General features: G+C 59.8%; 46 protein-coding genes (1 of these 46 cut by a window edge). 22 read left to right on the top strand and 24 right to left on the bottom strand.

The window, feature by feature from the left end; genetic code table 11:
- The first annotated feature begins 216 nt into the window (after positions 1-216).
- Entirely contained in the window at positions 217-474 is a 258-nt protein-coding gene (locus tag VD17_RS08045) for a hypothetical protein (RefSeq protein ID WP_046053385.1), read from the top strand.
- A gap of 155 nt (positions 475-629) precedes the next feature.
- Here the strand turns inward: VD17_RS08045 and VD17_RS08040 are convergent, their stop codons facing one another.
- The 5 genes from VD17_RS08040 to norR all read right to left on the bottom strand — a co-directional run bounded on the left by VD17_RS08040 (position 630) and on the right by norR (position 5,140).
- Positions 630-1,379: a YkgJ family cysteine cluster protein gene (locus VD17_RS08040; protein WP_046053384.1), complete on the bottom strand. Its 750-nt coding sequence runs from the start codon at positions 1,377-1,379 to the stop codon at positions 630-632.
- Between the two features lie 81 nt (positions 1,380-1,460).
- Complete coding sequence (locus tag VD17_RS08035) at positions 1,461-1,787, bottom strand: hypothetical protein (RefSeq protein WP_046053383.1); 327 nt, start codon at positions 1,785-1,787, stop codon at positions 1,461-1,463.
- Between the two features lie 180 nt (positions 1,788-1,967).
- The gene (locus VD17_RS08030) at positions 1,968-2,426 is read right to left on the bottom strand and encodes a GNAT family N-acetyltransferase (RefSeq protein WP_046053382.1); all 459 of its coding nucleotides are present in this window, start codon (positions 2,424-2,426) and stop codon (positions 1,968-1,970) included.
- 27 nt (positions 2,427-2,453) lie between these two features.
- Positions 2,454-3,356: a chemotaxis protein CheV gene (locus VD17_RS08025; protein ID WP_008147551.1), complete on the bottom strand. Its 903-nt coding sequence runs from the start codon at positions 3,354-3,356 to the stop codon at positions 2,454-2,456.
- Positions 3,357-3,589: 233 nt separating this feature from the next.
- Positions 3,590-5,140 carry a nitric oxide reductase transcriptional regulator NorR gene (gene norR, locus VD17_RS08020; RefSeq protein WP_046053381.1) on the bottom strand — a complete coding sequence of 517 codons (1,551 nt, stop codon included), beginning with the start codon at positions 5,138-5,140 and terminating at the stop codon, positions 3,590-3,592.
- A 156-nt stretch (positions 5,141-5,296) separates the two neighbouring features.
- On the opposite strand from norR, the gene hmpA reads away from it, so the two are divergent.
- Entirely contained in the window at positions 5,297-6,478 is a 1,182-nt protein-coding gene (gene hmpA, locus VD17_RS08015) for an NO-inducible flavohemoprotein (RefSeq protein ID WP_046053380.1), read from the top strand.
- A gap of 128 nt (positions 6,479-6,606) precedes the next feature.
- Here hmpA and VD17_RS08010 read toward each other — a convergent pair whose 3' ends face one another.
- The 5 genes from VD17_RS08010 to VD17_RS07990 all read right to left on the bottom strand — a co-directional run bounded on the left by VD17_RS08010 (position 6,607) and on the right by VD17_RS07990 (position 11,967).
- The gene (locus tag VD17_RS08010) at positions 6,607-7,263 is read right to left on the bottom strand and encodes a helix-turn-helix transcriptional regulator (RefSeq protein WP_046053379.1); all 657 of its coding nucleotides are present in this window, start codon (positions 7,261-7,263) and stop codon (positions 6,607-6,609) included.
- A 92-nt stretch (positions 7,264-7,355) separates the two neighbouring features.
- Complete coding sequence (locus VD17_RS08005) at positions 7,356-8,483, bottom strand: NAD(P)/FAD-dependent oxidoreductase (RefSeq protein WP_046053378.1); 1,128 nt, start codon at positions 8,481-8,483, stop codon at positions 7,356-7,358.
- A 167-nt stretch (positions 8,484-8,650) separates the two neighbouring features.
- The gene (locus tag VD17_RS08000) at positions 8,651-9,598 is read right to left on the bottom strand and encodes an ornithine cyclodeaminase family protein (RefSeq protein ID WP_046053377.1); all 948 of its coding nucleotides are present in this window, start codon (positions 9,596-9,598) and stop codon (positions 8,651-8,653) included.
- A gap of 126 nt (positions 9,599-9,724) precedes the next feature.
- A complete protein-coding gene (gene rhlB / locus VD17_RS07995) occupies positions 9,725-11,212 on the bottom strand; it encodes an ATP-dependent RNA helicase RhlB (RefSeq protein WP_046053376.1) in 1,488 nt (495 codons plus the stop codon).
- Positions 11,213-11,310: 98 nt separating this feature from the next.
- Complete coding sequence (locus tag VD17_RS07990; RefSeq protein ID WP_046053375.1) at positions 11,311-11,967, bottom strand: alpha/beta hydrolase; 657 nt, start codon at positions 11,965-11,967, stop codon at positions 11,311-11,313.
- Between the two features lie 467 nt (positions 11,968-12,434).
- Between VD17_RS07990 and VD17_RS07985 the strand changes: the two genes are divergently transcribed.
- The 4 genes from VD17_RS07985 to VD17_RS07970 all read left to right on the top strand — a co-directional run bounded on the left by VD17_RS07985 (position 12,435) and on the right by VD17_RS07970 (position 16,593).
- Positions 12,435-13,463 (top strand): amino acid ABC transporter substrate-binding protein, encoded by a 1,029-nt coding sequence (locus VD17_RS07985; protein WP_033056430.1) that lies wholly within the window; start codon positions 12,435-12,437, stop codon positions 13,461-13,463.
- A gap of 65 nt (positions 13,464-13,528) precedes the next feature.
- Positions 13,529-14,710: an amino acid ABC transporter permease gene (locus VD17_RS07980; protein ID WP_046053374.1), complete on the top strand. Its 1,182-nt coding sequence runs from the start codon at positions 13,529-13,531 to the stop codon at positions 14,708-14,710.
- Between the two features lie 10 nt (positions 14,711-14,720).
- A complete protein-coding gene (locus VD17_RS07975) occupies positions 14,721-15,818 on the top strand; it encodes an amino acid ABC transporter permease (protein WP_046053373.1) in 1,098 nt (365 codons plus the stop codon).
- 10 nt (positions 15,819-15,828) lie between these two features.
- Positions 15,829-16,593 carry an amino acid ABC transporter ATP-binding protein gene (locus VD17_RS07970; RefSeq protein ID WP_046053372.1) on the top strand — a complete coding sequence of 255 codons (765 nt, stop codon included), beginning with the start codon at positions 15,829-15,831 and terminating at the stop codon, positions 16,591-16,593.
- 64 nt (positions 16,594-16,657) lie between these two features.
- Here the strand turns inward: VD17_RS07970 and VD17_RS07965 are convergent, their stop codons facing one another.
- Both VD17_RS07965 and VD17_RS07960 read right to left on the bottom strand, forming a co-directional pair.
- The gene (locus tag VD17_RS07965) at positions 16,658-17,140 is read right to left on the bottom strand and encodes a type II toxin-antitoxin system MqsA family antitoxin (protein WP_046053371.1); all 483 of its coding nucleotides are present in this window, start codon (positions 17,138-17,140) and stop codon (positions 16,658-16,660) included.
- The gene (locus VD17_RS07960; protein WP_046053370.1) at positions 17,137-17,448 is read right to left on the bottom strand and encodes a type II toxin-antitoxin system MqsR family toxin; all 312 of its coding nucleotides are present in this window, start codon (positions 17,446-17,448) and stop codon (positions 17,137-17,139) included. The genes VD17_RS07965 and VD17_RS07960 overlap by 4 nt, the downstream gene beginning before the upstream one ends.
- A 166-nt stretch (positions 17,449-17,614) precedes the next feature.
- Here VD17_RS07960 and VD17_RS07955 point away from each other — a divergent pair, with 166 nt between their 5' ends.
- The 5 genes from VD17_RS07955 to VD17_RS07935 all read left to right on the top strand — a co-directional run bounded on the left by VD17_RS07955 (position 17,615) and on the right by VD17_RS07935 (position 21,538).
- Entirely contained in the window at positions 17,615-18,274 is a 660-nt protein-coding gene (locus VD17_RS07955) for a FadR/GntR family transcriptional regulator (RefSeq protein ID WP_033056425.1), read from the top strand.
- A complete protein-coding gene (locus tag VD17_RS07950; RefSeq protein ID WP_046053369.1) occupies positions 18,264-19,571 on the top strand; it encodes a CynX/NimT family MFS transporter in 1,308 nt (435 codons plus the stop codon). Before VD17_RS07955 ends, VD17_RS07950 begins: the two co-directional genes overlap by 11 nt.
- 112 nt (positions 19,572-19,683) lie before the next feature.
- A complete protein-coding gene (locus tag VD17_RS07945; RefSeq protein WP_046053368.1) occupies positions 19,684-20,154 on the top strand; it encodes a nuclear transport factor 2 family protein in 471 nt (156 codons plus the stop codon).
- Positions 20,155-20,193: 39 nt separating this feature from the next.
- Positions 20,194-20,514 carry a GIY-YIG nuclease family protein gene (locus tag VD17_RS07940; RefSeq protein WP_046053367.1) on the top strand — a complete coding sequence of 107 codons (321 nt, stop codon included), beginning with the start codon at positions 20,194-20,196 and terminating at the stop codon, positions 20,512-20,514.
- A gap of 88 nt (positions 20,515-20,602) precedes the next feature.
- Positions 20,603-21,538, top strand: a complete 936-nt coding sequence (locus VD17_RS07935; RefSeq protein ID WP_046053366.1) for a glutathione S-transferase family protein — start codon at positions 20,603-20,605, stop codon at positions 21,536-21,538.
- 99 nt (positions 21,539-21,637) lie between these two features.
- Here VD17_RS07935 and VD17_RS07930 read toward each other — a convergent pair whose 3' ends face one another.
- The gene (locus VD17_RS07930) at positions 21,638-21,988 is read right to left on the bottom strand and encodes a glutaredoxin family protein (protein WP_046053365.1); all 351 of its coding nucleotides are present in this window, start codon (positions 21,986-21,988) and stop codon (positions 21,638-21,640) included.
- A complete protein-coding gene (gene yejK, locus VD17_RS07925) occupies positions 21,988-22,992 on the bottom strand; it encodes a nucleoid-associated protein YejK (protein WP_008147593.1) in 1,005 nt (334 codons plus the stop codon). The genes VD17_RS07930 and yejK overlap by 1 nt, the downstream gene beginning before the upstream one ends.
- Positions 22,993-23,388: 396 nt before the next feature.
- Here yejK and VD17_RS07920 point away from each other — a divergent pair, with 396 nt between their 5' ends.
- Positions 23,389-23,670, top strand: coding sequence for an HU family DNA-binding protein (locus tag VD17_RS07920; protein WP_007905514.1), 282 nt, complete (start codon positions 23,389-23,391; stop codon positions 23,668-23,670).
- Between the two features lie 202 nt (positions 23,671-23,872).
- Here the strand turns inward: VD17_RS07920 and rlmF are convergent, their stop codons facing one another.
- The 5 genes from rlmF to VD17_RS07895 form a co-directional block, all read right to left on the bottom strand.
- Positions 23,873-24,895 (bottom strand): 23S rRNA (adenine(1618)-N(6))-methyltransferase RlmF, encoded by a 1,023-nt coding sequence (rlmF, locus tag VD17_RS07915; protein WP_033056419.1) that lies wholly within the window; start codon positions 24,893-24,895, stop codon positions 23,873-23,875.
- A gap of 232 nt (positions 24,896-25,127) precedes the next feature.
- A complete protein-coding gene (locus VD17_RS07910) occupies positions 25,128-27,974 on the bottom strand; it encodes a valine--tRNA ligase (RefSeq protein WP_046053364.1) in 2,847 nt (948 codons plus the stop codon).
- 294 nt (positions 27,975-28,268) lie between these two features.
- Entirely contained in the window at positions 28,269-28,667 is a 399-nt protein-coding gene (locus tag VD17_RS07905) for a hypothetical protein (RefSeq protein WP_046053363.1), read from the bottom strand.
- A gap of 8 nt (positions 28,668-28,675) precedes the next feature.
- Positions 28,676-29,104, bottom strand: a complete 429-nt coding sequence (locus VD17_RS07900) for a DNA polymerase III subunit chi (protein WP_046053362.1) — start codon at positions 29,102-29,104, stop codon at positions 28,676-28,678.
- A gap of 60 nt (positions 29,105-29,164) precedes the next feature.
- Positions 29,165-30,655 (bottom strand): leucyl aminopeptidase, encoded by a 1,491-nt coding sequence (locus tag VD17_RS07895; RefSeq protein ID WP_046053361.1) that lies wholly within the window; start codon positions 30,653-30,655, stop codon positions 29,165-29,167.
- A gap of 305 nt (positions 30,656-30,960) precedes the next feature.
- On the opposite strand from VD17_RS07895, the gene lptF reads away from it, so the two are divergent.
- The 8 genes from lptF to pdxJ all read left to right on the top strand — a co-directional run bounded on the left by lptF (position 30,961) and on the right by pdxJ (position 39,423).
- Entirely contained in the window at positions 30,961-32,079 is a 1,119-nt protein-coding gene (gene lptF, locus VD17_RS07890) for an LPS export ABC transporter permease LptF (RefSeq protein ID WP_046053360.1), read from the top strand.
- Complete coding sequence (gene lptG / locus VD17_RS07885; protein ID WP_046053359.1) at positions 32,072-33,133, top strand: LPS export ABC transporter permease LptG; 1,062 nt, start codon at positions 32,072-32,074, stop codon at positions 33,131-33,133. Before lptF ends, lptG begins: the two co-directional genes overlap by 8 nt.
- A gap of 171 nt (positions 33,134-33,304) precedes the next feature.
- Positions 33,305-35,104 carry a translation elongation factor 4 gene (gene lepA, locus VD17_RS07880; protein WP_008151572.1) on the top strand — a complete coding sequence of 600 codons (1,800 nt, stop codon included), beginning with the start codon at positions 33,305-33,307 and terminating at the stop codon, positions 35,102-35,104.
- Positions 35,105-35,109: 5 nt separating this feature from the next.
- Positions 35,110-35,964, top strand: coding sequence for a signal peptidase I (gene lepB / locus VD17_RS07875; protein ID WP_046053358.1), 855 nt, complete (start codon positions 35,110-35,112; stop codon positions 35,962-35,964).
- A 184-nt stretch (positions 35,965-36,148) separates the two neighbouring features.
- Positions 36,149-36,838 (top strand): ribonuclease III, encoded by a 690-nt coding sequence (gene rnc / locus VD17_RS07870; RefSeq protein WP_010463056.1) that lies wholly within the window; start codon positions 36,149-36,151, stop codon positions 36,836-36,838.
- A complete protein-coding gene (gene era / locus VD17_RS07865) occupies positions 36,831-37,733 on the top strand; it encodes a GTPase Era (RefSeq protein WP_008151577.1) in 903 nt (300 codons plus the stop codon). The genes rnc and era overlap by 8 nt, the downstream gene beginning before the upstream one ends.
- Positions 37,734-37,906: 173 nt before the next feature.
- Positions 37,907-38,596, top strand: coding sequence for a DNA repair protein RecO (recO, locus tag VD17_RS07860; protein WP_046053357.1), 690 nt, complete (start codon positions 37,907-37,909; stop codon positions 38,594-38,596).
- An 83-nt stretch (positions 38,597-38,679) separates the two neighbouring features.
- Entirely contained in the window at positions 38,680-39,423 is a 744-nt protein-coding gene (pdxJ, locus tag VD17_RS07855; RefSeq protein WP_046053356.1) for a pyridoxine 5'-phosphate synthase, read from the top strand.
- 127 nt (positions 39,424-39,550) lie between these two features.
- Here the strand turns inward: pdxJ and mltF are convergent, their stop codons facing one another.
- The gene (mltF, locus tag VD17_RS07850; protein WP_046053355.1) at positions 39,551-41,011 is read right to left on the bottom strand and encodes a membrane-bound lytic murein transglycosylase MltF; all 1,461 of its coding nucleotides are present in this window, start codon (positions 41,009-41,011) and stop codon (positions 39,551-39,553) included.
- 274 nt (positions 41,012-41,285) lie between these two features.
- On the opposite strand from mltF, the gene purL reads away from it, so the two are divergent.
- Together purL and VD17_RS07840 are read left to right on the top strand one after the other, a co-directional pair.
- Entirely contained in the window at positions 41,286-45,182 is a 3,897-nt protein-coding gene (gene purL, locus VD17_RS07845; protein ID WP_046053354.1) for a phosphoribosylformylglycinamidine synthase, read from the top strand.
- Between the two features lie 19 nt (positions 45,183-45,201).
- Positions 45,202-45,513, top strand: coding sequence for a Nif3-like dinuclear metal center hexameric protein (locus tag VD17_RS07840; RefSeq protein WP_046053353.1), 312 nt, complete (start codon positions 45,202-45,204; stop codon positions 45,511-45,513).
- Between the two features lie 183 nt (positions 45,514-45,696).
- Here VD17_RS07840 and nagE read toward each other — a convergent pair whose 3' ends face one another.
- The 4 genes from nagE to nagA all read right to left on the bottom strand — a co-directional run.
- Positions 45,697-47,412 (bottom strand): N-acetylglucosamine-specific PTS transporter subunit IIBC, encoded by a 1,716-nt coding sequence (gene nagE / locus VD17_RS07835; RefSeq protein WP_046053352.1) that lies wholly within the window; start codon positions 47,410-47,412, stop codon positions 45,697-45,699.
- A gap of 46 nt (positions 47,413-47,458) precedes the next feature.
- Positions 47,459-49,975, bottom strand: a complete 2,517-nt coding sequence (ptsP, locus tag VD17_RS07830) for a phosphoenolpyruvate--protein phosphotransferase (protein WP_046053351.1) — start codon at positions 49,973-49,975, stop codon at positions 47,459-47,461.
- Between the two features lie 154 nt (positions 49,976-50,129).
- Positions 50,130-51,140: an SIS domain-containing protein gene (locus tag VD17_RS07825; protein WP_046053350.1), complete on the bottom strand. Its 1,011-nt coding sequence runs from the start codon at positions 51,138-51,140 to the stop codon at positions 50,130-50,132.
- Positions 51,133-52,174, bottom strand: the 3' portion of a protein-coding gene (gene nagA, locus VD17_RS07820) for an N-acetylglucosamine-6-phosphate deacetylase (RefSeq protein ID WP_046053349.1). The gene runs 65 nt beyond the window's last position; 1,042 of the gene's 1,107 nt are visible here — the last part of the coding sequence; the start codon falls outside the window, past its right edge — the gene reads right to left on this strand; it ends in the stop codon at positions 51,133-51,135. Before nagA ends, VD17_RS07825 begins: the two co-directional genes overlap by 8 nt.

Below are 52,174 nucleotides of genomic sequence, written 5' to 3'. Positions count from 1 at the left end.
TCGGCCTGTTGAGTGGTGAGGAGCGGATGTGCGTTGAATCCTTGTAGGAGCGAGCGATGCGGCGACCCGACTTGCCCGCGAAGATGTCAGGTCAGTCAGCACAAAACCCGACGGACTCGCTTGTAGCTTGAAGCTTGCAACTCTCTACACAGGTATACTGCCGCCTTTCGCGGCTCGCTGACCGGGCCCGACTCTATTGCATCACCCGGAGCTTTCATGACTTCCCCGACACAACCGCCGGTTGCCGACGCTTTGAGCGACGACCAGGCAGACCTGCCAGACAGCGTCGACTCCAGCGCAGACAGCGAAACCAAAGCCGAGATCTCGGCGTTCAAGTTCCCGTTCAAGCCGGGCGACCTGGCCGCAGCGAAGAACGCCAGCCAGCCCTGGTACAAGAACGGCGCCAAGAACGGCCATACCAAGACCCCGGGCGCAGCGCCTCCCGGTACTCGTCGTTCGATGGGTAAGCGCTGAGTTTTAAACTCTGTAGTGCCTGATCTATCGCCTTCGCGAGCAGGCTCGCTCCCACAGTTGATCTCAACAGGACACAGATTTTGTGTACGACGCAGATCCATTGTGGGAGCGAGCCTGCTCGCGAAAGGGCCATAACAGGCAGCGCATCCCTTGGATCAAGCCGCCCGCAACGAAATAAACGCATAGTTCACTGGCGTATCCGTCGCGACTTGCGCGCCCGCCGCCTGCACTTGCCCGGCAATGTCCTCACCCGACACATGAAACAACCAGTCAACGCCTGACTCAGCCAATGGCTGCGCCGCAACCTGATCGATGACCATCGCAAACGCCATCATGTCCGGCAGATAAGCAGTAAACCCATCGCCCTTCAACGCTGTAGTCCGAATCCCCAGCAACGCGCAAATCGCATCCTTGGTCTGAATGTCATCGCGATCCGCCTGACGGGAGCGCTGGATTAATCCGACCAGTTCCTGATCCACCAATTCCCCCCCCACAATCAGATCCGGTCCCTTTTCCCACGACTCGGGCGGACATTCCTTTACGGCAGTGTTCAGGGGAATGTGCGGATTGATTTCCATCGGGTAGATGCGGCACACCAGCGGCCGGCGTTCGTAGATGCTGCAGCGGTTGTCCTCGTCAAGATTCCGGCAAGGACCGACGTTGTAGGCGGCAAAGGTGATGGCTATGTACGCCTCGGATGCGCCGCTTCGAACCCGCACAGAACGGCGTTCGGCGTGTTCGCGTTGCTGCACTGGCAGGCCCAGGCCATTGCCCAGGAAACCTTCCACCAGCACGATCACCTGACCGCCATCGGCCGCCCACATCCGGGCTTCGGGCAGGGTCAGGGGCACGTGGTGGTCGTTGCAGCATTTGCCACAACCTACGCAGGAAAACGTCGTATTCATTGAACGACCAGTCGCATAAAAGGACATGAAACGGTGACAGAATGCCGCCGCAAAGGCCTATCGAAGCAAGTTATGCGCCAGTCACTGCGCCTTGGCGGTGGGGCGGATGGAGTCCCATTCGGTGACGTAAGCGGTTTTGCTTTTCTTGTTGTAGAGACACAGTTCGGTGCCTTGCTGGCCTTTCATGTGTTTTTGCGGGTATTGGCCTTGCAACAGAAGTGCGGTGTAGCCAACCCGGTCATCGAACTGTGCGGCGTTGCCCACGGGTTTGGCATTTTTCAAGCCGCTGGCCTTAGTGCAACTGGCGAGCGCCGCTTTGTCGTAAGCGGCCCAGGCGTCGGGGCTGGAGGCGTGGGCCTGGGTGGCGAGGGCGGCGAGACAGAGGAGGGTCAGGCTTGCTGCTTTCATGGGTTCGGGCATCCTTGGAGGTGTTTTGGCCAAGGTTGGAGTATGCCTGATGGTTTCAGGTTGAATGTGTCGGCCCCTTCGCGAGCAGGCTCGCTCCCACATTTGCTCTGCCTAGGACACAGATTTTGTGTACGACGCAGATCCATTGTGGGAGCGAGCCTGCTCGCGAAGGGGGTTGTGTCAGGCCGGAACCGGTTCCCGGCGGATCACACGCATTCCGGCGTTTTCATACAAACGCTGCGCCCGAAGGTTGTCTTCCAGCACCTTCAAATCCACAAAACCTTCGCGTCGTTGCTGAAATATGCTGAAAGCATGAAGTAGAAGCGCGCGTCCTAATCCTTGCCCCTGAGCCCGTGGATGCACCACCAGGTTCTTGATATAGGCGCTGGTCCAGCACTGGCACACGCCGACAATACCTTCGGCATCCAGAGCGATGAAGCACAGACTCGGATCATATTCAGGGTCGGTTTCAAAACGCTGTTGCCAGACGTCGAGTGCCGGCACGCGACCGCCACCTTGCTGATAACCCAGTTCCATCAAACGATGAACGGCTTCTGCCAGTTCGGGGCGGTATTCGCTGAGGACAATTCCCTGAGGCCAAGTGATCGCAGGCACAACTTCAGCGAGGTTGCGCCGCATCAGAAAGCAGAAGTCCTTGCTCAAGCCTCAATGACCTTGTTCAGCGACAGCCTTGGCTGCTTCGATCAGGCACTTGGTCAGTTCTGGCGAGGAGAACTTGGTCAACACCGCGTTCGCGCCGGCAAGACGGGCCTTTTCGCTGTTCATTGCACTGTCCAAAGAGGTGTGCAGCAGCACATAGAGGTGCGAGAAGTCCGGGGTTTCGCGCAGGGTTCGGGTAAATGCGTAACCGTCCATCTCCGACATTTCGATGTCCGAGACGATCAGGTTGATCTGCTGGGCCGTGCCTTGCAGGTCCAGCAGGCAGTCGATGGCTTCCTTGGCACTGCGGGCGGTGTGGCATTGCAGGCCGAGGTTGCGCAGGGTGTGCACCGATTGCTGCAGCGCCACCTGGCTGTCATCGACCACCAGAATCCGCGCGTTGCCGAGCACTTCGGCGTCTTCCATGCTCAGTTCGGTCGGGGCCGTTTCGATCTGTGCCGGGGCGATGCCATGGATCACTTTTTCGATGTCCAGCACCTGTACCAACGTGCCGTCGACCGAGGTTACGCCAGTGATGTACGAGCGCACGCCGCCAGAGCCAAAGGGCGGCGGACGAATGTCGGTGGTCAGGCAGTGGACGATCTTGCTCACGGCTTGAACGTGCAAACCCTGCTTGGAACGGCTGACATCGGTGACGATCAGGCAGCCACCATTCGGGTCTTCCAGCGGTCGTTCGCCGATGGCACGGCTGAGGTCGATCACCGACAACGAGGCACCGCGCAGGGTGGCGATGCCTTTGACGTGGGGATGCGACTCCGGCAGCTTGGTCAGCGGCGGGCAGGGAATGATTTCACTGACTTTTAGCAGGTTGATCGCCATCAGCTTGCCGCTGCGCAAGGTAAACAGCAGAAGCGAAAGTGAATCTGCGCGGGCTTTGTTTGAAGACATAAAAACCTTCTGTGGAAAAAGGTGATGGGCGACCGCGAGGATCGCCAACAGCTATCGATGCCGGGTTATCGACTTGTTGCGGGCAGGCTTTAGCTATTCAGGTGAATGGTATGACGCTATCGTCGGAACGCCGCCCGGAGCAAGCTCGCTCCCACAGTAGATTTTCGTCGAACACAATATCTGTGTCTCATGAAGGATCAATTGTGGGAGCGAGCTTGCTCGCGATGGGGCCTTCACTTCATGCCCAATCGCTTGGCCATTCTTCCAAGATTCGCCCGATCCAAGCCTAGCTCACGCGCCGCACTCGCCCAATTGTTATGGTGCCGTTCCAGACAGGCGTCGATCAGTCGACGCTGATAATCCTCGGTCGCCGCCCGCAAGTCTCCCGAGACCAAAGCAGCAGGGCTGACAGGGACTGGCTCAGTTGCAAGCTCAACGCTGCCATTAGGCAAATCCAGATCCGCCGCGCTCAAACTGAGAATTTTCGGCCGCTCCTTGCAGTTACCCAGCGCCTTCAAGGCACTGCGGCCAATCAAGTGCTCCAGCTCCCGCACATTGCCCGGCCATGCATACGCCAGCAATGCAGCCTGTGCATCGCTGTTCAGGCGCAGGCTGTTGAGGCCCATGCGTGAACGGTTCTGCTCGAGGAAGTAGCCGCTGAGCAGCAACACATCCCGACCACGATCCCGCAGTGCCGGCACCAGCAACGGATAAACGCTCAGGCGGTGATAAAAGTCGGCACGGTAGCGGCCGCTGCGCACTTCCTCGGCCAGGTCGCGGTTGGTCGCGGCGATCAGACGTACGTCCACCTGATGTTCTTTATCCGACCCCAATCGCTGCAATTGACCGCTTTGCAGGACTCGCAGCAATTTGGCCTGGACGGTCAGGGACAGCTCACCGACTTCATCGAGAAACAGCGTGCCGCCATTGGCCAGTTCAAACTTGCCGCGCCGATCGTTCATCGCGCCGGTGAAGGCGCCGCGGACGTGGCCGAACAATTCGCTTTCCACCAGCGTGTCCGGCAGCGCGGCGCAGTTGAGGCTGATGATCGGCTTGTCGGCCCGGGGCGATGCGGCGTGGATGGCTTGGGCCACCAGTTCCTTGCCGACCCCGGTTTCGCCGGTGATCAGCACGGTAAGATCGCTGCCGCCCACCAGATTGATTTCTTCCACCAGCCGTTTGTGGGTCTTGCTCTGGCCAATCAACTCGCGGTTCTGCTGGCCGCTGGCTTGTCGGTAAACCTCGGCACGCTGATGTTCGTCTTCGACACGATTGGCCAGGCGTTCGATGCGCTCGGCGGCGTTGACCGTGGCGGCGGCGAGGCTGGCGAAGGCTTCCAGGGCGTCCAGTTCGATCGGTTCGAAGCGCTCCGGATCGAGTGCGTCGAGGGTCAGCAAACCCCACGGACGTTCGTCAATAAACAGTGGGCAACCCATGCAGTCGTGGACTTCCAGATGATCATCGAGGCCATCGATCAGGCCGTCGTAAGGGTCGGGCAAGTCGCAGTCGGCAGCGAAACGGGTCGGGCCGTGGCTGCTGAGCAGCGCTTCGAAACGTGGGTGTTCGCTGACTTTGAAGCGTCGGCCGAGGGTGTCGGTGCTCAACCCGTCGACGGCCAGTGGCACCAGCCATTCGCCATCAAGGCGCAGTAGGGCAGCAGCATCGCACGGGAGCAAGGCGCGCATGGCTTCAAGCAAGCGCCGATAACGCTCGCTTTCGGGGAGTTCGCGGGACAGGTCGGCGACCAGTGGCAGCAGGGTGGTGAGCAAGGCTTTTGCAGTCATAGTGACTCCATGTAGTCGGTATGACTATAAGTCAGTGTGTGTCGATATGACTATAAAGAATTTAACTTGTTGATTTATAACGTTTTAATTATTGGCACGGAAACTGATAAATACAAGGCAGTCAGTTAGCAATCCACGTAGATCAGGAGTCGCCTTATGCTTAGCGTTCAAGACCGTGCAATCGTCAAATCCACCGTGCCCTTGCTGGAAAGCGGTGGCGAAGCTTTGATCACTCATTTCTACCGCATGATGCTGTCCGAGTACCCGGAAGTCCGCCCGCTGTTCAACCAGGCCCACCAGGCCAGCGGTGATCAGCCGCGCGCCCTGGCCAACGGTGTCTTGATGTATGCGCGGCACATCGACCAGCTCGATCAGTTGGGCGACCTGGTGTCCAAGATCATCAACAAGCACGTGGCCCTGCAGATCCTCCCGGAACATTACCCGATTGTCGGCGCCTGCCTGCTGCGAGCCATCTCCGAAGTGCTGGGCGACGAGATCGCCACACCTGAAGTGATGGCCGCCTGGGGGGCTGCTTACGGTCAATTGGCCGACATCCTGATCGGTGCCGAAACCAGCATCTACGACCAGAAGGAACAGGCACCGGGCGGCTGGCGCGGGGCGCGGGAATTCATCGTGGTAGCCAAGGTCGAGGAGAGTGCGGAAATTATCTCGTTCTACTTCGAACCGGCTGACAAAGGCCCGATTCTGGCGGCAGAACCCGGTCAGTACATCGGCATGAAACTGATCCTCGATGGCGAAGAGATTCGTCGTAACTATTCGCTATCGGCCTTGGCCAACAAGGGCCAGTACCGGATCAGCGTCAAACGTGAAACTGGTGGCCGCGCCTCTAACCATCTGCACGATCAACTGCATGTGGGCGCCAGCATCCAACTGTTCCCGCCATCGGGCGAGTTCACCCTGACTGACAGCGACAAACCATTGGTGCTGATCAGCGGCGGCGTCGGCATCACTCCGACGCTGGCGATGCTTGAAGCGGCGCTGGCGACCGAACGGCCGGTGCACTTTATCCATTGCGCACGCAACGGTAGCGTTCACGCCTTCCGCGACTGGATCGATGGCTTGGCCGAGCGTCACCCGCAACTCAAACGCTTCTATTGCTACGACGAAGATGATGGCGTGAGCCCGGCGGCGCACAAGGTGGGACTGTTGAGCCAGGAGCAACTGGGCGAGTGGTTGCCGCAGCAGCGCGATCTGGACGCTTACTTCCTCGGACCTAAAGGCTTCATGGCGGCGGTAAAGCGTCACCTCAAAGCGCTGGGTGTACCTGAGAAGCAAAGCCGCTACGAATTCTTCGGGCCGGCTTCGGCGCTGGAGTAACGCTGTGGCGAGGGAGCTTGTCGGAACGCCGCATCGTCCCGCTGGGGCGCGAAGCGGTCCCACTCTCTACCTGAAAAGAAGGGGACCGCTGCGCAGTCCAGCGGGAGCAAGCTCCCTCGCCACAGGTTTCAGCTCTTCAGTTCTTTCAAATGTTTGTACACCGTTGCCCGCCCCATGTTCAGCACGTTCGCCACATAGTTGGAGGCGCTTTTGCCTTTGAAGGCGCCCTCGGCGTGCAGTGCCAGCACCAGTTCGCGTTTATGGTCACGGGTCAGCAGGTTCAGGCTCAGCTGACGTTCGCGAAGCCAGGCGTGGAGGAAGGTGTTGATCCGCTCCTGCCAGTCATCGCGAAACAGTGAGTCCGGTTGCGGAATCAACTTGCTCGGCGACAGGAACAGGTCCAGCGCGGCCTTGGCATTTTCGAACAACGAAATATTCAGATTGATGCACAGCACCGCCAGCGGATGACCTTCACTGTCGCGCAGCACGCTGCTCAGGCTGCGAATCTTCTGACCATCCCAATTGAGCTTTTCGTACGGCCCGATGTTTCGTTCGCTGATCTCTTCGCTGAGCATGTCCCCCAGCGCCGAGTCATCACCAATTTCCCGTTTGGACAGGTTGTTGGCGATGTAGTCGACTTTTTGGGTGCGCAGGTCATGCAGCACCACCTCCGCGTGAGGAAAGAACAACGTAGCGATGGCATCGGCGATCGCGCGGAAGTTATCCAGCGGCGAGCTCTTCAGTGCAGAGTCATCACCGGCCGGTTCTTGTTCTTGGGCGTTCATAAAGTGCAGCTCCAGACAGCATCAGCGCCCCGTCAAAAAAGGGCGCTGGAAGTTTGCCGCAATCGTGTCGACACGTCACCTGCGTCCGAAACTCAGCCCAGTCGCGAAGGGGAAAGCATCTGGGTGTTCAGACCGAAGCGAGTCAGTTGCTCGGGCAAGGCTTCGCAGCGTACCAGTGCAGCGCTGGCCTGGCCCATGGCCGGCGAGGTCTGGATGCCATAACCGCCTTGTGCCGCTACCCAGAATAACCCCGGCACCTGCGGATCGAAACCGGACAGCAAATCACCGTCGCTCACGAAACTGCGCAAGCCGGCCCAGGTGCGGGTCGGACGGCGGATGGTCAGGGTGGTGGCTTCTTCGATCTGGTAGATGCCCATCGCAATGTCCAGCTCTTCAGGCTGCACGTCGTGTGGTTCCACCGGGTCGGCGTTGGCTGGCGAGCCGAGGAACATTCCGGCGTCGGGCTTCATGTAGAAGGATTCGTCGAGGCTGACCAGCATTGGCCAGTGGTGGATGTCCACGCCCTCGGGGCCGGCGAAGATGAACGCCGCACGGCGCTTGGGTTGCAGGCCCAGTGGCTTGGCTCCGGCCAGCTCGCCGATTTTGTCGGCCCAGGCGCCTGCCGCGTTGATGATGATCGGGGCGCTGAAGGTTTGACCGTTGGTTTGCACGTGCCACACACCTTCGGCGTCACGGGTCAGGCCCATGACTTCGCTGTCGGTATGAACTTCACCTTTGTTGCGTCGGATACCGCGCAGGTAACCCTGGTGCAACGCATCGGTGTCGATGTCGCTGGCGGTCGGGTCGTAAATCGCACCATGGACTTTTTCCCGACGCAGGATCGGCAGGCGCACGCAGGCCTCGTCGGCGCTGAGCAGCTGCATCTCCGGCACCGTGGCTTTGGCACTCAGGTATTGATTGTTCAGCTCGTCCGGGTCGCCGGTGAAGTCCACGGTCATCTCGCCACGCGGGGTCAGCAGCGGGTGTTCGCAGAAACCGGTCGGCGGCGCGTCGAAGAAATCACGGCTGGCCTGGGTCAGCGCCCGAACTTGCGGAGTGCCGTAGGCGGCGGTGAACAGCGCCGCTGAACGTCCGGTGGAGTGGTAGGCCGGATGGGACTCGCGTTCGAGCACGATCACTCGGGCGTGCTGCGACAACCAGAAACCGGTGGAAGCACCGGCAATCCCGCCGCCGATGATGATGAAATCTGCCTGGCTCATGAACGTCTCCTGATGGGGCGTAAATGCCGAAATTGTAGAGATCCCCCTGTGGGACTGTAGGAGCTGTCGAGTNNACGAGGCTGCGATCTTTTGACTTTGCTTTTAAGGCAAGATCAAAAGATCGCAGCCTCGTTTCACTCGTCAGCTCCTACACAGGGTTTGTGGTGTTAGTGCTGTAGTTGGTAGATGGCATTGGCCAGTGCAATGTCTTCCAGGCCCAGACCGATGGAGCGGAAGAACACATGGCGGTCATAGCCAGGGCGCTGGACTTTTTCGCTGAGCAGATCCGGCAGGTCGCCGATGATCGCGTTTTTGTCCCAGCCATATTGTTCACCGGCAATCAGCATTTCGCCGGCCGAGCCCGGGGTGGTCAGACGATAGTCACAGAACACCTGCATATCATTGAGGCTCTGCGGCGGCACTTCGTGGGCACGCGGTGCGTTGGTGCTGATCGAAGTGATCAGCGCCGGTTTGCTCAAGCTTGACGGGTCGATCACCGGCCCTGCGGACGAGGTGCAGAGCATGATGACATCGGCGTCTTGAACGGCTGCTTCACGGCTGTCGACGATGGTCAGGCGAGGATCGAGGCTTTTGAGTTGTGCCAATACTTCGGGATTCTTGTCGCTCAGGCTCGGCGAGTAGAGGCTGATGCTCTGCCAGTCGCGCAGACTTTTGACGTAGTGCAAGTGCGCTTGGGCGACTTTGCCGCTGCCGATGATCGCCAGGCGTTCGGCCTTGAGCGGGGCGAGAGCGTCGACCGCCACGGCGGTTGTTGCAGCGGTGCGAGCAGTGGTCAGTTCGCCGGCATCGCAGAGCAGCAACGGCTGGCCGGTCTGCATCGACATCAGCAGCGTCCAGGCGGTCACCAGCGGGCCTTGTTCACGCACGATGTACGGCGAGGTCTTGACCCCGTAAACGCCGTCTTCGGCCAGTACGCCCAGGTAGTTGATGAAGTCACCAGCGCCCTGCGGGAATTCCACCAGCTGCTGCGCAGGTTGCACGGCTTGCCCGGCGGCCAGGTCGAGGAACAGCTTGCGCAAGATCTGCGGCACGTCGACCTGCGCCAGCAGCTCGCGGGCCTGAGGTTGGGTGATCACGTAAGGCGTACTGGACATGGTCGGCTCCGGGAGCTGGAAGTAAACTAATTTGTCCATTATGGACTTTTAGTTGTGTCGATCAATCTCCGGACGAAAAAAAAGCGCAGTCCGTTTCCGGCTGCGCCTCTTTTAGTGCGACCCGCGTTATGGGCGCTTGCGCTCAACCGCCCGCAATAGATGCGTCGGTGGCGTTTCACAGCTGATCTTGCGACCCAGCAATGCTTCGATGGACGGTAGCTGATACGAGTCATCTTCACCGGCAAAACTGATGGACACGCCATCGGCGCCGGCACGACCGGTACGACCGATGCGGTGCACGTAGTCGTCCGGGACTTCCGGCAGCGTGAAGTTGATCACGTGGCTGATGCCGTCGATGTGGATGCCGCGACCGGCCACATCGGTGGCGACCAGGACGCGGATCTTGCCTTCGCGGAAACCTTCCAGGGTCTTGATGCGCTTGTGCTGAGGAACGTCGCCGGACAGCTGCGCGGCGTTGACGCCATCGCGCACCAGGCGTTCTTCGATGCGCCGCACTTCATCCTTGCGGTTGGCGAACACCATCACTCGCTCCCAACCGTTGTCGTTGACCAGGTTGTAGAGCAGTTTGTATTTGTCGGCACCGGCCACGGCGTAGATGTGTTGCTCGACGTTTTCGCTGGCCACGTTCTGCGACTCGATCTCGACGATCGACGGGTCGGTGGTCCATTGCTTGGCCAGGTTCATCACGTCTTCGGTGAAGGTCGCGGAGAACAGCAGCGTCTGACGCTCGTTCTTCGGCGGAGTCTGGCGAATGATCTGACGCACTTGCGGGATGAAACCCATGTCGAGCATCCGGTCGGCTTCGTCCAGGACCATGACTTCGACCATGTCCAGGTGCACGTCGCCGCGCTGGTTGAAGTCGAGCAGGCGGCCCGGGGTGGCCACGAGGATGTCGCAATGACGGGCTTCGAGGTGCTTGAGCTGCTTGTCGAAGTCCATGCCGCCGACAAACGTCATGACGTTGAGGCCGGTGTATTTGGTCAGGTCGGCTGCGTCCTTGGCAATCTGCACCACCAGTTCACGGGTCGGTGCAATGATCAGCGCCCGCGGCTCGCCCATGTAACGCTCTTTCGGCGGTGGGGTTTGCAGCAACTGGGTGATGATCGAAATCAGGAATGCAGCGGTTTTGCCAGTGCCGGTCTGGGCGCGACCGATGGCGTCTTTGCCCGCGAGGGTAAAGCCAAGCACCTGCGCCTGGATCGGCGTGCAATACGGGAAGCCCAGGTCCTGGATGGCGTGCATCAGTTCAGGGGCGAGTTTGAAATCGTGGAAACGGGTTTTGCCTTCCTGGGGTTCGACGGCGAAGTCTTCGAGTTTCCAGGGGATAACCGGTGCTTTTGGCTTCGGTTCGCGACGCGGTCGGGCAGGTTTTGCAGCTTCGCTGATCGGTTCTTCAGAGGCCTGAGCCTCAACGGGTTGGACGGCCGGTGTGGTCGTCGGCTCGTGCTTCGGTACCGCTACGGTTGCGGTCCGGCCAGACTGATTACCGTCGGTGCGGTGGCTGGGATGGTGAGACGGAGCGCTGGAGACTGGCGCGAGCTGCTCAGTCTCGCTTTTACCGAACATTTTCTTGAGTGCTTTGAGCACGGTCATCTCATCAATTGGTTAAGGAATATACGCCGGCCAGTGTAATGCAAGAATCGGGCGCGGCGTAGTGGGATGGATCAATGGGCTGCTTTTCACATAAACAGTTAACGCAAGCGCTCGGCGAGCCAGACACCAATGTCGCGAATCTCCTCGGGTAACACTTCGTGGCCCATTGGGTATTCCTGCCATGTCACGGTGACACCATGCTGCTTTAAATACTCGTAAGCGGTGCGGCCCATGGAGTTTTGAACGACGTCATCGTACTGGCCGTGTAAAGACAGTACGGGAATGCGCTGCTGGCTGGCGGAAAGCTCCAGTTCATCGCTGAAGGTCGGTGCATAGGTCGAGAGGGCAAGTACGCCCCCCAGCGGTCCCTGCCATTTCAGAAACGCGGTGTGTAACGCCATCGCGCCACCTTGGGAAAAACCTGCCAGGAATATCCGCGAGGCGTCTATTCCGATGGCGCGCTCCACTTCGATCAAATTGACGATCCTCTGCGCCGACTCTTCCAGCTGCTCGCGGTTGATCGCGCGCGCGGGGCTCATGGCCAATATGTCGTACCAGCTTGGCATCTCGTAACCACCATTGATGGTCACGGCGCAGGTCGGTGCCTGAGGGAGAACGAAGCGGGTGGTCAGCAGGCTTTCCTGCAACGCCTCGGCCACCGGCAAGAAGTCGTAGCGATCGGCGCCCAGGCCGTGCAGCCAGATAACGCAGGCATCTGCGGGCTTCACGGGCTGAAGAATCAAGGGCTCGGTCATGGTTGCTCCAATGTTGTGCAGGCGCTCTCATTGAGTGCGAGGTCTGAGGGCGCGCCTGGTTGATCAGTTAATAAGATGTCGCAAGGCTACAAGTTTTGCTATTGACCTGTCGCGTAATCGCTTCAGCGAGCGGTCTGGTACGGGCTTTGCTATGGGGAAACGGTGCAACCCATCTCGCGCCTTGCGGTAACACTATCAGTGTACTGCTGGCGGTGGGATAGCAAAGAATCCGGTGATGGATGTTCGCCAGTGGCCGCTACGGGCTTCGCGAACGTGAAAGGGCTACCGCCCGTTCGGCCGATTGGTGAGAAGTGAGTTGTCCATGATGTGGATTTTCTCCTACTAGACTCATAGCGCAGGTCTTACGTCGGTTGACCCCAAAAAAAGCCAACACGGGTCAACAACGCCTCATAAGGGTGCGACTGGACTCAAGCTCCGACACAACAAGAGCAAAACTGGAGGTTTGAATGAAGATGTTGAAATCCACCCTGGCGATCGTGACTGCAGCCGCAGTACTCGGTGTCAGTGGGTTCGCTCAGGCGGGTGCAACCCTGGATGCAGTGCAGAAGAAAGGTTTCGTACAGTGCGGCGTCAGTGACGGTCTGCCTGGCTTCTCGGTTCCAGACTCCACTGGCAAGATCATCGGCATCGATGCTGACGTCTGCCGCGCTGTGGCCGCTGCCGTGTTCGGCGACGCGACCAAGGTCAAATTCAGCCAGTTGAACGCCAAAGAGCGTTTCACCGCGCTGCAGTCCGGCGAAATCGACGTGCTGTCGCGTAACACCACCTGGACCAGCTCCCGCGATTCGGGCATGGGCCTGGTGTTTGCTGGCGTGACGTACTACGACGGCATCGGCTTCCTGGTGAACAACAAGCTGGGCGTGAAGAGCGCGAAAGAGCTCGACGGCGCCACCATCTGCATTCAAGCCGGTACCACCACCGAGCTGAACGTTTCCGACTACTTCCGCGGTAACGGTCTGAAGTACACCCCGATCACCTTCGACACCTCCGATGAAAGCGCCAAGTCGCTGGAATCCGGTCGTTGCGACGTGCTGACTTCCGACAAATCCCAGCTCTACGCACAACGCAGCAAGCTGGCGACCCCGACCGACTACGTCGTTCTGCCGGAAACCATCTCCAAGGAGCCTCTGGGCCCGGTCGTGCGTAAAGGCGACGAAGAGTGGTTCAGCATCGTCAAGTGGACCCTGTTCGCGATGCTCAACGCTGAAGAAATGGGTATCACCCAGAAAAACGTTGAAGCTGAAGCCAAAGCCACCAAGAACCCGGACGTCGCTCGTCTGCTGGGCACTGACGGTGAATACGGCAAAGACCTGAAAGTGAAGAAAGACTGGGTCGTGCAGATCGTCAAGCAAGTGGGTAACTACGGTGAAGTGTTCGAGAAAAACCTCGGCAAAGGCACTCCACTGGCCATCGACCGCGGGCTGAACGCCCTGTGGAACAACGGCGGCATTCAATACGCACCACCAGTGCGCTGATGGTTCTATCACCCGGTGGGCCAACCACCGGGTGATGTTCTGTTCCATTATTTGCGGGGCACTTCATGCAAAATTCAATCGGCGCACCAAAGCAGAGGCTCAGCCTCAGCGATCCAAAAGTGCGTGCGTGGCTATTTCAGATCATCACCATTGTGGCGGTGGTCTCGATGGGCTGGTATCTGTTCGATAACACACAGACCAACCTTCAACACCGGGGCATTACCTCCGGCTTCAGCTTTCTTGAGCGCAGTGCCGGTTTCGGCATCGCTCAACACCTGATCGACTACACCGAATCGGACTCGTATGCCCGGGTGTTTGTCATCGGCCTGCTCAACACGCTGCTGGTGACCTTCATCGGCGTGATCCTGGCGACGATCCTCGGGTTCATCGTTGGTGTGTCACGGCTGTCGAAGAACTGGATCATTGCCAAGCTGGCGACGGTGTATGTAGAGGTTTTTCGTAACATTCCGCCGCTGCTGCAAATCCTGTTCTGGTACTTCGCGGTGTTCCTGACCATGCCGGGGCCACGCAACAGCCATAACTTCGGCGACACCTTCTTTGTCAGCAGCCGTGGCCTGAACATGCCGGCCGCATTGACGGCGGATGGTTTCTGGCCGTTTGTGGTGAGCATCGTCGTGGCCATCGTCGCCATCGTGCTGATGAGCCGCTGGGCAACCAAACGCTTCGAAGCGACCGGCGTACCGTTCCACAAGTTCTGGGTGGGTCTGGCGCTGTTCTTTGCGATCCCTGCGCTGTGCGCATTGATCTTCGGCGCGCCGCTGCACTGGGAAATGCCGAAGCTGCAAGGCTTCAACTTCGTCGGTGGCTGGGTGCTGATCCCGGAACTGCTGGCGCTGACCCTGGCCCTGACGGTGTACACCGCGGCGTTTATCGCCGAGATCGTGCGTTCGGGCATCAAGTCGGTCAGCCACGGCCAGACGGAAGCGGCGCACTCGTTGGGATTGCGCAACGGTCCGACCCTGCGCAAGGTGATCATCCCGCAAGCCCTGCGCGTGATCATTCCACCGCTGACCAGCCAATACCTGAACCTGGCGAAGAACTCCTCGCTGGCGGCCGGTATCGGTTATCCGGAAATGGTCTCGTTGTTTGCCGGTACGGTGCTGAACCAGACCGGACAGGCGATCGAGGTGATTGCCATCACCATGAGCGTGTACCTGGCGATCAGTATCAGCATTTCCCTGCTGATGAACTGGTACAACAAGCGCATTGCGCTGATCGAGCGGTAAGGAAAAGCGCATGACGACTCATACTTTCAAACCTGACATGCCGCCACCGATCAAAGTCTTCGGGCCGGTGGCGTGGATGCGCGCCAACATGTTCTCCAGCTGGCTCAACACCCTGCTGACCCTGTTCGCGTTCTACCTGATCTACCTGGTGGTGCCGCCGATCCTGCATTGGGCGATCCTCGATGCCAACTGGGTCGGCACCACGCGCGCCGACTGCACGAAGGAGGGCGCCTGCTGGGTGTTCATCCAGCAGCGCTTCGGCCAGTTCATGTACGGCTACTACCCGGCAGACCTGCGCTGGCGCGTGGACCTGACCGTGTGGCTGGCGGTCATCGGCGTGGCACCGTTGTTTATCTCGCGCTTTCACCGTAAAGCGGTATACGGGCTGAGCTTCCTGGTGCTGTACCCGATCATTGCCTACTTCCTGTTGCATGGCGGCCTCTTCGGTCTGAGCACCGTGGCGACCAGTCAGTGGGGCGGGCTGATGCTGACCCTGGTGATCGCCACCGTCGGTATTGCCGGTGCATTGCCGCTGGGTATCATCCTGGCGCTGGGCCGTCGTTCGAACATGCCGGCGATTCGCGTGGTCTGCGTGACCTTCATCGAATTCTGGCGCGGCGTGCCGTTGATCACGGTGCTGTTCATGTCCTCGGTGATGCTGCCGTTGTTCCTGCCTGAAGGCATGAACTTCGACAAACTGTTGCGGGCGCTGATCGGCGTGATCCTGTTCCAGTCGGCCTACGTGGCCGAAGTGGTGCGCGGCGGTCTGCAAGCGATTCCCAAAGGTCAGTACGAAGCGGCTGCAGCGATGGGCCTCGGTTACTGGCGCAGCATGGGCCTGGTGATTCTGCCGCAAGCCCTGAAGCTGGTAATCCCTGGCATCGTCAACACCTTCATTGCGCTGTTCAAGGACACGAGCCTGGTGATCATCATCGGCCTGTTCGACTTGCTCAACAGCGTCAAACAAGCCGCCGCCGACCCGAAATGGTTGGGCATGGCCACCGAAGGCTATGTGTTCGCGGCCCTGGTGTTCTGGATTTTCTGTTTTGGTATGTCGCGCTATTCCATGCATCTGGAACGCAAGCTCGACACTGGCCACAAGCGTTAGGAGTTCTGTAATGAGCGAAGCAATCAAAAAGCCTGTGAACCCTGAAGGCATTATTCAGATGCAGGGCGTGAACAAGTGGTACGGCCAGTTCCACGTGTTGAAAGACATCAATCTGAACGTTAAACAGGGCGAGCGTATCGTCCTGTGTGGCCCGTCGGGTTCCGGTAAATCCACCACCATTCGTTGCCTCAATCGTCTGGAAGAACACCAGCAGGGCCGCATCGTGGTCGATGGTGTGGAGCTGACCAACGACCTCAAGCAGATCGAATCGGTCCGTCGTGAAGTCGGCATGGTGTTCCAGCACTTCAACCTGTTCCCGCACCTGACCATCCTGCAGAACTGCACCCTGGCGCCGATGTGGGTGCGCAAGATGCCCAAGCGCAAGGCCGAAGAAATCGCCATGCATTACCTGGAACGCGTCCGCATTCCGGAGCAGGCGCATAAATTCCCGGGGCAACTGTCCGGCGGTCAGCAACAGCGTGTGGCGATTGCCCGCGCCCTGTGCATGAAACCGAAAATCATGCTGTTCGACGAACCGACCTCGGCCCTCGACCCGGAAATGGTGAAAGAGGTGCTGGACACCATGATCGGCCTGGCCGAAGACGGCATGACCATGCTCTGCGTGACCCACGAAATGGGCTTCGCCCGCACCGTGGCCAACCGTGTGATCTTCATGGACAAGGGCGAAATCGTTGAGCAGGCTGCGCCGAACGACTTCTTCGATAACCCGCAGAATGAGCGTACCAAGCTGTTCCTGAGCCAGATCCTGCATTGATTGGCGGTTGGTAAAGAAATAAACCCGGACAGTGTTCCGGGTTTATTTTTGTCTGGGGTTTGGGTCAGGAAGCAAGCGCGGATGGGGGTAACTGATCGAGGTTTGCCAATAGGCTTTGCAAGTCTGCACCTTCGCCAAGTACCTGCACGTCGCTCAGTAATTCTGGATGCCGATCAAGCAGGCGCATCAGCATAAATAACGGTTGGGGCGGTGCCAGTTCAGCGCGCTCATAACGGGAAAAAGCGTTGTGGCCGCCACCCGAGAGCAATTTCACCGCTTCCTTTTGCGAGAGCTTCAGCTTGCGGCGGATACGCTTCATCTCGGCGGCCATAAGTTGACGGCAATCAACCAGCAGTTGATCACTCGCCTGGGAGTATCGTTCGGCGCTGCCATCATCGAATTCGATTTCGCCGCAAACCCGACACTCGTAGCCTGAAATGTCACCTACCTGGCGTGTCATCTGTTTGAAGTCGATGGTGAAGCTGCGCCCATCGAAGTGCTGCAGCCCATCATGAGTACCGCAGCTGAAACATTGCTTTCCATTCATGCATTTTTCTCCTTGAAGGAGATTACTGGAGGCCCACCACCGGGGCGGTAGGTCACTTTGATGTAAATCTCCAGGCCTTGAATCTTCATGTGATAAACGTCCTGCCAGATGCGATGGTCGGCAAAGGTCGTCATCGATTTGTGCAACATCCTGTTTTCCAGCGAATAAACGATTTGCAGCATTTGGGAAAGGCTCAAATCAAGTCGTCGGCCGCCTTCCCGTGCCGCTCCGGTAAATGCCTTTGTCCCTAATCGGATGACCTCTGACTTGACCACCGCCAAGTCATAATGGGGGGTGTTCTTTTCCATAAGAAGCCGCTTACCTGTCCTTAAAATTACCCTTAAAGGGTGATTTTGACTAATCGAAAATCTCGCTCCATTTCCCTCTCCCTGACCGTAGGCGGTTGCCGTCCTACACGTAGCTGACTAACATGTCAGAAAATTCATCCTATGATTGGATGAAAGGGCGAATCCTATGTCAGACATTTCTCCGCTAGTTAAACGGTCCCTGGTCGACCAGGCACTGGACCAGTTACGCCTGCGCATCACCGAAGGCGTGTGGACGGTGGGCCAGCGTTTACCCACCGAACCTGAGCTGTCCGCAGAGCTGGGCATCAGTCGCAATACCGTGCGTGAAGCCATGCGCGTATTGGCGTTTTCCGGGTTGATCGAAATTCGTCAGGGCGACGGCAGCTACCTGCGGGCGGTGGTCGATCCACTGGACACCCTGAAGGCGTTGTCCCGCTGTTCCCATGAACAGGCCCGGGAAACTCGGCACATTCTGGAAGTCGAGGCCATCGGCCTGGCCGCATTGCGGCGTACCGACGAAGACTTGGTGGCATTGCGCGAGGCGTTGGGCGTCAGCGGCAGCCACTACCACGGCGATCTCGACACGTATATCGCCTGCGATCTGGTGTTCCACCGACGTTTGGTGGACGCCGCGCATAACCCGACGCTCAGCGAGCTGTACCGCTATTTCTCCAGCGTTGTCGGTGCGCAATTGCGCGAAACCCTGAACATTTCTCCCCGACGCCAAGAAGTGTTCGACCTTCATATCGAACTGCTTGATGCCGTCGAGCAACGCGATCCGGAAAGGGCCAAAGCCCTGTCGAGGCAGTTGATCAATGAACCTTGAAACCGAGAACCCCATGTCCAGCAGCAACAGCCACATCACGCAGCCCAAGCGCACGGCAGAGCTCGAAGAGCTGCTGATCGACGCCGAGGCGGATGACGAACAGGTCCAGCAAAGTCACCCGATCCTGCGTCGTCCGTGGCTGTTGCTGCTGGGGCTGATCCTGGTGGCGCTGAACCTGCGCCCGGCGCTGTCGAGCATGGCGCCGATGCTCAGCGAGGTGTCGAAAACCCTCGGTTTGTCGGCAGCCCAGGCCGGTTTGCTGACGACGTTGCCGGTGCTGTGCCTCGGCTTGTTTGCACCGCTGGCGCCCGTGCTGGCACGACGTTTTGGCGCCGAGCGAGTGGTGCTGGGCATTCTCTTGATGTTGGCCGGCGGGATCATCCTGCGCAGTTCGTTCGGCGAGATCGGCCTGTTTGCCGGCAGCGTGCTGGCCGGCGCGAGCATCGGCGTAATCGGCGTATTGCTGCCCGGCATCGTTAAGCGCGACTTCGCGAAACACGCGGGCACCATGACCGGCGTCTACACCATGGCCCTGTGCCTGGGGGCGGCAATGGCCGCGGGCGCGACCGTGCCGTTGAGCGAGCATTTCGACAAGAGCTGGGCCTTGGGCCTCGGCTTCTGGGTGGTTCCGGCATTGGTCGCGGCGATTTTCTGGTTGCCACAAGTCGGGCAGAAACACGGCGCGCACAACGTCGCGTATCGGGTTCGCGGTCTGTTGCGTGATCCACTGGCCTGGCAAGTGACGCTCTACATGGGCCTGCAATCTTCTCTGGCCTACATCGTGTTCGGCTGGTTGCCGTCGATCCTGATCGGTCGCGGCCTGACGCCGACCCAGGCGGGTCTGGTGCTGTCAGGCTCGGTCATCGTTCAGTTGGCGAGTTCACTGGCGGCGCCATGGCTGGCGACGCGCGGCAAGGATCAGCGTCTGGCGATTGTCATCGTCATGCTGCTGACCCTTGGCGGCCTGTTCGGTTGTCTTTATGCACCGATCGAAGGCTTGTGGGGGTGGGCGATCCTGCTGGGTCTGGGGCAGGGCGGTACGTTCAGTCTGGCGTTGACCCTGATCGTGCTGCGTTCGCGGGACGCCCATGTCGCAGCGAATCTGTCGAGCATGGCCCAAGGCTTCGGTTACACCCTGGCGTCCATGGGGCCGTTCGCGGTCGGCATCGTGCATGACTGGACCGGCGGCTGGAACGCCTTGGGCTGGATATTCGGCATCATCGGTCTTGGGGCGATCATCGCTGGCCTCGGCGCCGGACGTTCGTTGTACGTCCAGGTCGTAAGCGAAAAGGTCTGACACCCGCACACTGTCGGTATTCGGCTCACGAATGCCGATAGTGTTTCGCGCGTTTGTTGACTATCGTGCAGGCAATCTTTTGAAACCACTTTGCACGTCAGGGAGCCTGCCCATGAGTGATGCCCACAACGCATTGATCACCCAGTTCTACCAAGCCTTCCAGCGGCTGGATGCCGAGGCCATGAGCGCCTGCTATACCGACGACGTGGTGTTCAGTGATCCGGCGTTCGGCGAACTGCGCGGCCGCAATGCCGGCGACATGTGGCGCATGCTCACTACCCGGGCCAAGGATTTTTCCCTGACGTTCGATAACGTGCGCAGCGATGAGCGCACGGGCGGCGCCCATTGGGTGGCGACGTACCTGTTCAGCCAGACCGGCAACACCGTGGTCAACGACATTCAGGCACGCTTTGTTTTTCGCGACGGCAAGATTTGCGAGCATCACGACAGCTTCGATCTGTGGGCCTGGTCCCGACAGGCGTTGGGTTTCAAGGGGCTGTTGTTGGGCTGGACGCCGGCGGTGAGAAACGCCGTGCGCGCTCAAGCCTTGAAGGGGCTGAAGGCATTCCAGGCCAGTCGCTGATAAGATCGCGGCTTGTTTCCTACAAGCCTTGATCGTCACGTGAACACCGCCAGCGAATCTTCCGTCATTGCCGCCGAACCAACGCTGCCCGTCAGCAAACCCTGGTTCGTCTACCTCGTTCGCGCGGCCAATGGTTCGCTTTACTGCGGGATCAGCGACGATCCCGTGCGCCGCTTCGCCACCCACCAGAGTGGCAAGGGCGCGCGCTTTTTTCTCTCCAGCCCTGCCGTGGCATTGGTCTACACCGAAGCCTGCCGCGACAAAAGCGAAGCGCTGCGTCAGGAACGGCTGATCAAAAAGCTCAAGAAAAGCGCCAAGGAATGCTTGGTGGCGAGTGCTGCCACGGGCTTATCAATCTGACTGATAAGTTCCCATCAGGCAGATGGGTGGGCTGCACATGGAATGCGCGCTAAGCTGCGGATTCCCTATCCGTGCGGCGGAGCCGAGCATGTCCGAGTTGATTCTTCATCATTACCCGACGTCCCCTTTTTCTGAAAAGGCCCGCTTGCTGCTGGGCTTCAAGGGGTTGTCCTGGCGCTCGGTGAAAATCTCGCCGGTGATGCCAAAACCCGATCTGACCGCGCTGACCGGCGGCTACCGCAAGACGCCGGTATTGCAGATTGGCGCGGATATCTATTGCGACACGTCGCTGATCGCCCGTCGTCTGGAACAGGAAAAAGCCTTGCCGGCGTTCTTCCCGGAAGGTCAGGAAATGATCGCCGCGACCTTCGCCGCGTGGGCGGATTCGGTGGTGTTCCAGCACGCGGTCAGCCTGGTGTTTCAACCGGAATCGATCGCTGTGCGCTTCGGCAATATGCCGCCGGAAGCGATCAAGGCGTTCATTGCCGATCGCGCGGAGTTGTTCAGCGGTGGCAGCGCCACACGGTTGTCGGCTGACCAAGCCCGGCATCAATGGCCGACTATCATGACGCGTCTGGAGCAACAGCTTCAGCGCGAGCAGGGCGACTTCCTGTTCGGCGAGCCGTCGATTGCCGACTTTGCCCTGGCCCATCCGTTGTGGTTCCTCAAAGCCACGCCCGTCACGTCACCGGTGGTCGATGCTTATCCGGCGGTTTCGGCATGGCTGGGTCGCGTGTTGGGCTTTGGTCATGGCGCGTTCAGCGAGATGAGCTCGGAGGAGGCGCTGGAGGTTGCGCGCAATGCCACACCGGCCGCATTGCCAGATGAGCAATTCGACGAGCCGAATGGTTTTGAGGTTGGCCAGCAGGTGGCCATTGCCGCCATCGATTACGGCGTTGACCCGGTGGCGGGTGAGTTGCTGTTTGCGGGCAGTGAAGAATTGATTCTGCGTCGTGAAGACGAGCGGGCCGGTGTGGTGCATGTGCACTTTCCGCGCTTTGGCTTCCGTATCGGAAAACGCTGACGTACACCTGTGGGAGCGAGCTTGCTCGCGATGAGTCCATCACAGTCGACATCTATGTTGAATGTCAGTCTGCAATCGCGAGCAAGCTCGCTCCCACAGTTATTTCAGTGCGGCCAGGATGGCATCCGGGTCATACCCGCGAATCAACGTCCCGTTCACATCGATGATCGGAATCCCGCCGCCACCCAGCGCCTCGTAGTCCTTGCGCGCTTCGGCATCCTTCTCGATATCGAATTCCTTATAGGGGATTCCCTTCTGATCGAGAAAACGCCGGGTCAGTTTGCAGTAGCCACACCATTCAGTGGCGTAGAGCACGACGTTGGCCTTGGCTTGAGTCTGCTCCGACACCACCTGTGCCGGATGGAACACCCGCTCGATCTTGCCCCAGTTCTGGTAGGCCACAACCACCAGCAGGATCAGCAGGAATTTCTTCAGTACGCCGCCGAGCATCAGTTACGTCGCTTGAGCTGATCGGTGAGTTGGGTCGGCAGACCTTTGATGATCAGCGTGCCGGCTTCTTCGTCGTATTCGATCTTCGAGCCCAGCAGGTGCGCTTCGAAGCTGATGGACAGGCCTTCGGCGCGACCGGTGAAGCGGCGGAACTGGTTGAGGGTACGTTTATCTGCCGGAATCTCCGGCGACAGGCCGTAGTCCTTGTTGCGGATGTGATCGTAGAAGGCTTTCGGACGCTCTTCGTCGATCAGCTCCGAGAGTTCTTCCAGGCCCATGGGTTCGCCCAGTTTTGCCTGGCTGCTGGCGTAATCCACCAGAGTCTTGGTTTTCTCGCGGGCGGATTCTTCCGGCAGGTCTTCGCTTTCGACGAAGTCACTGAAGGCCTTGAGCAGGGTGCGGGTTTCGCCGGGGCCGTCGACGCCTTCCTGGCAGCCGATGAAGTCGCGGAAATACTCTGAAACCTTTTTGCCGTTCTTGCCTTTGATGAACGAAATGTACTGCTTGGACTGCTTGTTGTTCTGCCACTCGGAAACGTTGATCCGCGCCGCCAGATGCAGTTGACCCAGGTCCAGGTGCCGGGACGGGGTCACGTCCAGCTGATCGGTCACTGCAACGCCTTCACTGTGGTGTAGCAGGGCGATCGCAAGGTAGTCGGTCATGCCTTGCTGATAATGCGCAAACAGCACGTGGCCGCCCACAGAGAGGTTCGATTCCTCCATCAGCTTTTGCAGGTGTTCCACCGCCACACGGCTGAACGCTGTGAAATCCTTGCCGCCATCGAGGTATTCCTTCAGCCAGCCGCTGAACGGATGCGCCCCGGACTCGGCATGGAAGAAACCCCAGGCCTTGCCTTGTTTGGCGTTGTAGCTCTCATTGAGGTCGGCAAGCATGTACTCGATGGCACTCGACTCGGCCAGTTCGGAGTCGCGGGCGTGGAGAACTGCAGGTGTGCCGTCGGGTTTTTTGTCGATCAGGTGGACGATGCAATGGCGGATCGGCATGGGCTTCTCGGCTGATTGAAGTGAGGAGGGCGTGCTCCCCCGAAAAAGCGCCCAGTGTACCGCAACCACTGGTTTTGGCGCGGCACGAAGGGCAATTCGCAGGTGTCCAATGGCGCTTATGCTGTTTTTTACAGTTTTAGAGCAATAAAGCTGACCAAATGGGTAGCTAGAGGCGGATATTTCCCCGTCTCTGTGCTAGTTTTGCCCGGTCTTACGCGAAGTCACTGCGTTAAGCGTGCATTCAGCATTTGTCAGGTCGAACCAAACCCTGATTTCGGTATCTATAACCCCGACTCGTCGCGGTTATGGCCGAGGGTGCCAGATCCAGAAGATCGGGCTCGATGGCTGACACTGCACTCTGCAATCCATATGAATTTGATAGGGAAGGAACACTACATGGCTCTTACTAAAGACCAACTGATCGCCGACATCGCTGAAGCTATCGACGCGCCAAAAACCACCGCGCGTAACGCTCTGGACCAACTGGGCCAAATCGTTGCCGATCAGCTGGAAAACGGCGGCGAAATCACTCTGCCAGGTATCGGCAAACTGAAAGTGACTGAGCGTCCTGCCCGTACCGGCCGCAACCCTTCGACTGGCGCTGCTATCGAAATCGCTGCCAAGAAAGTTATCAAGCTGGTTGTGGCCAAAGGCCTGACCGACGCTGTTAACAAGTAAGACGCAGTAAGAAAAGCCGTGCTCCGGAGTGATCCGGGCACGGCTTTTTTGTGTCTGCGATTCAGCGATTGGCCCGAAACACCTACCCATGTGGGAGCGGGCTTGCTCGCGATGAGGCCATAACATTCAGCAGAAATGTTGACTGATAGGCCGCCATCGCGAGCAGGCTCACTTCTACAGTTGATCTGCGGCGGTCAGTTACTCAGCTTTTTTTAACCCAACGTTCGCGCCAGACCTGCTGCTCGGATTTGGTCTGGAAGGTCCAGGCGACGAAACGGCTTTGCTTCTGCCCCTGGGACATTTCCACGACCTGGCTTTCCAGTACGCCGGCCTTTTTCAGCGCCGTCTGGATCGCTGGCAGATTGGAGGCTTTCGAGACCAGGGTGCTGAACCAAAGCACTTTGTGTTGGAAATGCGCGCTCTCGGCGATCAGTTGCGTCACAAACCGTGCTTCGCCCCCTTCACACCACAATTCTGCCGATTGACCGCCAAAGTTCAGCACAGGCAGTTTGCGTTTTGGATCGGCACGGCCCAGCGCGCGCCATTTACGCTCGCTGCCCTTGGTCGCTTCGTCCATCGAGGCGTGGAACGGCGGGTTGCACATGGTCAGGTCAAAACGTTCGCCGGGTTCGAGCAGGCCCAGCAGAATGTGCTTGGGATTGCTTTGCTGGCGCAACTGAATGGCCTTGTTCAGCCCGTTGGACTGGACGATGGCTTTGGCGGCGGCCACGGCCGTCGGGTCGATTTCCGAGCCGAGGAAGTGCCAGCGGTAGTCGCTGTAGCCGATCAACGGATAGACGCAGTTGGCGCCCATGCCGATATCGAGCACCTTGACCGGTGCGCCGCGCGGGATCTCACCGTCGTTGACGCTGGCCAGCAGGTCGGCCAGGAAGTGCACGTAATCGGCACGGCCCGGAACCGGTGGGCAGAGGTAATCGGCCGGGATGTCCCAATGGGCGACGCCGTAGAACGACTTGAGAAGCGCCCGGTTGAACACACGCACCGCGTCTGGGCTGGCGAAGTCGATGCTTTCCTTGCCGTACGGGTTGATGATCACGAACTTCGCCAGTTCCGGCGTGGTTTTGATCAGCGCCGGGAAGTCGTAACGACCCTGGTGGCGGTTGCGCGGGTGCAGGCTGGCCTTCTCACGGGGCTCCACGGCTTTGGCCGGGGTCGCGGAATCAGGCTTTTTGCGCGCGGGTCTTGGTGTGCGGGGGGCGTTCATGGGCGTGGTCGATTCGGGTATGGCTAAAAGTGGCGGGTATTGTCCCACATCTATGAGGCAACACCGACCAATTGTAGGAGTGAGCGTGCTCGCGATTGCGGTGAAACAGTCACCGATGATGGCGTCTGGCACACCGCTATCGCGAGCAGGCTCACTCCTACAGGAGATTTGTGGTGATTTGAAATAAAAAAGGGAGGCCATTGTGGCCTCCCGTTTTCAGTGCGATTTGCCGTTACAGGCTGGCAATCCGCGCATGCTGCTCGGCCAACTTGCCCAAAGCCTGTTCAGCTTCAGCCAGTTTGGCGCGTTCCTTCTCGATGACTTCGGCCGGGGCCTTGTCGACGAAGCCGGCGTTAGACAGCTTGCCGCCAACCCGTTGAACTTCGCCCTGCAGACGTAGGATTTCCTTGTCCAGGCGGGCCAGCTCAGCATCTTTGTCGATCAGACCGGCCATCGGCACCAGCACTTCCATCTCACCGACCAGTGCGGTGGCGGACAGCGGTGCTTCTTCGCCAGCAGCCAACACGGTGATCGATTCGAGACGAGCCAGCTTCTTCAGCAGGGCTTCGTTCTCGGTGAGGCGACGCTGATCTTCGGCGCTGACGTTTTTCAGGAACAGGTTCAGCGGCTTACCTGGACCGATGTTCATTTCGCCACGGATGTTGCGCGTGCCGAGCATCAGGCCCTTGAGCCATTCGATGTCGTTCTCGGCGGCCGGATCGATGCGCTCTTCATTGGCCACTGGCCACGGTTGCAGCATGATCGTCTTGCCTTCGATACCGGCCAGCGGCGCGATGCGCTGCCAGATTTCTTCGGTGATGAACGGCATGAATGGATGCGCCAGACGCAGCGCGACTTCCAATACCCGAACCAGCGTGCGGCGGGTGCCGCGCTGACGTTCGACCGGCGCGTTTTCGTCCCACAGCACAGGCTTGGACAGTTCCAGGTACCAATCGCAATACTGGTTCCAGATGAACTCGTACAAGGCTTGTGCGGCCAGGTCGAAACGGAACTGATCGAGTTGACGGGTCACTTCGGCTTCGGTGCGTTGCAGTTGCGAAATGATCCAGCGATCCGCCAGCGACAGCTCGTAAGCTTCGCCGTTCTGACCGCAGTCTTCGCCCTTGTCCAGCACGTAGCGCGCGGCGTTCCAGATCTTGTTGCAGAAGTTGCGATAGCCTTCGACGCGGCCCATGTCGAACTTGATGTCGCGACCGGTGGACGCCAGCGAGCAGAAGGTGAAGCGCAGGGCGTCGGTGCCGTAGCTGGCGATGCCGTCGGCGAACTCGTCGCGGGTCTGCTTCTCGATCTTCTTCGCCAGTTTCGGCTGCATCATGCCCGAGGTGCGTTTCTGCACCAGGTCTTCGAGCTCGATGCCGTCGATGATGTCCAGCGGGTCCAGGACGTTGCCCTTGGACTTGGACATCTTCTGACCCTGGCCATCACGCACCAGACCGTGAACGTAAACGGTCTTGAACGGAACCTGCGGCGTGCCGTCTTCGTTCTTCACCAAGTGCATGGTGAGCATGATCATCCGGGCAACCCAGAAGAAAATGATGTCGAAACCAGTTACCAGCACGTCGGTGGAGTGGAATTTCTTCAGGAATTCGGTCTGCTCAGGCCAGCCGAGCGTCGAGAACGTCCACAGACCCGAACTGAACCAGGTGTCGAGAACGTCGTTGTCCTGTTGCAGCGCCACGTCCGGGCCGAGGTTGTGCTTGGCACGTACTTCGGCTTCGTCGCGACCGACATAGACCTTGCCCGACTCGTCGTACCAGGCCGGAATCCGGTGGCCCCACCACAGCTGACGGCTGATGCACCAGTCCTGGATGTCACGCATCCACGAGAAGTACATGTTTTCGTACTGTTTCGGCACGAAGGCGATGCGGCCGTCTTCAACAGCCGCGATGGCTGGCTCAGCCAAAGGCTTGGTCGATACGTACCACTGGTCGGTCAGCCACGGCTCGATGATGGTGCCGGAGCGGTCGCCTTTCGGCACTTTCAGCGCGTGGTCGTTGACGCTGACCAGGAGGCCGGCAGCATCAAACGCAGCAACGATCTGCTTGCGCGCTTCGAAGCGATCCAGGCCGACGTAGTCGGACGGGATCTTGCCGTCGATGCTTTCGTTCAGCGTGCCGTCTAGGTTGAACACCTGACAGGCCGGCAGAACGGCAGCGTTCTTGTCGAAGATGTTCAGCAGCGGCAGGTTGTGGCGCTTGCCGACTTCGTAGTCGTTAAAATCGTGGGCCGGGGTGATTTTCACGCAGCCGGTGCCGAATTCTGGATCGCAGTAATCGTCGGCGATGATCGGAATGCGGCGGCCGACCAGCGGCAGCTCGACGAATTTGCCGATCAGGGCTTGGTAGCGTTCATCGTTCGGGTTAACCGCTACGGCCGCGTCGCCAAGCATGGTTTCCGGGCGAGTGGTCGCGACGATCAGGTAATCGTTGCCTTCGGCGGTCTTGGCGCCATCGGCCAATGGGTATTTCAGGTTCCACAGGAAACCTTTCTCGTCGTGGTTTTCCACTTCGAGGTCGGAAATCGCCGTGTGCAACTTGGTGTCCCAGTTGACCAGGCGCTTGCCGCGGTAGATCAGGCCGTCTTCGTGCAGGCGCACGAAGGCTTCTTTAACGGCTTCCGAGAGGCCGTCGTCCATGGTGAAGCGCTCGCGGCCCCAGTCCACGGACGAGCCGAGACGGCGGATCTGACGGCTGATGTTGCCGCCGGACTGATCCTTCCATTCCCAGACTTTCTCGAGGAATTTCTCACGGCCCAGATCGTGACGATTCTGGCCCTGGGCTTCGAGTTGACGCTCCACCAGCATTTGCGTGGCGATACCGGCGTGGTCGGTACCCGGCTGCCACAGGGTGTTACGACCCTGCATGCGGCGGAAACGGATCAGGGCGTCCATGATCGCGTTGTTGAAGCCGTGACCCATGTGCAGGCTGCCGGTGACGTTCGGCGGCGGGATCATGATGGTGTAGGACTCGCCCGCGCCTTGCGGGGCGAAGTAATTCTCTGACTCCCAGGTGTTGTACCAGGAAGTTTCAATGGCGTGCGGCTGGTAGGTCTTATCCATGCGCGGCGGGACCCTATTGGCATTTATTCAGGAAAAGCCGGCAAGTATAGCGGGGCATGGGGCGTAGGGCGAGTTGAACGCGGGAGGAACCTGACCATCAGCAACTGCAGAGAACCAATGTGGGAGCGAGCTTTGTGGTGAGGGGATTTAGCGAAACGTCGCACCGTCCCGTTCGGCTGCGCAGCAGTCGTCAACCCTGTAAATGGGTATTTCGAATGAAATGCTGGGGCTGCTGCGCAGCCCAACGGGGATAAATCCCCTCGCCACAGAGCTCGCCCCCACAAAGGTCTGGGGTTATTCGTACTGGCTGAGGAGGCGTTCCATCCGCGCGCTGAGGCGGCGTTTGATTTCGGTTTCGATGTGCGGGGCGAAGTCGTCGATCACGTCTTGCATAATCAATTGCGCGGCGGCGCGCAGTTCGCCATCCAGGTGCAGCAGGTCGTCGGGGCCCTTGCTGGCGGCGGGCGCCGGTTGAGCGGCGGCAGGGGCAGCAGGGGCGGGTGGCGCCGGTTCGAGCATTGGCGGGCTGGCGCCGACCGTATCGAACAGCATCGGAATCTGTTCCTGATCACTTTCCTCGACCGTGTCGGTGAGCAAGGGCGGTTGCAGGTTGTCATCGCCGAGCAGTTGGCGGATCGACTCAAGGTCGTCCAGCAGGTGCGCGGACTGTTGCTGCGGTTTTGGAGTGTCCATCGGAATGCTCAAAGTCGCTGTAAACGGTGATCTTGCAGAGGATAGCCCTGTTCGCGATAGAAACGGAAACTCTCCCGCGCAGCCGCACGAATCGTCGGTTCTTCCACCACCACTTCCGCCACGCGGGCGAACTTGTTGGCGAAGGCCGGGACTTTCAGGTCGAGGTTGACCAACAGGTCCTGATGCGGGCAGCAGTCATCGCCAAGCCCCAGAACAATCAAACTGTCGGGCTCGCTTTCGGCGGGACCGTGGGGCACGAAGCTTTCGCCTTTGAAGGCCCACAAACGCGCATCGAGATCGTCACGCTGGGCAGCATCGCTGCAATGCAGATAGATGCGGTGGCCCATGCGCCAGGCTTTTTCCGTGAGCTTGCAGGCAAAGTCCAGCCGCGCCGAAGGATCGGCGCTGGGCAGGATATAGAAGTCGACTTTGGTCATTGCGGTTCCTGAGCCAAGGGCGGCGTCACTCGAAGGTGACACCGCCCAGGGTCATCGGTTTCAGGCTTTGGCGCGGTCCAGCAGGTATTGGGTCAGCAATGGAACCGGACGGCCAGTGGCGCCCTTGTCCTTGCCACCGCTGGTCCAGGCTGTGCCGGCGATGTCCAGGTGCGCCCAGTTGAGGTTCTTGGTGAAGCGCGACAGGAAGCAGGCAGCGGTGATGGTGCCGGCTTTTGGGCCGCCGATGTTGGCGATGTCGGCGAACGGGCTGTCCAGCTGTTCCTGGTACTCATCGAACAGCGGCAGTTGCCAGGCGCGATCGTCAGCCGATTGGCCGGCGCTCAGCAGTTGGCCGATCAGCTCGTCGTTGTTGCCCAGCAGGCCCGACGTGTGGGAGCCCAGCGCGACGACGCAAGCGCCGGTCAGGGTCGCGATGTCGATCACCGCTTGTGGCTTGAAGCGCTCGGAGTAGGTCAGGGCATCGCACAGCACCAGGCGGCCTTCGGCGTCGGTGTTGAGGATTTCCACAGTCTGGCCGCTCATGGTGGTGACGATGTCGCCAGGGCGAGAAGCGTTGCCGCTCGGCATGTTCTCGGCGCAGGCCAGGATGCACACCAGGTTGATCGGCAGTTTCAGCTCGAGCACGGCACGCAGGGTGCCGAATACGCTGGCAGCGCCGCCCATGTCGTACTTCATTTCATCCATGCCGGCGCCCGGTTTCAGGCTGATACCGCCGGTGTCAAAGGTGATGCCTTTGCCGACCAGCGCGTACGGCTTCTCGGATTTCTTGCCGCCGTTGTATTGCATGACGATCAGGCGCGGTGGCTGGGCGCTGCCCTGGCCCACGGCGTAGAACGAGCCCATGCCCAGGTCCTTGATCTTCTTCTCATCGAGGACTTCGACTTTCAGGCTCTTGAATTCTTTGCCCAGGTTCTTCGCTTGCTCGCCGAGGAACGTCGGGTGGCAGATGTTCGGCGGCAGGTTGCCCAGGTCGCGGGTAAACGCCATGCCATTGGCGATGGCAGTGGCGTGGGCCACGGCGCGCTCGACTTCAGCCTGTGCAGCCTTGATGGTCACCAGGGTGACTTTCTTCAGGGCGCGAGGCTCGGCTTTCTGGCTTTTGAACTGGTCGAACGTGTATTCGCCGTCCACCAGGGTTTCGGCCAGCAGGCGGGTCTTGCCGTAGCTGTCGCGACCTTTTACCGCGACTTCGTCCAGGGCCAGCACCGCATCGCTGCCGCCCAGGCCTTTAAGGGTATTGAGGATGCCGGCGATGATTTTGCGGAACGGGCGGTCGCCCAGCTCTTCATCCTTGCCAACGCCGACCAGCAGCACGCGCTCGGCCTTGAGGTTCGGCAGGCTGTGCAGCAACAGACTCTGACCGACTTTGCCAGCCAGGTCGCCGCGCTTGAGCACAGCGCTGATGGCGCCACCGCTCAGTTCGTCGAGTTGTTTGGCGACGGCGCCGAGTGTGTGGCCTTCGCCGACGGCGACCACCAGAGTGGCGGTTTTCAACGTTTCTGGGCTAACGCTTTTTACAACCAGTTCCATGTCCGGGTCCCTGAATTAATGGTCAACACGCAAGAGCTCGACGGCATGCATTCGAGCTTGCTTATAAATAGAAAGACGCAGGTCACGGCCCGCGACAAAGGCCGCAGTTTGAACCTCGCTACCGGCGCCTGACAACCCTCGGTTGTACGAACTTCGACGCTTTAACCGCCTGCTTGAGCATGCGCAGTGACAGGCGCGCTCAATCACAGGATAATGCGCATCTTTTTCGGCGGCTCTGCCCTGCGAGCCGGCTGATGCGTTTGCTTGTTTGGCCGCCTTAGCCTGACAACCCTGGAGTGTCTGGTTTGATCGTCTTCCGTTATCTATCCCGCGAAGTCCTGTTGACCTTGAGCGCCGTCAGCGCTGTGCTGCTGGTCATCATCATGAGCGGTCGCTTCATCAAGTACCTCGCCCAGGCGGCCTCTGGCCTCCTGGATCCGGGCTCGCTATTCCTGATCATGGGCTTTCGTCTGCCGGGTTTCCTGCAGTTGATTTTGCCTTTGGGCCTGTTTCTCGGAATCCTGCTGGCCTACGGTCGCCTGTACCTTGAAAGCGAAATGACGGTGCTGTCTGCCACCGGCATGAGCCAGCAGCGTCTGTTTGCCATGACCCTTTTTCCAGCCACCCTGGTCGCACTGGTGGTGGCATGGCTGAGCCTGAGCCTGGCGCCACAAGGCGCCAATCAATTCCAGTTGCTGTTGAACAAGCAGGATGCGCTGACTGAGTTCGACACCCTCGAGCCGGGTCGTTTCCAGGCGCTACGCGACGGAACACGGGTGACCTACACCGAAACGCTGTCGGATGACCGCATCAACCTCGGTGGCGTATTCATATCGCAAAAGAACGTCTCGTCCGATACGAAGGATCGCGGGATTTCCGTGCTGGTGGCCGAAAAGGGCCGTCAGGAAATTCGCCCCGACGGTAACCGTTACCTGATTCTCGACAACGGCTATCGCTATGACGGCAATCCGGGTCAGGCCGACTACCGGGCGATCAAGTACGAAGAGTACGGCGTATTGCTGCCCAAGCCGGACGTCAGCGACGAAGTGACTGACCGTGATGCGATGACCACCAGTTTCTTGATCGGCAGCGATGACATTCGCTCCCGCACCGAACTGCAATGGCGTCTATCCCTGCCGTTGCTGGTCTTCATCGTGACCCTGATGGCGGTGCCGCTGTCGCGGGTCAATCCGCGTCAGGGCCGTTTCCTCAAGCTGTTGCCGGCGATTCTTCTATATATGGCTTACCTGTCCATCCTGATTGCCGCCCGCGGCGCCCTTGAAAAAGGCAAGATTCCGCCTGTTCTGGGGTTGTGGTGGGTTCACGTGATCTTCCTGGTCATCGGCCTGGGCTTGCTCTATTGGGAAACCTTGCAGTTGAAGCTGGCAAGTCGTCGCAGCGCGCTGGAGGTGGCTCGTGGATAAGCTCGATCGCTACATTGGTAGCAGCGTGTTCGTGGCAATTCTGGCGGTACTGGGGATCATTCTCGGTCTGGCGACGCTGTTCGCGTTCATTGATGAAATGAGTGAGGTCAGCGATACCTACACCCTGGTCGACGTGTTGAGTTATGTCCTTCTGACCGCGCCGCGTCGTCTTTACGACATGTTGCCGATGGCGGCATTGATCGGTTGCCTGATAGGCCTCGGCAGTCTGGCCAGTCACAGCGAGCTGACCATCATGCGCGCTGCGGGCGTGTCGATCGGGCGAATCGTCTGGGCAGTCATGAAGCCAATGCTGGTCCTGATGGTGGTGGGTGTGCTGATCGGCGAATACGTCGCGCCGGCCACCGAGGTCACCGCTCAGGCCAATCGCTCCCTGGCTCAGGGTGGCGGCGACGCGCAGAGCTCCAAGCATGGTTTGTGGCATCGCCAGGGTGATGAGTTCATTCACGTCAACTCGGTGCAACCCGACGGTCTGCTGTACGGCGTCACCCGTTATCGTTTCGACAATGAGCGTCACATGCTGTCTTCCAGCTTCGCCAAGCGGGCGAAGTTCGATCAGGATCACTGGCAATTGAGCGACGTCACCACCACGCTGTTCCATGAAAAGAGCACCGAAGTGGTCACCGCCCCGGTCGAGCGCTGGGACGTCGCCTTGAGTCCGCAGCTGTTGAACACGGTAATCATGTCGCCTGAAACGCTGTCGATCAGCGGTCTGTGGAATTACATCCACTATCTGGCTGACCAGGGCCTGAGCAATGGTCGTTACTGGCTGGCATTTTGGGTCAAGGTGTTGCAACCGCTGGTCACCGCCGCTCTGGTACTGATGGCGATTTCGTTCATCTTCGGTCCACTGCGCTCGGTGACCCTCGGTCAGCGAGTGTTCACCGGCGTGCTGGTGGGCTTCACCTTCCGTATTGTTCAGGATTTGCTCGGTCCTTCGAGCCTGGTCTTCGGTTTCTCGCCACTGTTCGCGGTGCTTGTTCCAGCGGGTGTTTGTGCCTTGGCCGGGGTCTGGTTATTGCGCCGGGCCGGTTGATCAAGGGTTTCTCCTGACCTTGCAGGACACTCAAAACGCCCCTGTCGCAAGACCGGGGCGTTTTTGTAGGCGCCGTCTGACCTGCGAACGTGACGCTTGCGCCGTGGATCAGGTACAATTCCCGGCTATTTTTCGGCGGGCTATGCCTGCAGCCTTTTTGAGTGTTGATCCGTGAGTGATTTGAGTCATATCCGCAATTTCTCCATCATCGCCCACATTGACCATGGCAAGTCGACGCTGGCCGATCGCTTCATCCAGATGTGTGGCGGCCTTGCCGAGCGCGAAATGGAAGCCCAGGTTCTGGATTCCATGGACCTGGAACGTGAACGCGGGATCACCATCAAGGCCCACAGCGTCACCCTGTATTACACCGCTCGCGATGGCATCAAGTACCAGCTGAACTTCATTGACACCCCGGGCCACGTTGACTTCACCTATGAAGTCAGCCGGTCGCTGGCGGCCTGTGAAGGCGCGTTGCTGGTGGTCGATGCCGGTCAGGGCGTTGAAGCGCAGTCGGTAGCCAACTGCTACACCGCGATTGAGCAGGGCCTGGAAGTGATGCCGGTCCTGAACAAGATCGACCTGCCTCAGGCCGATCCGGACCGCGTGAAAGAAGAAATCGAAAAAATCATCGGTATCGATGCCACCGACGCGGTCGAGTGCAGTGCCAAGACCGGTCTGGGCGTCGACGAAGTGCTGGAGCGTCTGGTCAAGACCATTCCTGCGCCGACCGGCAACTACGAAGATCCGCTGCAAGCGTTGATCATCGACTCCTGGTTCGACAACTACCTGGGCGTTGTTTCCCTGGTTCGCGTGCGCCACGGCCGTGTGAAGAAGGGCGACAAGATCCTGGTCAAGTCCACCGGCAAGATCCACCTGGTGGACAGCGTCGGTGTCTTCAACCCGAAACACACCGCCACCGTTGACCTGAAGGCCGGCGAAGTGGGCTTCATCATCGCCGGCATCAAGGACATTCACGGTGCACCGGTGGGTGACACCCTGACCTTGAGCTCCACGCCGGACGTCGACGTGCTGCCAGGCTTCAAACGCATTCAGCCGCAGGTATACGCCGGCCTGTTCCCGGTCAGCTCCGACGATTTCGAAGATTTCCGTGAAGCCCTGCAAAAGCTCACGCTCAACGACTCGTCCCTGCAATACACCCCGGAAAGCTCCGACGCACTGGGCTTCGGCTTCCGTTGCGGGTTCCTCGGCATGCTGCACATGGAAATCATCCAGGAGCGCCTGGAGCGCGAGTACGACCTGGACCTGATCACCACGGCGCCGACGGTAATTTTCGAGCTGCTGCTGAAAACCGGTGAAACGATTTACGTCGACAACCCGTCGAAGCTGCCAGACCTGTCCTCGATCGAAGACATGCGCGAACCAATCGTGCGGGCCAATATTCTTGTGCCGCAAGAGCACCTGGGCAACGTCATTACCTTGTGCATCGAGAAGCGTGGCGTACAGCACGACATGCTGTTCCTCGGTACCCAGGTTCAAGTGACCTACGATTTGCCGATGAACGAAGTGGTCCTGGACTTCTTCGACCGTCTGAAATCCACCAGCCGTGGCTATGCTTCGCTGGATTACCATTTCGATCGTTATCAATCGGCTAATCTGGTGAAACTGGATGTGCTGATCAACGGTGACAAGGTCGACGCCCTGGCGTTGATCGTGCACAAGGATAACGCGCACTACAAAGGTCGCCAGTTGACCGAGAAGATGAAAGAACTGATTCCACGCCAGATGTTCGACGTCGCGATCCAGGCCGCCATTGGCGGGCAGATCATTGCGCGAACCTCCGTCAAGGCACTCAGAAAGAACGTATTGGCCAAATGCTACGGCGGTGACGTTAGCCGTAAGAAGAAACTGCTTGAAAAGCAGAAGGCCGGTAAGAAACGCATGAAGCAAGTCGGTAACGTGGAAATTCCACAAGAAGCCTTCCTTGCAGTGCTCAGGTTGGATAGTTAGGTCCTATGTCACTAAATTTCCCGCTGTTGCTGGTCATCGCCGTGTTCGTCTGCGGCCTGTTGGCGTTGCTCGATCTGGTTTTCCTGGCGCCGCGTCGGCGTGCGGCCATTGCCTCCTATCAGGGCAGCGTCAGCCAGCCTGACGGGATGGTGGTCGAGAAACTGAACAAAGAGCCGCTGCTGGTCGAATACGGTAAGTCGTTTTTCCCGGTCTTGTTCATCGTGCTGGTACTGCGTTCGTTCCTGGTGGAACCGTTCCAGATTCCTTCCGGCTCGATGAAACCGACCCTGGACGTTGGCGACTTCATTCTGGTGAGCAAGTTTTCTTACGGGATCCGCTTGCCGGTGATCGACAAGAAAGTCATCGAAGTCGGTGATCCACAGCGCGGGGATGTGATGGTGTTCCGCTACCCGAGCGATCCGAACGTCAACTACATTAAACGTGTGGTGGGCCTGCCGGGTGACCAGATTCGTTACACCGCCGATAAGCGTCTGTTCGTCAACGGTGAGTCGATCGCCGAACAACTGGTCGGCTCCGAGCCGGGCACGTTGGGCAGCGCTGAGCTCTACAAGGAAAAGCTCGGCGTCGCCGAGCACCTGATCCGCAAGGAAATGAGCCGTTACCGCGCAATGCCGGACCATTCGTGGACCGTGCCTGCCGGGCACTACTTCATGATGGGCGACAACCGCGACAACTCGAACGACAGTCGCTATTGGGATGATCCGAGCATTCCCAAGGATCTGCTGGGCATGGTTCCCGACAAGAATATCGTCGGCAAGGCCTTCGCAGTCTGGATGAGCTGGCCGGAACCTAAACTCAGTCACCTGCCGAATTTCTCGCGGGTTGGCCTGATCAAGTAATCACACACGGCGCTGTTGAACACAGCGCCGAATGCATTTCTGGAGTCGGCATAATCGGCGACAGAAGCATGAAAACAACGATATTCAGGACGTTATTTTTGAACACAGCGTTAATTGTCCCAAGCCTGCGCCGCATCACGGCGATGGCGGTGGAATCCAACCACGAACTCAGCGTGGGTAAACCGTGAGCGTCTCCTTAAGCCGTCTCGAGCGTCAGCTCGGCTACACCTTCAAGGATCAGGAACTGATGGTCCTGGCCCTGACTCACCGCAGCTTTGCCGGGCGTAACAACGAACGCCTGGAATTCCTCGGTGATGCCATCCTTAACTTTGTCGCCGGCGAGGCGCTGTTCGATCGCTTCCCGCTGGCCCGCGAAGGTCAGTTGTCGCGCTTGCGCGCACGCCTGGTGAAAGGCGAGACCCTGGCCGTACTGGCTCGCGGTTTCGATCTGGGCGAATACCTGCGCCTGGGTTCCGGTGAATTGAAAAGCGGCGGGTTCCGTCGCGAGTCGATTCTGGCCGATGCCCTGGAAGCGCTGATTGGTGCGATCTACCTGGATGCCGGCATGGACATGGCGCGCGAGCGTGTGTTGGCCTGGCTGGCCGGTGAGTTCGAAGGCCTGACGCTGGTCGACACCAACAAAGATCCAAAAACCCGCCTGCAGGAATTCCTGCAGTCGCGGGGTTGTGAGCTGCCACGTTACGAAGTGGTGGATATCCAGGGTGAGCCACATTGCCGGACGTTCTTCGTCGAATGTGAAATCACCTTACTGAATGAAAAAAGCCGAGGTCAGGGTGTGAGTCGTCGTATTGCCGAACAGGTAGCGGCCGCCGCAGCACTGATTGCCCTGGGTGTGGAGAATGGCAATGACTGATTCAACTGCAACTCGCTGTGGCTATGTTGCCATCGTCGGCCGTCCCAACGTGGGCAAATCCACGCTGCTGAACCATATCCTGGGTCAGAAGCTGGCGATCACCTCGCGCAAGCCTCAGACCACTCGCCACAACATGCTCGGCATCAAGACTGAAGGCGCCGTGCAGGCGATCTACGTCGACACCCCCGGCATGCACAAAGGTGGCGAGAAAGCCCTGAACCGCTACATGAACAAGACCGCTTCGGCGGCGTTGAAAGACGTCGACGTGGTGATCTTCGTGGTTGACCGCACCAAGTGGACCGACGAAGACCAGATGGTCCTCGAGCGCGTTCAATACGTGACCGGCCCGCTGATCGTGGCGCTGAACAAGACTGACCGCATCGAAGATAAAGCCGAGCTGATGCCGCACCTGACCTGGTTGCAGGAACAGTTGCCGAACGCGCAGATCATGCCGATCTCGGCCCAGCACGGGCATAACCTCGAAACGCTGGAGCGCGTGATTGCCGGTTACTTGCCGGAAAACGATCACTTCTTCCCGGAAGACCAGATCACCGACCGCAGCAGCCGCTTCCTCGCCGCTGAACTGGTACGTGAGAAAATCATGCGCCAGATGGGCGCCGAGCTGCCGTACCAGATCACCGTCGAAATCGAAGAGTTCAAGCAACAGGGCAAAACCCTGCACATCCATGCCTTGATCCTCGTCGAGCGCGACGGCCAGAAGAAAATCATCATTGGCGACAAGGGCGAGCGGATCAAACGCATCGGCACCGAGGCGCGCAAGGACATGGAATTGCTGTTCGACTCCAAGATCATGCTCAACCTCTGGGTGAAAGTGAAAGGCGGCTGGTCCGACGATGAGCGCGCCTTGCGTTCGCTGGGTTATGGCGACCTGTAACACCCGGTTCCAGATACACCAGAGAAACCTGTGGGAGCGAGCTTGCTCGCGATGAGGGCCTGAAATTCAACATCCATGTTGACTGACAGACTGTAATCGCGAGCAAGCTCGCTCCCACATTGGTTTTGGGTGATTTATAAATCTCTGCTGACTCATTGAGAACGCTGACTTCCATGTCCCAAACCCCGCCCCCCGGCCAACCCGCCTTCGTGCTCCACAGTCGCGCCTACCGCGAAAACAGCGCGCTGGTGGATTTCCTCACGCCGCAAGGTCGGCTGCGGGCGGTGTTGCGCAGTGCTCGGGGCAAGGCCGGAACGCTGGCACGGCCATTCGTGCCGCTGGAAGTCGAGTTCCGTGGGCGTGGTGAGTTGAAGAACGTCGGTCGCATGGAAAGCGCTGGCGTCTCCACCTGGCTCAATGGTGAGGCGCTGTTTAGCGGTCTCTACCTCAATGAGTTGTTGATTCGTCTGCTGCCCTCCGAAGATCCCCATCCCGCCGTCTTCGATCATTACGCCGCGACCCTGCTTGCGCTTGCCGAAGGTCGTCCGCTGGAACCGTTGTTGCGTTCCTTTGAATGGCGGCTGCTCGATGATCTCGGTTACGGCTTCGCTTTGACTACTGACATCCATGGCGATCCCGTCGCGCCGGACGGTCTCTACCGTCTGCAAGTGGATGCGGGGCTCGAGCGGGTCTATCTGCTGCAACCCGGTCTGTTCAACGGCACCGAACTGTTGGCCATGGCCGATGCAGATTGGTCAGCCCCTGGCGCGCTATCGGCAGCCAAGCGATTGATGCGTCAGGCACTGGCCGTTCATCTGGGCGGTCGGCCCTTGGTGAGTCGCGAGTTGTTTCGCAAGCCATAGGGTCTGCCGCTGCCAAACATCAACAGACCCTATCTCCCCGTGTATGCTGTGCGCCGAACTTTTCCATTTTCAGGAGCGCTTCCGTGACCACCAGCATTCGCATTCTTCTTGGCGTGAACATCGACCATGTTGCCACCCTGCGTCAGGCCCGGGGCACGCGCTATCCGGATCCGGTCAAGGCAGCACTGGACGCGGAAGAGGCGGGCGCTGACGGCATTACCGTGCACCTGCGCGAAGACCGTCGGCACATTCAGGAGCGCGACGTGTTGCTGCTCAAGGATGTGCTGCAAACCCGCATGAACTTTGAAATGGGCGTCACCGAAGAGATGATGGCGTTCGCCGAACGCATTCGTCCGGCGCACATTTGCCTGGTGCCGGAAACCCGTCAGGAGCTGACGACCGAAGGTGGTCTGGACGTGGCGGGGCAGGAGGCGCGGATCAAGGCTGCGGTGGATCGCCTGGCGAAAATCGGCTGTGAAGTGTCGCTGTTCATTGATGCTGACGAGCGGCAGATCGAAGCTTCCCATCGTGTTGGTGCGCCGGCTATTGAGCTGCATACCGGTCGTTATGCCGATGCAGAGACGCCGACCGATGTGGCTGAAGAGCTCAAACGTGTGGCGGATGGCGTGGCATTTGGTCTGGCTCAAGGTTTGATCGTCAACGCTGGCCACGGTCTGCATTACCACAACGTTGAAGCGGTCGCGGCGATCAAAGGCATCAACGAACTGAACATCGGCCACGCGCTGGTGGCTCATGCGTTGTTCGTCGGGTTCAAGTCGGCTGTTTCCGAGATGAAGGCATTGATCCTGGCCGCCGCAAAAGCCTAAAGCCAAACACAGAACGAAATGTGGGAGCGAGCCTGCTCGCGAAAGCGGTCTTTCATTCAATACTGATGTTGAATGTTAAGGCCCCTTCGCGAGCAGGCTCACTCCCACATTTGATTGGGGGTGGCTGTCAGAGCTGTGGGGTTTCCTGATTCGGTTTGGTCTTGTCGACCCCCGGCACATGCAGGTTGCCCTCGGCGACTTGATTGCCTTCAAGCTGCGGCTGCGTCACCCACGTCAGGATGTCGTAGTAGCGGCGGATGTTCGCCACGAAGTGAACGGGTTCGCCGCCACGGGCATAGCCGTAACGGGTTTTGCTGAACCACTTCTTCTCGGACAGGCGCGGCAGGATCTTTTTCACGTCCAGCCACTTGTCCGGGTTCAGTCCTTCCTTGGCCGCCAGTTTGCGCGCGTCATCCAGATGACCGCTGCCAACGTTGTAGGCTGCCAGTGCAAACCATGTGCGATCCGGCTCCTGGATCGACTCATCCAGCTGATCCTTCATGTAGGCCAGGTACTTGGCGCCACCCATGATGCTTTGTTTGGGGTCCAGTCGATTGGACACGCCCATGGCCTGCGCAGTGTTCTGGGTCAGCATCATCAGGCCGCGCACGCCGGTCTTCGACGTGACGGCCGGTTGCCACAGGGATTCCTGATAACCGACCGCTGCCAGCAGACGCCAGTCGACTTTCTCTTCCTTGGCATAAGCCTTGAAGTGCTTCTCGTACTTGGGCAGCCGTTGCTGCAAGTGCTGGGCGAAGGTATAGGCGCCCATGTAGCCAAGCACATCGACGTGCCCGTAATAGCGGTCTTTCAGACGTTGCAGGGTGCCGTTTTTCTTCACCTTGTCGAGGTAGTCGTTGATCTCGTTGAGCAAGCTGTTGTCGTCGCCAGCGGCCACTGCCCAGCTCTGGTTGCTGGCGTCACCGAGGTCGAAGGCTACGCGTACGTTGGGGAAGTAGACCTGGTTCATAGCGACTTCGTTTGAGTCGACCAGGGTCAGGTCTATCTGATCTTCATCGACCATCCGCAGCAAGTCGACGACTTCAACCGCGTCGGACTCTTCGTATTCAATGCCGGGATATTTCTTTTTCAGCTCCGCCAATTGCTCGGCGTGGGTGCTGCCCTTAAGCACCATGATCTTCTTGCCCACCAGATCCTTCGCGTCGGTCGGCCGCGATTGGCCGTTGCGATAGATAATCTGCGGGGTGACTTCGAGATAGGGGTGGGAAAACCGCACCTGCTGTTTGCGTTTCTCGCTGCTGACCAGGCCGGCAGCAGCGATCACCGGGCCGTTAGGTTTGCCCACCTGATTAAACAGGTCGTCGAGGTTGTCGGCGGTTTCGATTTTGAGTTCCACCCCCAGATCGTCGGCGAAGCGCTTCACCAGCTCGTATTCGAAGCCGGTTTCACCGTTGCGATCCTGAAAGTAGGTGGCGGGGCTGTTACGGGTAACCACCCGCAGCACGCCGTCCTCCTTTACGCGCTCCAGTGTGTTGGGTTTATCAACACAGCCACTGAGCACCAGGAAGAGTCCGGTTGCGATCAGCCATTTGGCGAACCGCGGACGCAAAGCCGTTGGGGAAAACATCTGCGCAGTATACGCAAAGGACCACGAGCGCCATATCTCGACAGCGAAGGGCTTGTCTGCTAGGCAACTGAAAACCGCTCCGGAGCCCGCAGGAATGGGCCCGAGCAGCATTTTGTGACAGAAAAAATAACGCTCGGCGCGCACCGGTTTGAGGTCCGAACACCCGGCCCGACGCCCGGGTGCAGCCGCCCGTACCGTTTCGGGTGATGTCGCGGCCTGTTTAGGCTAGAATGCACGGCCTCAAAGCACACCCCTTCCCGAGGCTGTCCCGAAGATGTTGATCCTGCGCGGCGCTCCTGCCCTTTCTGCCTTTCGCCACAGCAAACTCCTTGAGCAACTGAGCCAGAAAGTCCCGGCTGTCAGTGGCTTGTATGCTGAATTCGCTCACTTCGCCGAAGTTACCGGCGTCCTGACCGGCGACGAACAGCAGGTGCTCGCGCGCCTTCTGAAGTACGGCCCAAGTGTTCCAGTACAAGAGCCGACCGGCCGTCTGTTCCTGGTGTTGCCGCGGTTCGGCACCATCTCGCCGTGGTCCAGTAAAGCCAGCGACATCGCTCGCAACTGCGGCCTGAGCAAAATCCAGCGCCTGGAACGCGGCATCGCGTTCTACGTCGCCGGCCAGTTCAGCGACGCCGAAGCGCAACTGATCTCCGATGCGCTGCATGACCGCATGACCCAGATCGTCCTCGGCAACCTTGAACAAGCCGCCGGCCTGTTCAGCCATGCCGAGCCGAAACCGCTGACCGCGATCGACGTGTTGGGTGGCGGCCGCGCCGCGCTGGAAAAAGCCAACACCGAGCTGGGCCTGGCCCTGGCCGAAGACGAAATCGACTACCTGGTCAACGCCTTCGTCGGCTTGAAGCGCAACCCGCACGACATCGAACTGATGATGTTCGCCCAGGCGAACTCCGAGCACTGCCGTCACAAGATCTTCAACGCCAGTTGGGACATCGACGGTCAGAGCCAGGAAAAAAGCCTGTTCGGCATGATCAAGAACACCTACGTGATGCACAGCGAAGGCGTTCTGTCGGCTTATAAGGACAACGCTTCGGTAATCGTCGGCAACGTTGCCGGTCGTTTCTTCCCGGACCCTGAAACCCGCCAGTACGGTGCGGTGCAGGAGCCGGTGCACATCCTGATGAAAGTCGAAACTCACAACCACCCGACTGCGATTGCCCCGTTCCCGGGCGCGTCCACCGGTAGCGGTGGCGAGATTCGCGACGAAGGCGCCACCGGTCGCGGTGCCAAGCCAAAGGCTGGCCTGACCGGTTTCACCGTGTCCAACCTGCAAATCCCGGGCTTCGAACAGCCGTGGGAAGTGCCGTACGGCAAGCCTGAGCGCATCGTTACCGCGCTGGACATCATGATCGAAGGCCCACTGGGTGGCGCCGCGTTCAACAACGAATTCGGTCGTCCGGCCCTGACCGGTTATTTCCGTACCTTCGAACAGTCGATCACCACCCCGCGTGGCGACGAAGTTCGCGGTTACCACAAGCCGATCATGCTGGCCGGCGGTATGGGTAACATCCGTGCCGAACACGTGCAGAAAGGCGAGATCACCGTTGGCTCCAAGCTGATCGTGCTCGGCGGTCCAGCCATGTTGATCGGTCTGGGCGGCGGCGCGGCTTCCTCCATGGCCACCGGCACCAGCTCGGCAGACCTGGACTTCGCTTCCGTACAGCGCGAAAACCCTGAGATGGAACGTCGCTGCCAGGAAGTCATCGACCGTTGCTGGCAGTTGGGTGAACACAACCCGATCAGCTTCATCCACGACGTCGGCGCAGGCGGTCTGTCCAACGCCTTCCCGGAACTGGTCAACGATGGCAACCGTGGCGGTCGCTTCGAACTGCGCAACATTCCAAACGACGAGCCGGGCATGGCCCCGCACGAAATCTGGAGTAACGAATCCCAGGAACGCTACGTTCTGGCAGTCGGCCCGGCTGATTTTGAGCGCTTCCAGGCGATCTGCGAACGCGAGCGTTGCCCGTTTGCCGTGGTCGGCGAAGCCACTGCCGAGCCGCAACTGACGGTCACCGACAGTCACTTCGGCAACAGCCCGGTAGACATGCCACTCGAAGTGCTGCTGGGCAAAGCCCCGCGCATGCACCGTTCGGCCGTTCGTGAAAACGAACTGGGCGACGATTTCGATCCGTCGACCCTCGAGATCGCAGACTGCGTCGAACGCGTTCTGCATCACCCGGCCGTGGCGAGCAAAAGCTTCCTGATCACCATCGGCGACCGCACCATCACCGGCCTCGTGGCCCGTGATCAGATGGTCGGCCCGTGGCAGGTTCCGGTGGCCGACGTTGCCGTCACCGCCACCAGCTTCGACGTGTACACCGGTGAAGCCATGGCCATGGGCGAGCGCACTCCGCTGGCGCTGCTGGACGCTCCGGCGTCGGGCCGCATGGCCATCGGCGAAACCCTGACCAACATCGCGGCTTCGCGCATCAACAAAATCTCCGACATCAAACTGTCGGCCAACTGGATGTCCGCTGCCGGTCACCCAGGCGAAGACGCGCGTCTGTACGACACCGTTAAAGCGGTCGGTATGGAATTGTGCCCAGAGCTGGGCATCACCATTCCGGTGGGCAAGGACTCCATGTCCATGGCCACGCGCTGGAACGATGAAGGCGTCGACAAAACCGTCACCTCGCCGATGTCCCTGATCGTGACCGGTTTCGCGCCTGTGGCTGACATCCGTCAGACCCTGACGCCGGAACTGCGCATGGACAAGGGCACCACCGACCTGATCCTGATCGATCTGGGCCGTGGCCAGAACCGCATGGGCGCCTCGATCCTGGCCCAGGTTCACGGCAAGCTCGGCTCGCAAGCGCCGGACGTCGACGATGCCGAAGACCTGAAAGCCTTCTTCGCCGTGATCCAGGGCCTCAACGCCGACGGTCACCTGCTGGCTTACCACGACCGTTCCGACGGTGGTCTGTTGACCAGCACCGTGGAAATGGCCTTCGCCGGCCATTGCGGTTTGAGCCTGAACCTCGACGGTCTGGCAGAAACTTCCGCCGACATCGCCGCGATCCTGTTCAACGAAGAGCTGGGCGCTGTGATCCAGGTTCGCCAGGACGCTACCCCGGACATCCTCGCGCAGTTCAGCGCTGCCGGCCTGGGCGAGTGCGTGTCGGTGATCGGTCAGCCGATGAACAACGGTGAGATCAGCATCACCTTCAACGGCGAAACCGTTTTCGAAGGCCAGCGTCGTCTTCTGCAACGTCAGTGGGCTGAAACCAGCTACCAGATCCAGCGTCTGCGTGATAACGCCGATTGCGCCGAACAAGAGTTCGACGTGCTGCTGGAAGAAGACAACCCGGGCCTGAGCGTCAAGCTGAGCTACGACGTCAACCAGGACGTCGCCGCGCCTTACATCAAGAAAGGCATCCGCCCACAGGTTGCCGTGCTGCGTGAGCAGGGCGTCAACGGTCAGGTGGAAATGGCGGCCGCGTTCGACCGCGCCGGTTTCAACGCGATCGACGTGCACATGAGCGACATTCTGGCCGGCCGTGTCGACCTGAACGAGTTCAAAGGTTTGGTCGCTTGCGGTGGTTTCTCTTACGGCGACGTGCTGGGTGCCGGTGAAGGCTGGGCCAAGTCCGCGCTGTTCAACAGCCGTGCTCGCGATGCGTTCCAGGGCTTCTTCGAACGTAGCGACAGCTTCACCCTCGGCGTGTGCAACGGTTGCCAGATGATGTCCAACCTGCACGAGCTGATCCCGGGCAGCGAGTTCTGGCCGCACTTTGTGCGCAACCGTTCCGAGCAGTTCGAAGCGCGCGTGGCGATGGTTCAAGTCCAGGAATCGAACTCGATCTTCCTGCAAGGCATGGCCGGTTCGCGTATGCCGATCGCTATTGCTCACGGTGAAGGTCATGCCGAGTTCGCCAGCGAAGAAGCGTTGCTGGAAGCCGATCTGTCGGGTTGCGTGGCGATGCGTTTCGTCGACAACCACGGCAAGGTCACCGAAAACTACCCGGCCAACCCGAACGGCTCGCCGCGCGGGATCACCGGTTTGACCAGCCGCGACGGTCGCGTAACGATCATGATGCCGCACCCGGAACGTGTGTTCCGCGCCGTGCAGAACTCGTGGCGTTCGGAAGACTGGAACGAAGACGCACCTTGGATGCGTATGTTCCGTAATGCGCGGGTCTGGGTAAACTAAGAGCGGGTGAACTAAGGCGGTGTACAAGCTCAGTTTTTTTGTTCCAGCCAGTCACGTCGAAGACGTGAAGAGTGCCGTATTCGCCGCCGGTGGCGGACGGATCGGCGCTTACGACCATTGCGCCTGGCAAGTGCTCGGCCTCGGCCAGTTTCGCCCGTTGGACGGCAGTCAGCCGTTTATTGGGGAAGCGGGGCAGGTCGAGCAGGTTGAGGAATGGAAGGTTGAGCTTGTCGTGGCGGATGAGTTGATCGTGGCCGTGGTGGCCGCGTTAAAACTCAGTCATCCCTACGAAACACCGGCTTACGAAGTGTGGCGGCTGGAGGATTTCTAATCTTCCTTGCTGCCGAAATGAGAAACCCGCTGATGAAAATCAGCGGGTTTTTTATTGCTCAGGTTTTTTGGTGTTTGTGAGGGCCCCTTCGCGAGCAGGCCCGCTCCCACATTGGAACTATGTACACCAAACCAGTGTGGGAGCGAGCCTGCTCGCGAAGACGGGCTACAGGGCACCAACAATCTAAACCTTGGCACTCACCTCACTGCGATTCACCAACGCCTCCAGCGCATCATTCAAACTCGATGCCTTGTCGCCAATCAACAGATGCCAAACCCCACCCTCCAACTGACTGACACCCTGGCAACCCAACGCCTTCAAATCACACTCCGACAACGCCTTGCCATCCGCCAGTTGCAACCGAATCCGGGTCATGGCGATGCAGTCCATCTGCAACACGTTCTCGCCACCGCCCAAGGCATTCAACCATTGCTGCGCTTCTGAATTCGCCACCGCCGCAGGTTTCGGCGCATCGATAACAGCAGGAGGTGAGGAAACAAGTGCGCGCCCCAGAGCGGGCATCGCCAAGCGAATCTCATCAGCAATGCTGTCCGCCATCGGCCCGACCACCACTTGCAAGCTCCCGCCTTTACCAGGACGCACAACCGCCATCGCCCCCAGCGCTTTCAACTCCGCATCGTTTGCCTTGTTGCGATCCACCATGTCCAGCCGCAACCGTGTGGTACACGCTCCTACGGTGATCAAATTCTGAGCACCGCCCAGTGCCTTGATGTAAGCCCCGGCTCGCTCATTCTCGGCGACTACAACCTTGTCCCCCGCCGGCACTTCTTCACGCCCCGGCGTCTTGAGGTTGAAACGGCGAATGCAGAAATCAAACACCACGTAGTAGATCACCGCGTACGCCAGCCCCACCGGCACCACCAACCAACCGTTGGTGGATTTACCCCAGCCGAGAATCATGTCGATGAAACCGCCGGAGAAGGTAAAACCAAGGTGGATGTTCAGCGCATTGGTGATCGCCATCGACAGACCCGTCAGCAGCGCATGGAGCAAAAAGAGAAACGGCGCGAGGAACATGAAGGCGAATTCGATCGGCTCAGTTACACCCGTCAAAAATGACGTCAGCGCCATCGACAGAAAGATCCCGCCCATGACCTTGCGGCGTTCCGGCAGGGTGTTGCGGTACATCGCCAGGCAGGCGGCCGGGAGGCCGAAGATCATCATCGGGAACATGCCGGTCATGAACTGGCCGCCCTTCGGGTCACCGGCGAAGTAGCGCGACAGGTCGCCGGTGACGATGGCGCCGGTGGTCGGATCAGTGAAGTTGCCGAAGACGAACCACGCCATGTTGTTGAGGATGTGGTGCAGCCCGGTGACGATCAGCAGGCGGTTGAACACGCCGAAGACGAACGCGCCGAAGCTGCCGCTTTCCATCATCAACGTGCCGAAGCTGTTGATGCCGTGCTGGATGGGCGGCCAGATCAAGCCGAAGATCACGCCCAGGCCGACGGCGGCGAACCCGGTGGCGATCGGTACGAAGCGCCGGCCGCCGAAGAATGCCAGGTACTCCGGGAGCTTGATGTCCTTGAAACGGTTGTACAGCGCACCCGCCATCAAGCCGCTGACGATCCCGGCGAGCATGCCCATGTTGATGCTCGCGTCGAGCACCTTGAGGGTGGAGATCATCACCAGATAGCCAATCACCCCGGCGAGGCCTGCGGTGCCGTTGTTGTCCTTGGCGAAACCGACCGCGATGCCGATGGCGAAGATCATCGCCAGGTTGGCGAAGATCACTTGGCCGGCGTCGTGGATGATCGCGATGTTCAGCAGGTCGGTGTCGCCCAGGCGCAGCAACAGGCCGGCGATCGGCAGGATCGCGATCGGCAGCATCAGCGCGCGGCCGAGGCGTTGCAGGCCTTCGATGAAGTATTGGTACATGGCGGTTCTCCCTGTGTTCTTTTTGTTTTAGAGCTGTTGTCGTTGTTCAGCTCAGAGGCCATTGCTGATGACAGGCGTGACGCACAGCTGCGGCGCTGCTCAACTTGAGCAGGTCGTGGCTGATGCGTCGGCATTCGCTCGCGTCCAGGTGGCGGACGCGGTCCTTGATTTCACCGATCTGCACCGGGCTGACCGACAACTCGCTGACGCCCAGGCCGATCAATACCGGCGTGGCCAGCGGATCGGAGGCGAGCGCGCCGCAGACACCGACCCAACGGTTATGCACCGCAGCGCCGGCGCAGGTCTGGGCGATCAGCCGCAGCAGCGCCGGGTGCATGGCGTCGACCCGCGAGGCGAGGCCGGCGTGGTCGCGGTCCATGGCCAGTGTGTATTGCGATAAATCGTTGGTGCCGATGGACAGGAAGTCCGCATGTTCGGCCAGTTGCTCGGCCAGCAGCGCGGCGGCGGGGACTTCGATCATCACGCCCAGCTCCGGGCGCTCAAGCACACCGAGCTCTGTGCACAACGCATCGAGACGCTGGCGGATGTGCAGCAACTCATCGACTTCGGTCACCATCGGCAACAAGATCCGGCAGCGCGAAAGCGGATTGACGTGCAGCAGCGCGCGCAATTGCTGATCGAGGATTTCCGGACGGACCTGAGCCAGGCGAATGCCGCGCAGGCCAAGCACTGGATTGGCCTCAGCCGGCAGCGGCAAATAGTCGAGTTGTTTGTCGCCGCCGACGTCGATGGTGCGAATGATCACCGACTTGTCGCCCATGGCATCGAGCACGGCTTGATAGGCGACGCGCTGTTCCTCTTCGTCTGGCGCGGTGTTGCGATCCACAAACAGAAACTCGGTACGCAGCAAGCCGACGCCGTCGGCGCCATTGGCCAAGGCATCAGCCGCTTCAGCACTGGAAGCCACATTGGCGGCGACTTCAATCTGCAAACCGTCGAGCGTCAGCGCCGGGGTGTGAGCCTGAGCCTGTTGCTCGGCGCGGCGCTGTTGATGATCGAGTTGCGCCTGATGCACTTCGGCCAAACGTTCGGCATTTGGCATCAGTTCAAGGCGACCGCCATCGGCATCCAGCACAACCGCTTGGCCTTGCTGCTGATCCAACAGCGTAGAACCCAGTGCAACCATGCACGGCAAGCCTTTGCCGCGCGCGAGAATCGCCACGTGGGAAGTCGCGCCGCCCTCGGCCATGCACAACCCGGCGACACCTAGCTGACTGAGTTGCAGCAGATCGGACGGCGTCAGTTCATGGGCGGCGACGATAGCGCCGGCGGGCACATCGTAGTGCCAGGTTTCGCCGAGCAGGGCACGCAGTACGCGTTGTTTGAGGTCGCGCAGATCGTTGGCGCGTTCGGCCAACAACGGGCTGCCGAGTTGCTGGAGCACCTCGCACTGCGCGTCGATCGATTGGCTCCAGGCGTGGGTTGCGGCCATGCCTTGGTCGATGGAAGTGTTCGCCGCGTCGAGCAGCGCCGGGTCTTCGAGCAGGGCGAGGTGTGCGGCGAAGATCGCTTCTTCGTCAGTGTTTTTATGTTTCCTGGCTTGGGCCAGCGTGTGGTCGATTTCACTGCGCACAACGGTCAGCGCGGTGTCGAGGGTTTGCAGTTGTTGCTCGGGATCATGGTTACCTGCATCCACCGGCAGGCTGATGGCGTTCAAGCGAAACAACGGCCCGGCAACCAAACCAGGCGCTGCACAAACACCGTGCAGCACACCCGCTTCGGCAGCTCGGGTGCGTCGGGCAATCGGTGTCGGCGCGGCGGCGTGGCTGTCTTCGGCCAGCGCTGTGGATAACGCAATCAGCAACGCTTGCAACGCGGCTTCGGCGTCCGGGCCCTGGCAGCTGACCTGAACCTCGTCCTGTTCGCCAACGGCCAAACCCATCAGTCCGATCAAGCTGTCGCAGGTCGCCGATTTGCCAGCGAAGTGCAGCTGCGATTTGCTCTTGAAACCTTGTGCTGTCTGACGAATCAGCGCTGCCGGACGAGCATGCAAACCGCCGCGATGGGCGATGCGAATGTGGCCGTAAATCTCTTCCCCGGAAAGCTCCGCTTCAGCGTGCGCTCCAGGTGCGTGCCGACGAATGATATGCAGCAATGGCTCGCCAACTTTCACCGACTTCAGCGTGATTGGTCGCGCCTGAAAGTCCTGGCTGTTGGTCAGGATCATCAGGCTGACCAGGCTTTTGCACTGCTGCGCGACCTTGTCCAGGTCATAGCGCAACAGCGGCTGGCCGTTGCTGACCCGCGCCCCTTCCTTGACCAGCATCGAGAAGCCTTCGCCCTGCAGCTCGACGGTGTCGAGGCCCAGGTGCAGCAGCAATTCGGCACCGTTGTCGGCACGCAAGGTGACGGCGTGGCCAGTGCGCGCGACGTGCACCACGATGCCGGCGCACGGGGCGTGGAGGGTGTCGTTCAGCGGGTCGATGGCGATCCCGTCGCCCATGGCGCCGCTGGCGAACACCGGGTCCGGGACTTTGGCGAGCGTGAGCACCGGGCCGCTGAGCGGGGCGCTGAGGGTCAGCTCTTTATTATTGTTGTGCATGGCTCGGTCTCATCAGTAAAAACGGTTCGGATCAACTCGCCCCTGTAGGAGCTGTCGAGTGAAACGAGGCTGCGATCTTTTGATCTTGCGTTGAAAAGATCGCAGCCTCGTTTCACTCGACAGCTCCTACAGGGTTTTTCATGCGCCCTTTGAGTTAGTGCGTGCGCGTCACTTTGCTCAAATGCCGCGGCTGGTCCGGGTCCATGCCTCGGGCGACGGCCAAACCGGCGGCCATGACGTAGAAACTCTGGATCGCCAGAATCGGGTCGAGGGCCGGGTGCTCGGCACGGGTCAGGGTGAGGTCGCGTTCGGCAATGTCATCCGGTGCGGCCAGCAACACGCGGGCACCACGCTGGCGCATGTCGGCGGCGAGGATCAGCAAACCGGCCTGCTCGGCACCGCGCGGGGCGAAGATCAGCAGTGGATAATTTTCGTCGATCAACGCCATCGGGCCGTGACGGACCTCGGCGCTGCTGAAGGCTTCGGCCTGGATCGCCGAGGTTTCCTTGAATTTCAATGCGGCTTCCTGGGCGATGGCGAAACCGGCGCCACGGCCAATCACCATCAGGCGCTGGCAATCACGCAGGGCGTCGATGGCCAGGCTCCAGTCCTGTTTCGCCGCCTCGCGCAAACCTTCCGGCAGTGCGAGGCCGGCCTCCAGCAACTCCGCGTCCTCTTTCCAGTGGGCGATCAGACGGGCGCTGGCGCTGAGGGTGGCGATAAAACTCTTGGTCGCGGCGACGCTGCTTTCGGTGCCGGCACACAGCGGCAAGCTGAACTCACACGCGGCCTCCAGTGGCGAACTCTCGGCGTTGACCATCGAGATGCTCAGGGCGCCGCGCTTGCGCAGCAGACGCAGGCTGTTCACCAGGTCGGGACTTTGCCCGGACTGCGAGAAGGCGAACGCCACTTGGCCGCTGACCTTCAACGGCGCTTGCAGCATGGTCACCACCGACATCGGCAACGACGCCACCGGGAAGCCCAATTGCTGCATGGTCAGGTAGGCGAAGTAACTGGCGGCATGATCGGAGCTACCGCGGGCGACGGTCATCACCACTTGCGGCGGTTGACGGCGCAGGCGCCCGGCGATCTCGATCATTTGCGGGTCGAGTTGCTGCAATTGGGCTTGCACGGCCTCGAACGAGGACAGCGCCTCTTCAAGCATTTTTGAAGTCAATGTCTTCTCCTTCGACCATGACGGCGGTCAGTGTGAGTGAGCGATCGAGCCGCACGCAGTCGGCCCAGCTGCCGGGTTGCAGGCGCCCGCGTTCGTTGAGGCCGAGGTAGTCGGCGGGGAATTGCGAAAGACGTTGCGAGGCCTCGGCGATTGGCAAACCGATCTTCACCAGATTGCGCAGGGCCTGATCCATGGTCAGCGTGCTGCCGGCCAGGGTGCCGTCGGGCAAGCGCACACCGCCCAGGCATTTGGTCACGGTGTGGCTGCCGAGCTTGTACTCGCCGTCGGGCATGCCGGCAGCGGCGGTGGAGTCGGTGACGCAATACAGGCACGGGATTGATCGCAGGGCCACACGGATGGCGCCGGGGTGCACGTGCAGCAAGTCCGGAATCAGTTCGGCGTATTTGGCGTGAGCCAGTGCCGCGCCGACGATGCCCGGCTCGCGGTGATGCAGCGGGCTCATGGCGTTGTAGAGGTGGGTGAAACTGCTGGCGCCGGCGTTCAGCGCGGCAACGCCTTCCTCGTAACTGCCGAGGGTGTGGCCAATTTGCATGCGCACGCCGCGAGCGCTGAGGTTGCGGATCAAGGCGTCGTGGCCGGCGATTTCCGGGGCGATGGTAATCACCCTGATCGGCGCCAGCGCAAGATATTCTTCGACTTCGGCCATCAACGCGGTGTGGGCGAAATTCGGTTGGGCGCCGAGTTTTCCGGGGTTGATGTACGGGCCTTCCAGGTGCACGCCGAGGACTCGGGCGCTGCCTTTCGGGCGCTGCTCGCAATACTCGCCGACGGCTTTGAGCACGCTGGAAATTTCTGCAGGCGGCGCGGTCATGGTGGTCGCCAGCATCGACGTCGTACCGAACCGTACGTGGGTTTTGGTGATGGTCTCGAAGGCTGGCGCGCCTTCCATGATGTCTTTGCCGCCGCCGCCATGAACGTGCAGGTCGATGAAACCCGGCAGCAGGTAAGGCAGTTCGTTGTCGGCCGGATCGCACGGTTGGCCTTCGATCGACACGACCTTG

The sequence above is a fragment of the Pseudomonas fluorescens genome, assembly GCF_000968015.1.
Classification (GTDB): domain Bacteria; phylum Pseudomonadota; class Gammaproteobacteria; order Pseudomonadales; family Pseudomonadaceae; genus Aquipseudomonas; species Aquipseudomonas fluorescens_W.
The sequence above is the reverse complement of the archived record's forward strand: the minus strand, read 5'-3'. Positions and strand labels throughout refer to the sequence as shown.

Bases quoted from the DNA above. Each gene is read 5' to 3' on its own strand.
- recO (WP_046053357.1), top strand. From the start codon at position 37,907: ATGTCCCAAACCCCGCCCCCCGGCCAACCCGCCTTCGTGCTCCACAGT.
- rlmF (WP_033056419.1), bottom strand. From the start codon at position 24,895: ATGAACGCCCCCCGCACACCAAGACCCGCGCGCAAAAAGCCTGATTCC.
- VD17_RS08010 (WP_046053379.1), bottom strand. From the start codon at position 7,263: ATGAACGCCCAAGAACAAGAACCGGCCGGTGATGACTCTGCACTGAAG.
- VD17_RS07975 (WP_046053373.1), top strand. From the start codon at position 14,721: ATGACGACTCATACTTTCAAACCTGACATGCCGCCACCGATCAAAGTC.
- VD17_RS07985 (WP_033056430.1), top strand. From the start codon at position 12,435: ATGAAGATGTTGAAATCCACCCTGGCGATCGTGACTGCAGCCGCAGTA.
- VD17_RS07910 (WP_046053364.1), bottom strand. From the start codon at position 27,974: ATGGATAAGACCTACCAGCCGCACGCCATTGAAACTTCCTGGTACAAC.
- rhlB (WP_046053376.1), bottom strand. From the start codon at position 11,212: ATGACCGTGCTCAAAGCACTCAAGAAAATGTTCGGTAAAAGCGAGACT.
- VD17_RS07900 (WP_046053362.1), bottom strand. From the start codon at position 29,104: ATGACCAAAGTCGACTTCTATATCCTGCCCAGCGCCGATCCTTCGGCG.
- VD17_RS07920 (WP_007905514.1), top strand. From the start codon at position 23,389: ATGGCTCTTACTAAAGACCAACTGATCGCCGACATCGCTGAAGCTATC.
- lepB (WP_046053358.1), top strand. From the start codon at position 35,110: ATGTCACTAAATTTCCCGCTGTTGCTGGTCATCGCCGTGTTCGTCTGC.
- VD17_RS07950 (WP_046053369.1), top strand. From the start codon at position 18,264: ATGAACCTTGAAACCGAGAACCCCATGTCCAGCAGCAACAGCCACATC.
- VD17_RS07930 (WP_046053365.1), bottom strand. From the start codon at position 21,988: ATGCTCGGCGGCGTACTGAAGAAATTCCTGCTGATCCTGCTGGTGGTT.
- VD17_RS07970 (WP_046053372.1), top strand. From the start codon at position 15,829: ATGAGCGAAGCAATCAAAAAGCCTGTGAACCCTGAAGGCATTATTCAG.
- era (WP_008151577.1), top strand. From the start codon at position 36,831: ATGACTGATTCAACTGCAACTCGCTGTGGCTATGTTGCCATCGTCGGC.
- VD17_RS07945 (WP_046053368.1), top strand. From the start codon at position 19,684: ATGAGTGATGCCCACAACGCATTGATCACCCAGTTCTACCAAGCCTTC.
- VD17_RS07960 (WP_046053370.1), bottom strand. From the start codon at position 17,448: ATGGAAAAGAACACCCCCCATTATGACTTGGCGGTGGTCAAGTCAGAG.
- yejK (WP_008147593.1), bottom strand. From the start codon at position 22,992: ATGCCGATCCGCCATTGCATCGTCCACCTGATCGACAAAAAACCCGAC.
- VD17_RS07895 (WP_046053361.1), bottom strand. From the start codon at position 30,655: ATGGAACTGGTTGTAAAAAGCGTTAGCCCAGAAACGTTGAAAACCGCC.
- norR (WP_046053381.1), bottom strand. From the start codon at position 5,140: ATGACTGCAAAAGCCTTGCTCACCACCCTGCTGCCACTGGTCGCCGAC.
- VD17_RS08035 (WP_046053383.1), bottom strand. From the start codon at position 1,787: ATGAAAGCAGCAAGCCTGACCCTCCTCTGTCTCGCCGCCCTCGCCACC.
- VD17_RS07825 (WP_046053350.1), bottom strand. From the start codon at position 51,140: ATGCTTGAAGAGGCGCTGTCCTCGTTCGAGGCCGTGCAAGCCCAATTG.
- VD17_RS07935 (WP_046053366.1), top strand. From the start codon at position 20,603: ATGTCCGAGTTGATTCTTCATCATTACCCGACGTCCCCTTTTTCTGAA.
- VD17_RS08025 (WP_008147551.1), bottom strand. From the start codon at position 3,356: ATGTCTTCAAACAAAGCCCGCGCAGATTCACTTTCGCTTCTGCTGTTT.
- hmpA (WP_046053380.1), top strand. From the start codon at position 5,297: ATGCTTAGCGTTCAAGACCGTGCAATCGTCAAATCCACCGTGCCCTTG.
- nagE (WP_046053352.1), bottom strand. From the start codon at position 47,412: ATGTACCAATACTTCATCGAAGGCCTGCAACGCCTCGGCCGCGCGCTG.
- VD17_RS08000 (WP_046053377.1), bottom strand. From the start codon at position 9,598: ATGTCCAGTACGCCTTACGTGATCACCCAACCTCAGGCCCGCGAGCTG.
- mltF (WP_046053355.1), bottom strand. From the start codon at position 41,011: ATGTTTTCCCCAACGGCTTTGCGTCCGCGGTTCGCCAAATGGCTGATC.
- ptsP (WP_046053351.1), bottom strand. From the start codon at position 49,975: ATGCACAACAATAATAAAGAGCTGACCCTCAGCGCCCCGCTCAGCGGC.
- VD17_RS07955 (WP_033056425.1), top strand. From the start codon at position 17,615: ATGTCAGACATTTCTCCGCTAGTTAAACGGTCCCTGGTCGACCAGGCA.
- VD17_RS07980 (WP_046053374.1), top strand. From the start codon at position 13,529: ATGCAAAATTCAATCGGCGCACCAAAGCAGAGGCTCAGCCTCAGCGAT.
- purL (WP_046053354.1), top strand. From the start codon at position 41,286: ATGTTGATCCTGCGCGGCGCTCCTGCCCTTTCTGCCTTTCGCCACAGC.
- VD17_RS07905 (WP_046053363.1), bottom strand. From the start codon at position 28,667: ATGGACACTCCAAAACCGCAGCAACAGTCCGCGCACCTGCTGGACGAC.
- VD17_RS07990 (WP_046053375.1), bottom strand. From the start codon at position 11,967: ATGACCGAGCCCTTGATTCTTCAGCCCGTGAAGCCCGCAGATGCCTGC.
- VD17_RS08040 (WP_046053384.1), bottom strand. From the start codon at position 1,379: ATGAATACGACGTTTTCCTGCGTAGGTTGTGGCAAATGCTGCAACGAC.
- VD17_RS08045 (WP_046053385.1), top strand. From the start codon at position 217: ATGACTTCCCCGACACAACCGCCGGTTGCCGACGCTTTGAGCGACGAC.
- VD17_RS08030 (WP_046053382.1), bottom strand. From the start codon at position 2,426: ATGCGGCGCAACCTCGCTGAAGTTGTGCCTGCGATCACTTGGCCTCAG.
- VD17_RS08005 (WP_046053378.1), bottom strand. From the start codon at position 8,483: ATGAGCCAGGCAGATTTCATCATCATCGGCGGCGGGATTGCCGGTGCT.
- VD17_RS07965 (WP_046053371.1), bottom strand. From the start codon at position 17,140: ATGAATGGAAAGCAATGTTTCAGCTGCGGTACTCATGATGGGCTGCAG.